General features: G+C 68.5%; 45 protein-coding genes, 1 tRNA gene, 1 pseudogene and 1 riboswitch (1 of these 48 running past the window's edge). Of the genes and pseudogenes, 30 read left to right on the top strand and 17 right to left on the bottom strand.

What is annotated here, in order from left to right; all coding sequences use genetic code 11:
• Positions 1 to 728, top strand: a 728-nt coding sequence (locus EGM46_RS02475; RefSeq protein ID WP_125098649.1) for a glycosyltransferase, incomplete at its 5' end; no start/stop codon positions are given.
• Here EGM46_RS02475 and EGM46_RS02470 read toward each other — a convergent pair.
• Complete coding sequence (locus EGM46_RS02470) at positions 725 to 1168, bottom strand: CHAP domain-containing protein (protein ID WP_241156135.1); 444 nt, start codon at positions 1166 to 1168, stop codon at positions 725 to 727. The two genes, EGM46_RS02475 and EGM46_RS02470, sit on opposite strands and share 4 nt — an antisense overlap.
• Positions 1169 to 1719: 551 nt before the next feature.
• Between EGM46_RS02470 and EGM46_RS02465 the strand changes: the two genes are divergently transcribed.
• The 9 genes and pseudogenes from EGM46_RS02465 (at position 1720) to EGM46_RS02425 (ending at position 10074) form a co-directional block, all read left to right on the top strand.
• Positions 1720 to 1807: transfer RNA gene (locus tag EGM46_RS02465), tRNA-Ser, on the top strand.
• 500 nt (positions 1808 to 2307) lie between these two features.
• Positions 2308 to 5022, top strand: coding sequence for a hypothetical protein (locus EGM46_RS02460; protein ID WP_125098577.1), 2715 nt, complete (start codon positions 2308 to 2310; stop codon positions 5020 to 5022).
• The gene (locus EGM46_RS02455; protein ID WP_125098576.1) at positions 5019 to 5711 is read left to right on the top strand and encodes a hypothetical protein; all 693 of its coding nucleotides are present in this window, start codon (positions 5019 to 5021) and stop codon (positions 5709 to 5711) included. The genes EGM46_RS02460 and EGM46_RS02455 overlap by 4 nt, the downstream gene beginning before the upstream one ends.
• A gap of 188 nt (positions 5712 to 5899) precedes the next feature.
• Positions 5900 to 6613: a hypothetical protein gene (locus tag EGM46_RS02450; protein ID WP_125098575.1), complete on the top strand. Its 714-nt coding sequence runs from the start codon at positions 5900 to 5902 to the stop codon at positions 6611 to 6613.
• A gap of 85 nt (positions 6614 to 6698) precedes the next feature.
• Positions 6699 to 6860, top strand: a pseudogene (locus EGM46_RS15165) (SipW-dependent-type signal peptide-containing protein); the annotation flags it as partial.
• Positions 6861 to 6936: 76 nt separating this feature from the next.
• Positions 6937 to 7758, top strand: a complete 822-nt coding sequence (locus EGM46_RS02440; RefSeq protein ID WP_125098573.1) for an alternate-type signal peptide domain-containing protein — start codon at positions 6937 to 6939, stop codon at positions 7756 to 7758.
• Between the two features lie 111 nt (positions 7759 to 7869).
• Positions 7870 to 8757: a signal peptidase I gene (locus EGM46_RS02435; RefSeq protein ID WP_164512791.1), complete on the top strand. Its 888-nt coding sequence runs from the start codon at positions 7870 to 7872 to the stop codon at positions 8755 to 8757.
• Positions 8758 to 8760: 3 nt separating this feature from the next.
• Positions 8761 to 9657: a hypothetical protein gene (locus EGM46_RS02430; RefSeq protein ID WP_125098571.1), complete on the top strand. Its 897-nt coding sequence runs from the start codon at positions 8761 to 8763 to the stop codon at positions 9655 to 9657.
• Between the two features lie 30 nt (positions 9658 to 9687).
• On the top strand, positions 9688 to 10074 hold the full coding sequence (locus EGM46_RS02425; RefSeq protein WP_241156134.1) for a TIGR02611 family protein: 387 nt from the start codon (positions 9688 to 9690) through the stop codon (positions 10072 to 10074).
• A gap of 99 nt (positions 10075 to 10173) precedes the next feature.
• Here the strand turns inward: EGM46_RS02425 and EGM46_RS14665 are convergent, their stop codons facing one another.
• The 3 genes from EGM46_RS14665 to upp all read right to left on the bottom strand — a co-directional run bounded on the left by EGM46_RS14665 (position 10174) and on the right by upp (position 12751).
• Positions 10174 to 10893, bottom strand: coding sequence for a DUF4870 domain-containing protein (locus EGM46_RS14665; RefSeq protein WP_164512790.1), 720 nt, complete (start codon positions 10891 to 10893; stop codon positions 10174 to 10176).
• Between the two features lie 137 nt (positions 10894 to 11030).
• The gene (locus EGM46_RS02410; protein ID WP_125098647.1) at positions 11031 to 11723 is read right to left on the bottom strand and encodes a winged helix-turn-helix domain-containing protein; all 693 of its coding nucleotides are present in this window, start codon (positions 11721 to 11723) and stop codon (positions 11031 to 11033) included.
• Between the two features lie 395 nt (positions 11724 to 12118).
• On the bottom strand, positions 12119 to 12751 hold the full coding sequence (gene upp / locus EGM46_RS02405; RefSeq protein ID WP_125098568.1) for a uracil phosphoribosyltransferase: 633 nt from the start codon (positions 12749 to 12751) through the stop codon (positions 12119 to 12121).
• Between the two features lie 56 nt (positions 12752 to 12807).
• On the opposite strand from upp, the gene EGM46_RS02400 reads away from it, so the two are divergent.
• Entirely contained in the window at positions 12808 to 13242 is a 435-nt protein-coding gene (locus EGM46_RS02400; protein ID WP_125098646.1) for a nucleoside deaminase, read from the top strand.
• A 166-nt stretch (positions 13243 to 13408) separates the two neighbouring features.
• Here the strand turns inward: EGM46_RS02400 and EGM46_RS02395 are convergent, their stop codons facing one another.
• On the bottom strand, positions 13409 to 14371 hold the full coding sequence (locus EGM46_RS02395; protein WP_125098567.1) for a cation diffusion facilitator family transporter: 963 nt from the start codon (positions 14369 to 14371) through the stop codon (positions 13409 to 13411).
• 156 nt (positions 14372 to 14527) lie between these two features.
• Here EGM46_RS02395 and proC point away from each other — a divergent pair, with 156 nt between their 5' ends.
• Positions 14528 to 15337: a pyrroline-5-carboxylate reductase gene (gene proC / locus EGM46_RS02390; protein WP_125098645.1), complete on the top strand. Its 810-nt coding sequence runs from the start codon at positions 14528 to 14530 to the stop codon at positions 15335 to 15337.
• Positions 15338 to 15406: 69 nt separating this feature from the next.
• On the opposite strand, the gene EGM46_RS02385 is transcribed toward proC, so the two are convergent.
• Positions 15407 to 16072 carry a potassium channel family protein gene (locus tag EGM46_RS02385; protein ID WP_164512789.1) on the bottom strand — a complete coding sequence of 222 codons (666 nt, stop codon included), beginning with the start codon at positions 16070 to 16072 and terminating at the stop codon, positions 15407 to 15409.
• Positions 16065 to 17438: a potassium transporter TrkG gene (locus EGM46_RS02380; protein ID WP_125098644.1), complete on the bottom strand. Its 1374-nt coding sequence runs from the start codon at positions 17436 to 17438 to the stop codon at positions 16065 to 16067. The genes EGM46_RS02385 and EGM46_RS02380 overlap by 8 nt, the downstream gene beginning before the upstream one ends.
• A 217-nt stretch (positions 17439 to 17655) precedes the next feature.
• Between EGM46_RS02380 and EGM46_RS02375 the strand changes: the two genes are divergently transcribed.
• The 4 genes from EGM46_RS02375 to EGM46_RS02360 all read left to right on the top strand — a co-directional run bounded on the left by EGM46_RS02375 (position 17656) and on the right by EGM46_RS02360 (position 19130).
• A complete protein-coding gene (locus EGM46_RS02375) occupies positions 17656 to 18135 on the top strand; it encodes an ArsR/SmtB family transcription factor (protein ID WP_125098566.1) in 480 nt (159 codons plus the stop codon).
• A gap of 103 nt (positions 18136 to 18238) precedes the next feature.
• Positions 18239 to 18337, top strand: coding sequence for a 30S ribosomal protein bS22 (locus EGM46_RS02370; protein WP_005504750.1), 99 nt, complete (start codon positions 18239 to 18241; stop codon positions 18335 to 18337).
• A gap of 109 nt (positions 18338 to 18446) precedes the next feature.
• Positions 18447 to 18737 carry a glutaredoxin family protein gene (locus EGM46_RS02365; RefSeq protein WP_125098565.1) on the top strand — a complete coding sequence of 97 codons (291 nt, stop codon included), beginning with the start codon at positions 18447 to 18449 and terminating at the stop codon, positions 18735 to 18737.
• A gap of 90 nt (positions 18738 to 18827) precedes the next feature.
• Positions 18828 to 19130 carry a Dabb family protein gene (locus tag EGM46_RS02360; RefSeq protein WP_125098564.1) on the top strand — a complete coding sequence of 101 codons (303 nt, stop codon included), beginning with the start codon at positions 18828 to 18830 and terminating at the stop codon, positions 19128 to 19130.
• A gap of 108 nt (positions 19131 to 19238) precedes the next feature.
• Here EGM46_RS02360 and EGM46_RS02350 read toward each other — a convergent pair whose 3' ends face one another.
• Positions 19239 to 20126 (bottom strand): helix-turn-helix transcriptional regulator, encoded by an 888-nt coding sequence (locus EGM46_RS02350; protein ID WP_125098563.1) that lies wholly within the window; start codon positions 20124 to 20126, stop codon positions 19239 to 19241.
• A gap of 121 nt (positions 20127 to 20247) precedes the next feature.
• On the opposite strand from EGM46_RS02350, the gene EGM46_RS02345 reads away from it, so the two are divergent.
• Complete coding sequence (locus EGM46_RS02345; protein WP_125098562.1) at positions 20248 to 20751, top strand: VOC family protein; 504 nt, start codon at positions 20248 to 20250, stop codon at positions 20749 to 20751.
• A gap of 159 nt (positions 20752 to 20910) precedes the next feature.
• Here the strand turns inward: EGM46_RS02345 and EGM46_RS02340 are convergent, their stop codons facing one another.
• On the bottom strand, positions 20911 to 22188 hold the full coding sequence (locus tag EGM46_RS02340) for a flavin-containing monooxygenase (protein ID WP_125098561.1): 1278 nt from the start codon (positions 22186 to 22188) through the stop codon (positions 20911 to 20913).
• Between the two features lie 219 nt (positions 22189 to 22407).
• Positions 22408 to 23355 (bottom strand): LysR substrate-binding domain-containing protein, encoded by a 948-nt coding sequence (locus EGM46_RS02335; protein ID WP_125098560.1) that lies wholly within the window; start codon positions 23353 to 23355, stop codon positions 22408 to 22410.
• 151 nt (positions 23356 to 23506) lie between these two features.
• Here EGM46_RS02335 and EGM46_RS02330 point away from each other — a divergent pair, with 151 nt between their 5' ends.
• From EGM46_RS02330 to EGM46_RS02300, 7 genes are all read left to right on the top strand, one after another.
• Positions 23507 to 23938 carry a RidA family protein gene (locus EGM46_RS02330; protein WP_125098559.1) on the top strand — a complete coding sequence of 144 codons (432 nt, stop codon included), beginning with the start codon at positions 23507 to 23509 and terminating at the stop codon, positions 23936 to 23938.
• A complete protein-coding gene (locus tag EGM46_RS02325) occupies positions 23935 to 24612 on the top strand; it encodes a DUF1028 domain-containing protein (protein WP_125098558.1) in 678 nt (225 codons plus the stop codon). The genes EGM46_RS02330 and EGM46_RS02325 overlap by 4 nt, the downstream gene beginning before the upstream one ends.
• Positions 24602 to 25774, top strand: coding sequence for a M20 family metallopeptidase (locus EGM46_RS02320; protein ID WP_241156131.1), 1173 nt, complete (start codon positions 24602 to 24604; stop codon positions 25772 to 25774). The genes EGM46_RS02325 and EGM46_RS02320 overlap by 11 nt, the downstream gene beginning before the upstream one ends.
• A gap of 32 nt (positions 25775 to 25806) precedes the next feature.
• Entirely contained in the window at positions 25807 to 27171 is a 1365-nt protein-coding gene (locus tag EGM46_RS02315) for an MFS transporter (RefSeq protein ID WP_206427478.1), read from the top strand.
• 56 nt (positions 27172 to 27227) lie between these two features.
• Positions 27228 to 28718 (top strand): aldehyde dehydrogenase family protein, encoded by a 1491-nt coding sequence (locus tag EGM46_RS02310; protein ID WP_125098555.1) that lies wholly within the window; start codon positions 27228 to 27230, stop codon positions 28716 to 28718.
• Between the two features lie 142 nt (positions 28719 to 28860).
• On the top strand, positions 28861 to 30297 hold the full coding sequence (locus tag EGM46_RS02305) for an aspartate aminotransferase family protein (protein WP_125098554.1): 1437 nt from the start codon (positions 28861 to 28863) through the stop codon (positions 30295 to 30297).
• A gap of 99 nt (positions 30298 to 30396) precedes the next feature.
• On the top strand, positions 30397 to 31806 hold the full coding sequence (locus tag EGM46_RS02300; RefSeq protein ID WP_125098553.1) for a purine-cytosine permease family protein: 1410 nt from the start codon (positions 30397 to 30399) through the stop codon (positions 31804 to 31806).
• A 166-nt stretch (positions 31807 to 31972) separates the two neighbouring features.
• Here EGM46_RS02300 and EGM46_RS02295 read toward each other — a convergent pair whose 3' ends face one another.
• Entirely contained in the window at positions 31973 to 32668 is a 696-nt protein-coding gene (locus EGM46_RS02295) for an SDR family oxidoreductase (RefSeq protein WP_125098552.1), read from the bottom strand.
• A gap of 312 nt (positions 32669 to 32980) precedes the next feature.
• Here EGM46_RS02295 and EGM46_RS02290 point away from each other — a divergent pair, with 312 nt between their 5' ends.
• Positions 32981 to 34366, top strand: a complete 1386-nt coding sequence (locus EGM46_RS02290; RefSeq protein WP_125098551.1) for a CMD domain protein — start codon at positions 32981 to 32983, stop codon at positions 34364 to 34366.
• 30 nt (positions 34367 to 34396) lie between these two features.
• Here the strand turns inward: EGM46_RS02290 and EGM46_RS02285 are convergent, their stop codons facing one another.
• The gene (locus tag EGM46_RS02285) at positions 34397 to 34966 is read right to left on the bottom strand and encodes a helix-turn-helix domain-containing protein (protein WP_206427477.1); all 570 of its coding nucleotides are present in this window, start codon (positions 34964 to 34966) and stop codon (positions 34397 to 34399) included.
• A 67-nt stretch (positions 34967 to 35033) separates the two neighbouring features.
• On the opposite strand from EGM46_RS02285, the gene EGM46_RS02280 reads away from it, so the two are divergent.
• The 5 genes from EGM46_RS02280 (at position 35034) to EGM46_RS02260 (ending at position 39119) form a co-directional block, all read left to right on the top strand.
• Positions 35034 to 35993 carry an NAD(P)/FAD-dependent oxidoreductase gene (locus tag EGM46_RS02280; RefSeq protein WP_125098550.1) on the top strand — a complete coding sequence of 320 codons (960 nt, stop codon included), beginning with the start codon at positions 35034 to 35036 and terminating at the stop codon, positions 35991 to 35993.
• 93 nt (positions 35994 to 36086) lie between these two features.
• Positions 36087 to 36656 carry a SipW-dependent-type signal peptide-containing protein gene (locus EGM46_RS02275; RefSeq protein ID WP_241156130.1) on the top strand — a complete coding sequence of 190 codons (570 nt, stop codon included), beginning with the start codon at positions 36087 to 36089 and terminating at the stop codon, positions 36654 to 36656.
• 8 nt (positions 36657 to 36664) lie between these two features.
• Positions 36665 to 37309 carry a SipW-dependent-type signal peptide-containing protein gene (locus EGM46_RS02270; RefSeq protein ID WP_125098549.1) on the top strand — a complete coding sequence of 215 codons (645 nt, stop codon included), beginning with the start codon at positions 36665 to 36667 and terminating at the stop codon, positions 37307 to 37309.
• Between the two features lie 20 nt (positions 37310 to 37329).
• Positions 37330 to 38574: a signal peptidase I gene (locus tag EGM46_RS02265; protein ID WP_241156129.1), complete on the top strand. Its 1245-nt coding sequence runs from the start codon at positions 37330 to 37332 to the stop codon at positions 38572 to 38574.
• Positions 38571 to 39119, top strand: a complete 549-nt coding sequence (locus tag EGM46_RS02260) for a hypothetical protein (protein ID WP_125098547.1) — start codon at positions 38571 to 38573, stop codon at positions 39117 to 39119. The genes EGM46_RS02265 and EGM46_RS02260 overlap by 4 nt, the downstream gene beginning before the upstream one ends.
• Before the next feature lie 148 nt (positions 39120 to 39267).
• Here EGM46_RS02260 and EGM46_RS02255 read toward each other — a convergent pair whose 3' ends face one another.
• From EGM46_RS02255 to EGM46_RS02240, 5 genes are all read right to left on the bottom strand, one after another.
• On the bottom strand, positions 39268 to 40161 hold the full coding sequence (locus EGM46_RS02255) for a bifunctional methylenetetrahydrofolate dehydrogenase/methenyltetrahydrofolate cyclohydrolase (protein ID WP_125098546.1): 894 nt from the start codon (positions 40159 to 40161) through the stop codon (positions 39268 to 39270).
• 5 nt (positions 40162 to 40166) lie between these two features.
• Positions 40167 to 41450 (bottom strand): serine hydroxymethyltransferase, encoded by a 1284-nt coding sequence (glyA, locus tag EGM46_RS02250; protein ID WP_125098545.1) that lies wholly within the window; start codon positions 41448 to 41450, stop codon positions 40167 to 40169.
• A gap of 47 nt (positions 41451 to 41497) precedes the next feature.
• Positions 41498 to 41583: riboswitch (ZMP/ZTP riboswitch) on the bottom strand.
• Positions 41584 to 41617: 34 nt separating this feature from the next.
• The gene (locus tag EGM46_RS02245; RefSeq protein WP_241156128.1) at positions 41618 to 42592 is read right to left on the bottom strand and encodes an ArsA family ATPase; all 975 of its coding nucleotides are present in this window, start codon (positions 42590 to 42592) and stop codon (positions 41618 to 41620) included.
• Positions 42583 to 42837, bottom strand: coding sequence for a cory-CC-star protein (locus EGM46_RS14925; protein WP_241156127.1), 255 nt, complete (start codon positions 42835 to 42837; stop codon positions 42583 to 42585). The genes EGM46_RS02245 and EGM46_RS14925 overlap by 10 nt, the downstream gene beginning before the upstream one ends.
• Positions 42837 to 43366, bottom strand: partial view of a carbon starvation CstA family protein gene (locus EGM46_RS02240; RefSeq protein WP_125098543.1) — the 3' end only. Its footprint extends 1198 nt past the window's final position; the window shows 530 of its 1728 coding nt (coding positions 1199-1728); the start codon falls outside the window, past its right edge; its stop codon occupies positions 42837 to 42839. Before EGM46_RS02240 ends, EGM46_RS14925 begins: the two co-directional genes overlap by 1 nt.

The raw sequence follows: 43366 nt of genomic DNA, 5'->3' as shown, positions 1-43366 counted from the left end.
GCGCGGCGCGTGGTGCGTGGCGCTTCCTCGCCGAGCTCGCCGCCGACGCGGACGTCGTGACCGCGCCCTCCGCGCACTTCGCCGCCGAGCTGCGCGCGCACGCGGTCGCAGCGGACGTGCGCGTGACCCCCGGAGGGGTCGACGATCAGGCGATCGCTGCTGCGCGCGAGCTGCCGCGGAATCCGCGCAGCCGCCCGCGGCTCGTGTGGCTCGGCCGCATGAGCCACGAGAAGCGCATCCTCGAATTCATCGACGCGATCGCGGAGGCGAACATCGACGCCGACGTCGCGCTGCACGGGGCGGGCCTGCTCCTACCGCGCGTGCGCGAGCGGATCGCGGCGCACGGCCTCGAGGATCGGGTGACGGTCCCTGGACCGGTGTCGTACGCGCAGGCGCTCGCCGCGATGCGCGACGCCGACGCGCTCGTGCAGACCTCGATGGGGTTCGAGACACAGGGGCTCACGCCGTTTGAGGCCGCCGCGCTCGGGACCCCCACGATCTTCTGCGACCCGAACATCGCCGACGACGTCGCCGTGCAGCCCGAGTGGCGCGTACCGGCTGGCACGGTGGGCGCGCTCGCAGAGACGCTGCGCAGCGCGGTCGCGGAGCTTCGGGCGGGGACGCTGCGCGTCGCCGAGGCGGACGGGGCGCGGTTCCTGCAGTCGGCTCAGAGCCGGGTGATGCTGGACGTGTACGCTGAGGCGCTCGGGGGCGCCCGGAGGTCTTAGAAGCGCCAGACCGCAGACTGGAAACCAGCGGGGGGCTTCGGGGTCCAGTTCTTCTCTTCGGTGACGAGGCCTGAACCGCCTGGGCTGTTGGACTGGACGATGGTGAACGTGCCGTCTTCGTTGACTTCAGTGATCAGTACGGTGTGCACGCCAGTCACCCAGGAGGTGGGGGAGCTCGCGTATTCGTACTGGATGACATCGCCGGGGGCCGCAGTCTCGAGTGTCATACGGGTGGCACCGGTGTAGTTGGCAACGGGGTCACCGCCACCGGTCCACGCGCCACCGCCGGCTTTGATCCAACGCTGCGCGGACATGATGCACTCACCCGGCTGGCTCCAGCCGGTCGGACGGCTGGTGCCGATCTCGCTCTCAGCGAGGGCGATTGTCGCGGCAACATCGAAGCCGTGTGGCACCTGTGCAACCTCTTCGATGTGCAGCACGGAGTCGATGCTCTCACCAGCGAGGCCGGCTCCCGTCGTATCGAGAGTCTGAGAGACCGTTGTCGCGGGGAGAACCGAGGCTGGGGAGAAATCCTCGACCGGTGGTGCTGCGACCGCGGGTGCTGCTCCGAGTGCAAAAGTGACTGAAGCGACCAAGCTCACAATAAAAGCCTTGGCAGAAACATTCACGCGTTACACTCCGGGGGTTGTCCAACAAAAAGCGCCGGGACGGGCCCGAGCGCCTCAACCAGTATGCGTTACCGTTCCGTTACGTTCAAGTTCTTTTCCGCTTCACGGAGGGGGTTCTGCGCAGATTTAAGGGCGATATCCCAGTGCTGGTAACGAAGTCCGCCGTTCAAGAAACTCGCAGGAAACTCCGCCAGCGAGGGGTGTTCTGCCGCGCACCTGCGCGCGCTGGGAACGCACTGCGTCGCGCTCCATACGGTCAGGTGCCCCCTGGGGAGGCCTCCGCGCCTCGCCGGTGCGCGGTCCGGTTCGGCGGAGCCTCACGAACACGCTAGACTGGTGCCCGCTGGCCTTCGAGCCAGTAAGGAGGATTCGCCTAGCGGCCTATGGCGCACGCCTGGAACGCGTGTTGGGTTCACGCCCTCGGGGGTTCAAATCCCCCATCCTCCGCCACAAGCACACAAGCCCCCTCTGGGAAGAATCCCAGAGGGGGCTTGTGTCGTTCCGTGAGGTGGTCGCTCTCGGTGAAGAGGATGCGGACGCGGTGGCTCTGGCATCGTGCGGGGTAATTCGGGATCTCCGCTGAGTGCACGGTCGGTCTTGTAGGTGCCGTCGCCTGGCGCTCAAGCCCTACTCAGGAAGCCGAACGCGATACGCGAGCGCGGTACCCAGAATTCAGCGACTCGCGGGCTCCACTTGCGCGCTTTGAGTACTCAGTCCTGCCACAAAAACTCCTATGGCATACGAAAGGCGGCTGTTCCGGCGTGAGGATCGTTGCATCAGAGTCATGAGATGCAGCACGGAAAGGAACACCGCAGCAGATGCGCGATCGAATGAACCGTGGGGTTTCCCGCAGCCGCGGTGTGAATCCTGCCATTCCCCTGAGAGCCCGCCCGCGGGGTCGGGTGATTGTCGCACTCGCAGCAGCATTTGCGCTTGCGCTCGCTCCGTTCATGCCCGCAGCGAATGCGCAGGCGGTGAGCTACACGTTCTACCTGAACTCCGCAGACGTCACGGCGAACGCGAAGGACGCGAACCCAGGCGACGGCGTTTGCGCGACTGCAGCGGGAACCTGCACGCTCCGTGCTGCACTCGAAGAGTCAAACGCGCTCAATCGTGCACCGGGCGAGATCCTGATCACGCCTGCGTCCGGGTTCACGGGAAACATCGATCCGGTCGCGTCGGGCTACCAGTACATGCAGACCGGGTCCGTCTCCAACCAGGACGGTGGGGCGCACTTTCTGGTGACGGCTCCCGTCACGATCGACCTCAAGAACCAGATCACGGTTGAGGCCACCCGGGATACCGGTGGTGCGCTGTTCCACGCCAACGGCAAGAACATCGTCTTCCAGAATGTGACGCAGGTGCTGTCAGGGGAATCGTCCTTCGTGATGGGCCCGAAGGCCGACGGTGTCACAATCGATGGTGGTTCCTCGGTCACCCAGGCGCACTACGGCCCTGAGCGGTTCATCGTCTTCCGTGAAGGCGCAAAGGACATCACGCTCAAGAACTACCGCGTGCAGGGGTTCTACGACGCAGGCACGGCCACAGGCCTCTTCTACTTCAATGCGCAGAACTCGACGCCCATCGAAAACGTGGTCATCGACAACGTGCGGGTGACGTACACCACCGGCGGGTCCTGCAACTCAGGCGATGGCTCCGGCTGCCGCACGAGTCTCATGCAGTTCTTGCCGCGCAACCAAAATGTCGTGGTGAACGGCTTCACCTTTACGAACTCATTCGTGTCAAACCTTACGAACCAGGTGTCCTTCCCGTTCACGACGGGGACGTCGGCGAGCTACAGCGTGAAGGCCTCGAACATCAACATCACTGACAACGAGTTCATCAATGTGCAGGGATCGGGTGGCCTGTCCTACACGAACGCATTCATTGCGCTCCCATACGGCCCCCTCGCCGGAACGAACGTCATCTCGGGAAACAAGTTCGTTCGTGCGACGAGTGGACACGGCTACGCCGTGAGCTGGAACGGAAACACCACAAGCGGCAGCGCCGGCGATCTCAGCATCGCGAACAACTACTTCAACGGATACACCACCAACTCCGTCTACCTGCAGAACACGGGCGACGTGAGCGTCGAACGCAACACCTTTGGGGCGCGGAGCGGCTCGCAGGCGCGCCCAGGCGTCGCGGAGGAGACGCGCGATGGATCGAACGCGCTGCTTGACAACCAGACCAACGCGAATGGACGAGTGACCACCTGGTACCCGACCACCGACGCGACCGTGCTCACCACCGCAGCCCCAGCAGGCTCGATTCAAGTCGAGTCCCCGCTGCCGGCCGATGTGCCCGCGTGTGTCGCAACGTTGGATACCGTAGCCCCGACGGCAGGTCCGTTCCCCGCTGAGAAAGTTGATCTTGACCTGTACTGGACCCAGGATCGCACCGCAGAGGTGTACCTCGGCCGTGTCGAAGGCGTGACGGGATCCTCGGCCAAGCTGCTGCTTGACCTCCCTGTCGGCCCGCAGGAGTTCCCCTCGACTGTGGTGGGGAACACCGACACCGCAACGATCGTTGATGCTGACACTGGCATCGCCGGCGGTTACATCCGCATGCAAACGATCGGCAGCGAGAGCGGCCAGTCGTCACAGTACTCCCGCATGGTGGGCTTCAGTGGAAGCTGCCGGCCCGAGCTGACGATCGATCAGCAGAGCACTCAGAACGATCCGACGTTGGCGCGCGATCTTCACTACACCGTGAAGTCGTCGCTGCCGCTGAACCCGGATTCGGTGACCGCAGCGGTGGTCGATGTTACCGCAGACGCGGTGCCCGAAACGATCGATGCAGGTCGCCTGAACCCGCGCAGCGTGCAGGTGACCCCCGTTGCTGGGAGCGCTGACCGGGAGTTCGAGGTCATTGCGCGAGTCGATGACTCGGCGAAGGTGACGGCTGCGATCGCGGCTGACCGCGTCCGCAGCACCGGCGGGCTCACGAACCGTGCAGCCGCGACGAGCACGGATCCGCACATCACCTTCCAAAACCCGGTTTCGGTGAAGCCCGGATCGTTCACACTCGTGACGGGCGAGCCCGATGGCAAACAGTACGGATTCTCACTCGCGGCGGGTGCACCTGCACCCAGCAAGGAATTGAAGTTCAACGCGATGCTTGATCAAGCCGGAACTGACAACGCCGTGGAACTGTCCAGTGCGTTCGCGACGATCGGTGTCGGTGAGACCTCGTCGAACAAAATCCGAGTGACCGCGGCGGCCGGCGACGTGCAGGCGAACACCCCGGTTTCGGTGGCGCACACGGTGACCTCCGACGACACGAATTACGACGGGCTCGTCGTCAATACGCTCCTCGTCAAGCTCTTCTCCACCGATCCCTCGGTGAAGATCACCAAGCGAGCCTTCGTCGACGTCGCTGACACGAGCAGTCCTGACAGCATCATGGCGACCGGGACTGAGGCCCTTCCCGGGACTCGGCTCATGGACGGCCAGCCCGTCTGCTTCGTCTACGAAGTGGCGAACATTTCGGCGGACGATTGGGCCACCGTGCTCAGCGACGTCACGGTCACGGACACGGACACTCGCCTGGGCGAGAACGGCGTCATCGGCACTGTCGAAACGCTTCCGGTGGGCGAGAGCACCCGTCTCTCGGCGTGCGGCACCCTGATTCCCGCGGATACGACGGTTGGAGATGCACGATGACCTCCACTCCGCCCACCCAACGTCGCAGCTTGAGACGTCAGGGCCTCAGCGCCCGCACCAAGCTGATCGCTAGCGCGAGCCTTGCGGCTCTCGGTGTGATTGCCGCGGGAGCGATGGCGACCGCACTGTGGAACGCCGAATACGATGTCTCGGGCGCCCGCGTGACCGCAGGCGATCTGAACGTGAGTTACGGTTCCGGAACCTGGAAGCAGGTCACGCCCGGCGTCACCACGCCGGCTGGCGGCACCCTCGCCGCTGGGACAGACGGGTTCCATTCCATGCCGGGCGATGTCATTGAAATGATCGTTCCCATCACGACGACACTGCGCGGGGAAAACCTCAACGCGGTGCTGTCTGTGGAGACCGGGAACGGCGCCACGCAGGATCTGATCGATGGCGTCGTCTCCGCGACGTACCGCGTCGAAGATGCCACAGGAACTCCGGTGGCACCTGCAACCGGTGAAGCGGAACTCGGCACGCCTGTCGAGGTTCCTGGGCTCGTGAGTAGCAATGCGGGTGAGACCGCGAACTGGACGGTCGTGGTGACCGTGACCGTGCTCGGTGACTATCGATGGACCCAGCTCGAACCAATTGTGGACCTGGACTCGTGGGCGATCGATGGCGTCAACGTGACTCTTGATCAGGTGCGTTCTGGCACCGGGTTCGCGTCAGCGAGCGCAGCATCATGAGGAAACGCACACGTACCCTCCTGACCGGAGGCACTGTTGTCGTCATGCTCGCCGGAGCACTCGCCGCGAGTGCCCTCTGGAGCGCAGGGACCGACGCTGATGTGCCCGAGGTTGCTCTCGGTGCAGTCCGCTTCGGGGCAGTCTCTGATGCCCAGACCGAACGCGTATTCTCCGACGGCGGCGCCCCCGTGGCCGTGACCATCCCCGGGAAGACGGTGATCGAGGTGCTTGAACAGACCACGATCGACGCTGACCCTGTGATCTGGCGTTTCGCTGCGAGCGGCGCTGCGCTCGGGATTGCCGGTCTGGACTATTCCGTCGCGGTGACCGAACAGACGGGCGCGGGCGAAACTCACGACCTCAGCTCGGGGTACGCGCAGCCGGGAACCGTGTTGGCCCTGTCCACGCTGAAGGTCTACCCGGCTGCTGCTGGCAGCGACTGCTCGGCGGTTCCGGCAACGCCGGCACCTGAAGCTGGCGAGGAACCGCGGAACGTCCACGTGTTTGACGGGGACAACGCCACTCTGCAAGCTCCCGGCGCAGCATTGACCGGGGACGAATCGGTGCGCGAGTGGTGCGTCGCAATCGACTGGAACTCAGTAGGCGATGGCACCTACGTCAACGACGTTCGTGTCACGGGTACTGCGGAGGACGGCAGCGCGAACGGCGCAGTTGCGACGTGGAACGCGGATGTCGGCTACCCGCCAGCGCTCGAGCAGCTTGGGGTGTACCGGAACCGCGTCACTGCGGAAGGAACCGCGGAAGACACCACTCGGGCTCGTGCAACGGCCGAATGGAACGCGGACATCTATCCCGATCCCTCCGGAGAACCGGGCGTGGTCATCACGCTAGATCCCATTGTGACAAGCCAAAACCCCGACATCGCGCCTCGCGACTCATGACTTACTTTTCCCCCCAACCCGACCCTGACGTCGAGCGCCGCCACGGTCTCTCCCCCCTTTGCGCTCATCCCCAAGGAGAAACAGCATGACGAACATGAACAACGACCAGATCATCGTCGTGACGGAGCAGAAGAAGCGCCGTCGCGGTCTGATGTGGGTGGCCGCTGGCGCCGCAGCGCTCCTGGCTGGCGGTACGACCTTCGCCCTGTGGTCCGCCTCGGACACGTTCTCGGGTGGCAATATCACCGCCGGTGACCTGAACATCGTNTCGAGCGCCGCCACGGTCTCTCCCCCCTTTGCGCTCATCCCCAAGGAGAAACAGCATGACGAACATGAACAACGACCAGATCATCGTCGTGACGGAGCAGAAGAAGCGCCGTCGCGGTCTGATGTGGGTGGCCGCTGGCGCCGCAGCGCTCCTGGCTGGCGGTACGACCTTCGCCCTGTGGTCCGCCTCGGACACGTTCTCGGGTGGCAATATCACCGCCGGTGACCTGAACATCGTGCAGCTCGAGGACACCTCGTTCTGGGATGTCTCGAACGACCGAAAGGACGCGACTGAGACGGTTGGCGCAACTGACGGCTCGCAGCCAGGCCACCAGATCGACGACGTGAACACCTGGCGCATCGCCCCGGGCGACAAGCTCGCGGCCTCCTTCGAGGCCACCGCGACGCTCGACGGCGACAACCTGGTCGCACGCGTCGGCATTGACGGCCTGCAGAACTACGACGAGGCAATCACCGGAATCAACTACAGCTACGAGGTGTACTACGGCGACCAGCTGCTCGTGACTGAGACCGTGCTCCCGAAGACTGCTGATGCGCCGCTGCTGTACCTCTCGGCTCCTGGCGCGGGTCAGGCCGCAGGCCTTGAGGATGCGACGAACGGTATTCTCGGCTCCACCGCAGCCGCGGTTGACGGCGTCACCGCACAGAGCGCGGTCTTCGGGATGCCCGCGACCTCGGTCGACCTGAACGTGGTCATCTACGCGTCCTTCTACGAGGACCAGGACGGTGACTTCCGTTACCAGGACACCGACGTGACGGTCACCGACCGCACTGATGTCACTCTGGTCGACGCGCTGAGCGAGCTGACCGTCTCGCTGTCGCAGGTGCGCGACACCGGCGCGCAGTTCGGCGCCTAGTTTCGTCGCAGCCGCGCTGCATCGCGGCACGGGTGGCGTCTGGTATTCACCAGGCGCCACCCTCCCCCGTTTCACTCATGACCACCGCCATCAGCGAGAGGAATCCTCACCGTGAGCCGCACGCACGCCCCGAAAGTGAGCCGACGTGTGCGCCGAGCCGTGCGTGCTGACTGGTACGAGTCGCCCTGGCACATCGCCGGTCGCGCCGTCGGTGCAGCTGTCGCCATCGTGGTCATCGCTGCGCTCGCCGCGCTCCTGGTCGTGCCACGCCTCCTCGGCGGCGACTCACTTACTGTCCTCTCCGGCTCGATGGAGCCGACATTCTCGCCCGGGGACGTTGTGGTCGTGAAAGGCGTTGATGAGGGGGCTGTCTGCTCCGACATCGGGGTTGGTGACATCGTGACCTTCTTTCCCGAGCCGAACGACCCGGCACTCATTACCCACCGCGTGATCGGGAAGACTGTCGGCACGTTTGAGGATGGAACCAGCTGCCGACTCATCACTCAAGGCGACGCAAACTCTGACGTCGACGAGCCCATTTCTCCCGCGCAGGTGCGCGGAAAGTTCCTCTACGGTGTTCCCGGCCTGGGGTGGGTGCGTCAGTGGGCGAGCGAAAACACCGGAGCGCTCATCGCAGGAGCGGCCGCGCTCATCGTTGGCGGCTGGCTGCTCAGCGGTCTCCGTCGCCCTCGCAGCACGGTCGTCTCGATTCCGAGAACCGCTGCCGCCGACTCTGGGGCAGCCGCGTCGACACACTCTGGGGCCACAGCTGCCCAGCAGGACACTGCCCCCGCAGCAAACTCGAGCGCCCCAGCGCATGCCGGAACCACTGACTGGAGTCCGGCTCGCGACCACGAACTCCGCGAGCGTGAGCTTGAGCTCCGCGAGCGCGAACTCGAACTCCGCGAGCGTGAGCTCGCCTTTGCACAGGAACGTCGGGACGACTGGCCCACCGCGTTTCTCCATGAAGCCACCTCATCTCAGCGAAGCGAGGCCTGACACATGCGATCCACCGAACACGTCGCCGCATCGGCACGAGTGCTCACGGTCGAATCTTCAGACGGGCTCTCAACCCGCGGCCGGATCATCGCCGGATTCCTCACGGTGATTCTGCTCTTCGGGCTCGGGATTGGCCTGGCGTTTGCTGACGCGCTTCCCACGCTGGGAGGCCGGGCGGATACAGGCGCTACGCCAACGCACAGCGACCCCCAGCGAGCCGGGGTGCCCCGCGCTGACGCATCGACTACCGCGGGGACCGAGGTGCTTCCCGCGAGCGTGGTCACCGCACAGTGGGACGGTCCCGCTGTGCACCTCGACTGGACCGGCGCGGAGTACGCGCGAGCAGAGACGACATTCATCGGTGATCGGACTGCGTCACCCGGAGACCGTGTGGAACGGACGCTCAATGTCGTGAACGCTGGGCCGGGAGCCGGGGTCGCCTCCGTGACCCTCGACCTCGCCGAGGTGATCCCACCTGGCGCTGCGAACCCGCGGCTCGCAGAGGACGTCACGCTCTTCTGGAACATTGGAGGGGTAACTGGGAGCGACACCTTCGCCGCGCTGCACTCTGCGGACCGAGTGAGCGTTGCCGAACTCGCCGTCCCCGCCGGTGAAACGGTGCCGGTGACGGTCGGATTTGCGATGGACGCTGCGGTGGAAGGCTCGCGCGCGGACGGCGCCGACTCCACGATCCTGAGCTTCGATGTTGGCGTGAATCTGACCGGCGAGACGACCCCGCCAGAGCCGCCGAAGCTCGCGATCACGGGTGCGGCCGGGCTCTTCGCGCTCATCAGTATCGCGGCGGCGCTGATACTCCTCGGGGTCCTGCTCGTTGTCCTCCGCCGCCGTCGGCGCGACCGGGACGAGGACGCAGCGATTTCGGAGACACTGCCCGGGTGATCCACAGACCCGGGGCCTAGGCTCGAGTGCATGACCGACCCCTACGCGCATGACGCAGCGCGCGCGCACCGGCTGAGCCGCGGGATCGGGCGATTCATGCACCGGTGGCGTGAGCGGATCCGGCGCAGGCCCTGGCTCAACGTCGTCTACCGCGTGCTCGTCACGGTGCTCGGGCTCGCCGTCGTGGTGATCGGCCTGATCCTGGTGCCGCTTCCCGGGCCGGGCTGGCTGATCGTGTTCCTCGGGCTCACGCTGCTCGGCTCCGAGTACTCGTGGGCGCGGCGCGTGCTCGGCTGGCTGCGCCGCGTGCTCGCTCGGTTCTGGGAGCGCTGGAACGCGTGGCGGGCTGCGCGCCGGGCCCGCCGCGAGGCCCGTGAGCGTGCGTCGCGTGCCGCCGGGAGCGCCGCGGTCTCCTAGCCGCGCTGGGATCCCGCCGCGAGGATCCCGCCGCGCGGACGAAAACAGGGCAGGTCCCGAACCTCGGTTCGGACCCTGCCCTGTTGCGTGCGTGCGGAGTTACTTGATGAACGGCACGTTGAAGATGAAGCCGGGCTGCTCGCCGCGACGATAGCCCTCCGGTGCCTTCGCAGCCGCAATGATGTGGAAGATGAAGAGCACGAACGAGCCGATCCCCAGGATCACGGCGAGGAAACCGCCGATGAAGGGGAGGGCTCCGAGGATCCACGTCGCGACGATGACGCCGACGCGCAGCAGCGAGAAGTTGAGGTTCTCGCGGTGGTACGCGAACGACGCTGCGTGGCCCTTGTCCTTCTCAACGAAGAAGAAGATCAGCGCCGGGATCCAGCTGAAGAATACGGACAGCCAGTAGTTCAGCGTGATGTTGCTCACGGGATCGCTGACGGGCTGCTGGTAGCCGTACGGTGCCTGCGGGGTGCCGCCGGGCGGGGGTGCCTGGTACTGGCCAGCCGCCGGCGGGGCCTGGTACTGGGGCGCGCCGTACTGCGGCGCCGGCTGCTGCGGGGCAGCGTACTGCGGCGCAGCGGGCTGCTGCGGTGCCTGGTACTGCGGGGCAGCCGGCTGCTGGGGTGCCTGCGGCGGGACCGGGGGAACCGGGGGTGCCGCAGGCGCCTGTGGCGCCTCGAACTGCGGAGCCGCGGGAGCCGCGGGGGCCTCCGGCGTCGCGGGTGCCTGGGGTGCTGCGGGCGTGGCAGCCTGCTCAGCGGGCGTCTCCGCGTTCGGCTGGCCGTCCTGACCCTCGGGGGGCAGCGTGCTCATGTCGATCTCCTCTGTGCGTACGAACTGTCTACGAGCGTACCGCAGGCAGCAGAATCCACGGTAGCCATGTGGCGAACTGGCAAAAGCTGCGCTGGGCGCTGGGGCTGGTGCGCTGGGGCGCCTGGATGCCCCCGCGGTTAGAAGACGTCCGGGCTCGGGGTCGCCGTGTGGAGGATCGACACGTCGGCGTGACGGTCGAAGCGGTAGCCCGTGCCGCGCACCGTGCGCACGATGTCCTGGTACTGGGCGAGCTTCACGCGCAGGCGGCGAATGTGCACGTCGATGGTGCGCTCGCTCGGGGTGTCCTCGTCGGTCGCGTCCTGCCACAGCGAGGAGATGAGCTCCTCGCGGCTCACCGTGCGCCCCTCGCGGAGCACGAGGTACTGCAGCAGCTCGAACTCGCGGAACGTCAGCGCGGCAGGGACGTTGTCGAGCAGCACGCGCTTGCGGGACAGGTCGAGCGTGACGCCGCTCGCGGCGCGATCCTGCTCTGCGGCTTCGTGCTGCTTCTGGCGCGCGTGAGCCGCCGGATCGCCGAGCGCGAGGCGCACAACGTCAACGTCGCGACCACCGGTCTGCTCGGGGGCAAGCGCGACCGCCGCGTACGTCTCCGCGGTGGGAGCGAGCTGGGCGACCAGGCGCTTGATCTGGGTGACGATCTCGCCGAGACGGGGATCGCCGTCCGCGATCTTGTCGTCAGCGAGGCCGACGTAGAGTGCGAAGCCGCGCACCTCGGTGCCCTCGGGCACGTTGCGGTCGGGCGTCGCGACCGGGGGGAGTGCCGCGGTGAGGTCGGGGCGTGCGCTGCGGAGAGTCTGGGTGGTGCTCATGATGATGATGTCCTTGTGTGCTGTCACTCCGCGGTCGTTCGCGGAGCTGGCCTCGGCGGCGATGCGGAGGCGCTGAGTGCGGGCGAGCGGTGGGCCGTGCGGCGTCCTGCTCAGGGGAGGCGGTCTGCTCGGGATCGAGCCGGCCGCAGGTGAAAACGCGATTCAGAAGCGGTTCACATGCACATTCGACAGCGCATGACACCCTGACCGGCCATCATCATGCCGGTTTGCCCAATGTTCACCTCGAAGGCGGACTGGGGACGAATGGTGTCATGCATAAGGCACAGTTAAGCAAAGCATTGCGCTGCGTGTCAACCCGTGACGAAAAATGACGCCCCGTGACGGTCCGGCATGGCCGGTCGTCACGGGGCGTCAGAAGGGGTGGGTGGCTGTGGCTATGCCGTGCCGTAGAGGCGGTCGCCCGCGTCGCCCAGGCCGGGCACGATGTACGCGTGCTCGTCGAGGCCCTCATCAAGCGCGCCGAGCACGAGGGTGACCTTGCGGTCGCCGGCGGCCTCGCGGATCGCCTCGACACCCTCGGGGGTGCCGAGCACGCAGATCGCGGTCACGTCGTCGGCGCCTCGGTCGAACAGGAACTTGATCGCGCCCGCGAGCGAGCCGCCCGTCGCGAGCATCGGATCGAGCACGAAGCACTGGCGGCCGGCGAGCGACTCGGGGAGGCGCTCGGCGTACGTGGTGGGCTGCAGTGTCTCCTCGTCGCGCACCATGCCGAGGAAGCCGACCTCAGCGGTGGGGACGAGCTTCACCATGCCCTCGAGCATGCCGAGGCCGGCGCGCAGGATCGGCACGACGAGCGGCAGCGGCTCGCTGAGGCGCACGCCGGTGGTGGGCGATACGGGAGTCTGGATCTCGTGTGGCTCGACGCGCACCTCGCGCGTCGCCTCGTAGGCGAGGAGCGTCATGAGCTCCTCGATGAGGAGCCGGAAGGTGGGCTGCGGCGTTTTCGCGTCGCGGAGCACCGTCAGCTTGTGGGTGATCAGGGGATGGTCCGCAACGAAAACTCGCATGCGCCTATTCTATTGCCGTGCCCACCATCCCTCCATCATCCGCGGAGCGCTCCGCGATGGAACTCGCGCTCGCTGCGGCCCGCGAGGCCGCAGCCGACGGTGAAATCCCGGTCGGGGCCGTGGTGCTCGGGCCCGACGGGGCGGTGCTCGGTACGGGCCGCAACACGCGCGAAGCCGATCCTGATCCCACGGGTCACGCCGAGGTCGTTGCCATCCGGGCGGCCGCGCGTGCGCTCGGGGATCGCGTGCTTGCGGGCTGCACGCTGGTGGTCACGCTCGAACCCTGCGCGATGTGCGCGGGTGTGATCCTCGCTGCCCGCCTGCCGCGCGTCGTCTTCGGTGCGTGGGATGAGAAGGCCGGCGCGGCGGGCAGCCAGTACGATCTGCTGCGCGACGGCCGGCTACCGCACCCGGTGCCCGAGGTGGTCGCCGGGGTGTGCGAGACGGAGTCGGTGGCGCTGCTCCGCGCGTTCTTCGCGTCGCGCCGCTGACACCCGCGCCCACATCCGCGGGGCGTACGCGGAGCCGCACCCCGCGCCCGCGCCCGCGCGCCCGCGCATCCCGATCCCGCAGGAGAAATCTCGAATCTCGGAGGGTTTCCCGTGAAAACCCCCGAGATCCCGAATTTCTCCGGCTGAGGTGGTGGCATCAGTCGCGTTAGTCGCTCGAGAGCATCACAATCGAGCTCGTCGTCGGCTGCGCCACCGACGGGTCGAGGTACACGTCGGGCTCGATGTAGATGATGCGTGCGGCCGGCACGGCCTCGCGCACGCGGCGCTCCGCAAGATTGATGATCATCGACACCTCGTTCATGGTGCGCGCGGCGTCGAGGCTGATCTTCGCGCCGACCATGAACTCGTCGGGGCCCAGGTAGAGCGTCTTCATGTGGATGATGCGGTCGATGTCCTTCGACTTCATGAGCGCCGCCTCGATCTTCGCAACGTCCTCGTCGCTCGCCCCTTCGCCGACCAGCAGACTCTTCACCTCGATGCCGATGATCACGGCGACCGCGACGAGCAGCACGCCAATGGCGATCGTCGCGATGCCGTCGAACAGCCCGTTCCCGGTGAGGACGGTGAGGCCGACGCCGAAGAACGCGATCACGAGGCCGAGGAGCGCGGCGACGTCCTCGAGCAGCACGACGGGCAGCTCGGGCGCCTTCGAGCGGCGAATGAACTGGAACCAGCTCGAGTTGCCCTTCAGCGGGCGGCTTTCCTGGATCGCGGTGCGCAGCGAGAAGCTCTCGAGCACGATCGCGATCGCGAGCACGAGCAGCGGCAGCCACCACATGTCGAGCGGGTGCGGCTCGCGGATCTTCGAGATGCCCTCGTAGACCGAGAACACGCCACCGATGGAGAACAGCACGATGGCGACGACGAAGGCGTACACGTACCGCACCCGGCCGTAGCCGAAGGGATGCTCCTTGTCGGCGCGCTGCTTGGCGCGCTTGCCGCCGAGCAGGAGGAGGAGCTGGTTGCCTGAGTCGGCGAGCGAGTGCACGCCCTCCGCGAGCATCGACGACGAGCCGGAGAACGCCCAGGCGATAAATTTCGTGATCGCAATGCCCATATTGGCGAGGAACGCCGCGATGATTGCCTTGCTGCCGCCTGACGCGCTCATGTCAGATGCCCTCCAGTCACGAGTTCGAGCTCTTCTGGGTCATTCTATGCGCCGAGCACAGGCGTACCGCCATATGCCGCTGCGCGCCGCACTCCCTAGACTGTTCGCGTGAGCGAAGCGACGACGACCCAGCAGCAGACACTCCCTCAGACCGCCATGATCGGCGTTGGATCGATGGGCGGTGCGATCCTTGCCGGCCTCCGCGGCCCCGAGGTGGCGATTGCGCGCCCCATCCGCGTGACCACGAACTCCGCGGCGAGCGCGGCCCAGTTCGCCGGGGCCGACGACGTGGTGGCGCGGGCGGTCGCCGAGGACCCGGAGGCGAACCGTGCGGCAGTGGCCGGGGCCGGTCTCGTGATCCTCGCGGTGAAGCCGTGGCTGATCCTCGACACGGCGCGGGAGATCGCTGACGCGCTCGAGCCCGGCGCGATCGTGGTGAGCGTCGCGGCCGGCGTGCCGAGCGCCGCGATCGAGGCGGTGCTGCCCGCGGGAACGTCCGTGGTGCGCACGATGCCGAACACGCCGTCGCACATCGGTCGCGGCGTGACGGGCATCGCCGGGGGCGCGAACGCGAGCGACGCCGACGTCGCGCTCGTGCGCGCGCTGTTCGAGACCGTTGGCTCGGTGCTCGTGGTTCGCGAGGACCAGATCAACGATGTTGGCGCCGTGTCGGGATCCGGCCCGGCGTACGTGTTCCTCTTCGTTGAGGAGATGATCGCGGCGGCCGAGCGGCGCGGCTTCACGCCGGAGCAGGCGCGCGAGCTCGTGCAGCAGACCCTCGTCGGCTCCGCGCTGCTGCTCGAGGCGAGCGGCGAGGATCCCGCGCAGCTCCGCCGCAATGTGACGAGCCCGAAGGGCACGACCGAGCAGTCGGTGCTCGTGCTGCAGGAGGGCGGCTGGCCCGAGCTGTTCGATCGCGCGCTCGCCGCAAACGTGCGCCGCGCGAAGGAGCTCGAGGCGCAGTAGCCGCAGCGCCGGGAACGAGCAGCTCGGGATCGGGGCGCTGCGTGCGCCGCGATCCCGATCCCGCACTGCTTATCCGATGGTGGCGAACCGCTCCACGTCGGAGGCCGTGCCGCTCACGATGATGAGGTCGTGCGGCGAGATCAGCGTGTCCTGCGTCGCGTGCGTGAACGGCTGACCTGGCGTCTTCACCCCGACGACCGTGACGCGGTAGCGCGTGCGCACCGCGCTCTCCGTGAGCGTGCGCCCCCGGATCGAGCGCGGGGGGTACATCTTCGCGATGACGTAGTTGTTGTCGAACTGGATGAAGTCGAGCATCGCGCCGCTGAGGAGGTGCGCGACGCGCTCGCCGGCCTCGCGCTCGGGGTAGATGACGTGGTTCACGCCGATGCGCTCAAGAATCTTGCCGTGCGATGCGGAGATCGCCTTCGCCCAGATCTGCGGGATCTCGAGGTCGACGAGGTTCGCGGCGATGAGCACGCTCGCCTCGATGGACGAGCCGGTGGCGACGACCGCGATCTGAAACTCGTCCGCGCCGATCTGGCGGAGCGCCTCCATCGAGCGCGCGTCGGCCTGCACCGCGTGCGTCACGCGGTCGGCCCACTTCTGCACGAGTGTCGGGTCGGTGTCGACGACGAGCACCTCGCGGTCCTGGCGGTCCAGCTGGCCGGCCGTCGCGGCGCCGAAGCGCCCGAGGCCAATCACCAGCACGGGGGCATCACTGCGAATATCAACCAACGATCGGCCTTTCTTCGGGGAGACGGAACAGGCGTGAGCGGTTCGTCGCGGCGACGGCCGCCGCGAGCGTGACCGTGCCGACGCGGCCGGCCCACATGGTGGCGATGAGGACGTACTTCCCCGCGTCGGGGAGTTCCGCTGAGAGGTTCGAGGAGAGCCCGCACGTGCCGAAGGCGGAGATCACCTCGAAGAGCACGATGTCGAGCGACTCGCCCGTGATGTGCATGATCGTCACCGTCGCGGCGAGCACGATCGTCGCACCCCAGATCATGATCGAGATCGAGACGCGCAGCACCTCGTTGGGGATCGAGCGGCCGAACGCCTGGATGTCCTTGTAGCCGCGCGCCTCGGCCCAGGCCGCGAGGAACAGCACCGCGATCGTGGTCACCTTGATGCCGCCAGCGGTGGACGCCGAGCCGCCGCCGACGAACATCAGCATGTCGATGACGAGCAGCGTCGAGCCGTTCATGTCGAGCGGGTCGATGATCCCGAGCCCGCCCGAGCGGGTCATGATCGACATGTACACGGCGCTGAACATGGTCTGCCCGAAGTTCTGGTCGCCGAGCGTCGCCTGGTTGTTCCACTCGAGCGCCGCGATCGCGAGCCAGCCGAAGATCACGAAGATGATCGTGGTCGTGAGCGTCAGCTTCGCGTGCAGTCCGAGCCGCTTGTGCGCGCGCCAGCCGCCACCCACCACGTAGCGGTAGAGCGCGAAGATCACGGGGAACCCGATGGCGCCGAGGAACACGCCGATGGCGAGCACGCTGAGCAGGTACACGTCCGTGGCGAACGGCTCGAGGCCACCCTGCAGCGGAACGAACCCCGTGTTCGTGAACGCCGACGCCGAGAGGTAGAAGCCGTTCCACAGCGCGTGCAGGAAGTCGTAGCCAGCAGCCATGAGGCGCGGCGTGATGAGCACCGTGAGCGCCGCCTCGATGATCACGACGCTGAGCGCCACCGACCCCAGCAGCCCGCCGATCTCGCCGAGGCCGACGGCCTGGCTCTCCGAGACGTCGCGCCCCATGCGCATCGGGTTCGTGTCGCCAGCGGCGAGGAGGCGCTGGCGGAGGCCGAGGCGCCTGGTCACGGTGAGTCCGAGGATGCTCGCGAGCGTCAGCACGCCGATGCCGCCGATCTGCAGGCCGGCGAGCACCAGCAGCTCGCCGAAGAGCGACCAGTGCGTCGACATGTCGACGGTGGAGAGGCCGGTGACGCAGATCGCGGAGACCGCGGTGAAGAGCGCGTCGGCGAGCGGCGTGACCTTCCCGTCGGCCGATGCGAACGGGAGGGAGAGCAGCGCGGTCCAGAGCAGGATCAGCGCGGTGAAGACGAGCAGTGCAAACCGGGCCGGCGATGAGTGGATCATCGCTCCGAGCCAGGATCGCCGCGAGAACGTGGTGGCGCGGCGATGGTTCACGGCGGGTGCCCCCACGGTTTGCCTACTTTCGGGTGACGGTGCGAGCCTCGTGGATCTCACGTTCTCGCCTCGATTTAGACATCGTACACACGCTGCGGACGCGGGTGAAGTGCGCCCCGCGCGGTTCATGCGGGACAGAACTGGCCCGTACGACTACCCTGGATGCATGCCAGATATCTTCGGGGTCATTGCCGACGCGACCCGGCGCGACATCCTGCAGGTGCTGCTCGAGCGGTTCCAGCGCGATTCTGAGATCAGCGTGTCGGAAATTGTCGCTCAGCTGGAGATCAGCCAGCCCACCGTGTCGAAGCACCTGAAGGTGCTGCGTGAGTCGGAGCTCGTCACCGTGCGCGAGGAGGGGCAGCACCGCTTCTACTCGCTGAACCCCGAGCCGCTCGAGATGATCGAGGACTTCGTGATCCCCTTCCTGTCCGCCGGCTTCGACACCGAGGTGACGGTCGAGTACCTCTCCGAGAACGGGGAGCGCGTGCCGGGGCCGGCGTCCGATGACGCCTTCACCGACGCCGGCGAGGAGGAGGTGCTGCCCGAGGAGGCCGCCGCCGCCGCGGAGCGCATGGGGCGCGCCGCCGCGCGGGCCGAGAACCGGGTGAAGGAGCTCGTCGCGCGCTTCCGACTGCGCGATTAGGCGGCGTTTCTCGTTCTCAGTTCGCGCTCCGGCGTTTCGCCGAGTAGAATAACTGTTTTGTGGGCCACGAATCCGGCGGCCCGAGAGACGTTGTGAGGTGACCGTGGGTTCAGTTATTAAGAAGCGCCGTAAGCGCATGTCCAAGAAGAAGCACCGCAAGCTGCTTCGAAAGACGCGTCACCAGCGTCGCAACAAGAAGTAGTCGAGGCGCCCCGAGCGCAATCGATGCTGGCGTCGGGCCCCTGGTCCGGCGCCTTTTGTTTTCCCCCGGGCCGCTCCGGCCCGGCTTCCGTTCGAGAGGAGCGACCGCCATGCGCACCGTGCAGCTCACGCTGATCGGCAAGCCGGGGTGTCACCTGTGCGAGGACGCGCGCGAGGTCATCGCTGGCGTGCGCGCAGAGTTGGCGACGCGCGGCATCGAGACCGCCCTCGCGGAGCTCGATATCCAGCAGGATCCTGCGCTCGCGCGGAAGCACTCCGAGCACATCCCCGTGGTGCAGATCGGCGGCAAGCAGCACGCCATCTGGCGCGTCGACGCGGCGCGGCTCACTGCGGCGGTCGAGAAGGCCGCCCGCGGCCCGCTCGGCGGCCTCCTCCGCTGATCGGGATCACCTGATCGGGATCAGCCCGATGTTTTTCCGGCGTTCGCGCCGTCCACCGTTCGGGCGAGGCCCGAGAAAGAACGTGCACCCATGACGCTTCGTCACATTGTTTCCTGGAAGCTGAACGGCGAGACGCGCGCCGAGCGCGACGCGCAGGCTGCCGAGATCACCGCGGCGCTCGCCCCCCTCCCGCAGCTCGTGCCGACGGTGCGCGCGCTCGCGGTGCACCGCAACGAGCTGTTCGACGGCGAGAATTACGACCTCACGCTTGTCGCCGACTTCGACGACGCCGAGGGTCTCGCCGTGTACGCGACGCACCCGGACCACGTCGCGGCTGGCGCCGTCGTGAAGCGGTACGCGGTGGCTCGCGTGGCGACGGACTTCACGCTCTAGCGCCCCGGGCTCCCGCCCCCCCCCCCCGTCCCCCCTCGCCCCCCCGTCCCCCCTCGCCCCCCCCGTCCCCCCTCGCCCCCCCCTCCGTCCGCCCAGGATCGGGGTCACTCAGGCAGGGTGTCGCGTGCCATCCTGCGGCAACACCCTGCCTGAGTGACCCCGATCCGGGGCGGGGGCCTGGGCGGGGGCCTGGGCGCGGGCGCGGTAGTCGCTCGGCGTGAGCCCCAGCACGGCCTTGAAGTCGGTGGAGAAGTGGGCGTGGTCGGTGTACCCGAGCGCGTGTGCGAGCTCGGCGATCCTGATCCCCGGATGCCCCGATCCCGCCTCGTCGCCGCGGAGTGAGGCTGCGGCCTCCTGGATGCGTCGGCGCTGAATCATGCGGTGCAGCGAGAGGCCGAAGTATCGTGCGGCGATGCGCTGCAGGGTGCGCGTTGACGCGTGGAGCTGCGCGGCGAGCTGATCGACGCGCGTCACCGCGGGGTCCGCGAGCAGCTCGGCCAGGCGGTTGGCGAGCTCCGCCTCGGCGTCGGGCTGCGGCACGCGAGCGAGGAGCCAGGCCGAGAGCAGCTCGGCCGCTGCTGCCCGCCGCTGGGCCGGCGGCCGCTCGGCCGCCATTGCCGCGTGCACGGCAGCGTGCAGCTCGGCCGCGTCGACCACGATGCTCGTGTCCCTGATCGATGCGGGATCCGGGCACAGCGCTGGCACCGCGGCCGGCCGCAGGAGCGCGCCAACCGCCCAGCCTGCGCCGCGCAGCTCCCGCTCCGAGCGCGTTGTCGGCGGGCCAACGAGCGTGACCCCGTCGGGCTCGACCACCAGATTGCACGCCGGGAACGGCAGTACCTCCTGACGGGACACGACCCCGGGCGGGAACGCCCACTCGGGAATCCACAGCCACCGCACCAGCGGAGCGAGCTCTGCCGTCGGCGCGATCCGGTGAAACTCGGGCAGCCGGTGCGGGTAGAGCACTCCGCGGTTCGTGCCCTGCGCCTCTGCCATCCCTGCCCCTCCCCGGTGCGCGGGTGACGCACGATCGGGGCGCGCTGCCGCGCCGCCGCGTCCCGAAAGGCTGTCGCAAATCTGCAAGCCGCGCCCGCGAGATCGATCTTACGATGAGCGCATGACCACTGCAGCGACAGCCCCGGCCAACGGGGCCCACACCACCAACGGACGTCCGAACGGCTCCTCGAGCCTCACTCCGTTCCTCGTTATCCCCGATGCGCGTAGTGCGATCGAGTTCTACCGCGGCGTATTCGGCGCGCGCGTGATCGACGTCACCGAGATGGGCGGCCGGGTGGCGCACGCGGAGCTCGGCTTCGAATCGGGGCACCTGCAGCTCGGCGAGCCGCTCCCCGAGTACCACCTCGTGGCTCCTCAGGCGGGCGAGGACGACTGCTACTCGATCGGGATCTATGTGCCCGACGCCGACGCCGTGGTTGAACGGGCGCTTGCCGCGGGGGCGACGCTCCGCGAGCCGCTCAGCACCTTCGTGTCGGGCGACCGCTACGCGAGCATCCGCGACCCGTTCGGCGTGCGCTGGTCGGTGATGACGCGCGTCGAGGACCTGTCCGAGGAGGAGAGCGCAGCGCGCGTGCGCGCGTGGAGCGAGGCGGCCCGGGCGTAGCCCGCGTCCCGTCCCCGCCCGCCGCCCCGCCCCCTGGCCTCCCGCGGATCGGGGTCACTCAGGCAGGGTGTCGCCGGCGAAAGTCCAGCGACACCCTGCCGCAGTGACCCCGATCCGACGGGGCGGGGGCGGGGCCGGGCCGGGCCGGGGTGGAGAGCGCTAAGCCGGGACGAGGGCCGCGTGGCCCGTGTACGCGCGATAGCCCTGCTGGATCGCGATCTGGTCGGCCAGGAACTTCGCGTCGTGCCAGATTCCCCAAATGAACGTTGAGCCACGCCGCGACTGCCACGGCAGGCCGAGGAAGTACACGCCGGGCACCTGGGAGATGCCGCGCTGCTGCACCGGACGCCCCTGCGGGTCGAACGCGTCGACCTCAAGCCAGCTGTAGTCGGAGCGGAAGCCGGTAGCCCACACGATCGAGGTGACGCCAGACGCCGCCAGGTCGAGGTGCTGGATCGGGTGCGTGACGCTCTCGGGATCCGGACCGAACGCCCGTGCCTCGGGTTCCTCGGGAAGGTCGAGCCGGTGCTGTTCAATGTACGCATCAGCCGCATCGAGGATGGCGAGGTAGCTGGCGTCGCCGATGGCGATGTTGCGCCCGAGATCCGGGGCGAAGGTGAGCGTGCCGCCCTCGTACGAGATCGCTTTCCCCACGAGTGTGATGCCGGCAGCCGCGAGTTCACGGAAATCAACCGTGTGCCCGCCGTGCGCGCCGCTCACCGCGATCGTGACGTGCTCAGCGCCCGCCGAGGGGTTCGGAGCGTCCCACATGCCGAGCACTCCGAGCCACCACACGAAGTCGCGGTCACGGTAGCGGCGCGGTGGACGCTCGTGAGGACTCACGGCGAGGTACACATCGCGGCCGGCCTCCCGCAGTTCCGCGGCGATCTGCACGCCGGAGGATCCTGATCCCACCACGAGCACGCCACCCGCGGGAAGCTGATCCGGGTTCTTGTACTGCGCCGAGTGGATCTGGGTCACTGGCTCCGATGCGGGGACAATCGGGGGGATCGACGGCTGCTGGAACGCGCCGGTTGCGGCCACGATGTAGCGCGCGGCGATGGGGCCGGCGCTGGTGTCGGCGAGATAGCCGGGAGCCTCAGCGTTGCGGCGCACCGCGTGCACGGTGACGCCGGTGCGCACGGGCAGTTCGAACGCTTGCACGTACTCCTCGAAGTACTCGGCGACGCGCTCCTTCGTGGCGAAACCGTCGTCGTCGACCCCCGTGAAAGTGAGACCGGGGAAACGATCGTGCCACGCTGGGCCGTTGGCGACGAGCGAATCCCAGCGCTCGGTGCGCCAGCGCTCGGCAATGCGATTCCGTTCGAGAACAATGTGGGGAATGCCGTGGCTGGTGAGGTGCTCGCTCATCGCGATTCCGGCTTGGCCGCCGCCGATAACGAGGACTTCGGTGGCCTCGGGTGCTGGGCTCGACATGGTGATTCTCCGCTCGAGATAGGGATCGACGCGGATCCTCGCTGCCGTGGTGCAGGGGACCAAGCCGGGATCCGCGACCGGGGCGCTCAGGTGTGCGTGCCCGGGTGATCCCCAGCAAAGCGCAGCGATTGCGCGGGAAGCCAATACACGTTCGCGGTGCATTTGATCGATTTCTCAGATCGAGAACACTGACCCAATCTGAAAAAGACATTCAAGGGGTTAGTGCGCGGCGTCAGCCCCGGCCGCCTGGCGTGCGGATTCTTCCGCGACGAGCTCGCGCACTGCCTGTGTGACCGCACGTGCGCGCGCCGAGGGCTCGACCTGGGCGAGCGAAGCGACGGTGATGCCGAGGCTGCGGACCTCGTCCGTGATCTCAACGACCGCGGTTCGGTTGCCTGCGTACGTCTCCGCGACGCGAGGACGCTGGTTCAGGATCGCGAAGCCGAGGCCCATGGCGACGAACGAACGCACGGCCTCGTAGTTCGTGGTGCGGTACTTGATGTGGGGCTGCAGTCCAGCGTCGCGGAGGAGCCCGAGGAAGTACTGGCTGCTATCGGGGAGGTCCAGGAGCACGAGTGGTTCCGCCGCGAGGTCCGCAAGGCTCGCCCGGCCTTGCACGGCGAGCGGGTGATCGGTCGCGACGATCGCGTGCGGCCGTGCGACCCCCACGACCTCCTGCGTGATCCCATCGGCGTCGGTGAGGTCGTAGCTGATCGCGAGTTCGGCGCGACCGCCACGGAGATCGGCGAGATTCTGTTCGTAGTCTCCCTCGCGCACCTCGACCGTGAGTTCGGGGTGCGCGTGCTGGAGGCGTGCGAGGAGCTGCGGGAGCAGAAACGGTGTCAGCGTGTGGAAGCAGGCAAGCGTGATCGACCCGCGCACCTCACCGCGCTCGGACTGGATCGTGTCGATCGACTCCGTGAGGAGGCCGAACAGGCGGTGCGTGTCGCGCAGGAGCGACTCGCCGGACGCGGTGAGGATGAGCCCCTTAGCGTGCTGGCGGATGAAGAGCGCGGCACCGAGCGCACGCTCGAGCTGCGAGATGGCGGTTGACACCGCTGACTGCGCGACGTGCAGGTTCTCACTCGCCACGGTCATGTTGAGTGTCTTCGCGCACTCGGTGAAATAGCTGAGCTGCGTGAGTGTGAGGGGAAACCGCTGTGCCACGGTGCACGTGCCTTCCTGTGAGCATCTGCGCGTTTTGAATCTACTGAACTGATTCTAACTCTATCTTTTCACTATTTTACAGATGGAAGCGGGGTTCCGACAATGGGGAGGACCGGGCCGGCCGCGCCCACGTACTCATCGAGGAGGACCAGTGACGGAGACGACGCACCTGCGCCTGCGGAAGTTCAACACGAAAGAGACCTACCCGGAGCAGAATCTCGACAACGATCTGTGCCAGGCGGTCGTTGCCGGCGGGGTCGTCTACCTCCGCGGGCAGATCGGACAGGATCTCGAGACCCGCCAGTCCGTTGGCATCGGCGACGTCGTTGCACAGACCGAACAGGCCATGCGCAACATCGACATGCTGCTCGCCGAGGCGGGCAGCAGCCTGCGGGACATCGTGAAGGTGACCGTGTACATCACTGACCCGCGCTATCGCGAGGACGTGTATCGCACCATGGGTCGATGGCTGCGCGGCGTGTTCCCCGTCTCGACCGGGATCGTGGTGCAGGCGCTCGCCCGCCCGGAGTGGCTCGTCGAGATCGACGCGACCGCCGTGCTGAGCCAGGGGAGCGCCGGATGACGTTCTCGCTGCTCCTGCGCGACCCTCGCACCGGCGAGTTCGGCTCCATTATCTCCTCCTCCTCCCCTGCGGTCGCGGCGCGCTGCGTCGCGCTCGCTGACGGTGTCGGCGGGGCGCACACCCAGAACGTCACGGACCCCCGGCTCGGGCCAGCACTCATTGCGCGACTCCGTGCGGGAGACACCGCGCAGCAGGCGGTCGACACGGTCGTCGCTCAGGCCGATCCCGCGCTGATTCCGTATCGCCAGCTCCTGGTACTCGATGCAGCGGGCACGACCGCCGCGTACTCGGGCGATCGCGCGCTCGGCGTATTCGGGGCGGTGACACGAGAGAACGCGGTGGCCGGCGGCAACATGCTCGCGAGCCCCGCGGTGCTCGACGCCCTCGTTGACACTGCCCTCACCTCTCCTGGGCAGCTCGAAGAACGCCTCTTCGCCGCGTTCCGTGCCGCGCTCGACGCTGGCGGGGAGGAAGGCCCAGTGCACTCCGTGGGGCTCGCCGTCGTGCGAGACGCCGGTTGGCGGGTCACCGATCTGCGCGTTGACTGGTCAGAGGATCCCGTTCGCGAGCTGCACTCCGCTCTCACCGTGTGGCTCCCGCAGCGCGACGACTACGTGAGCCGCGGCCTCAACCCCGCAGCGGCGCCGTCCTATGGGGTGCCAGGTGACGAGTGACACGCGAAAGCAGCGCATCGCCGATCGCCTGAGCGCGGTCGAACTGGAACTCGTCGCGCTCTCCACGGAACTGCACGAGCATCCTGAACTGGGGTGGGAGGAGCATCGCTCGTCCGCGGCAGTTGCGGCCGCGCTCCGCGCGCACGGCTTCACGGTCGAGCAGCCGTACCTCGGGCTCGACACCGCGCTGCGCGCGCGCCTCGAGCCCCGCGGTTCGACGCGGTTCACCGTGGGCTTTCTCGCCGAGTACGATGCGCTGCCCGGCCTCGGACACGCGTGCGGGCACAACCTCATCGCCGCGATGTCGGTCGGGGCGGCCCTCTCACTCGCCGCCGTGGCGGAGGAGATCGGCATCGCCATCGAGGTGATCGGCACTCCGGCTGAGGAGGGCGGCGGGGGCAAGATCGTGCTGCTCGAACGAGGCGCATTCTCGCACCTCGACCTCGCGCTCATGGCGCACCCGGCACCGGTCGACGTGGCGGAGGCGCGGCCCTTCGCGGTGACGCACTGGCACGTGCAGTATGACGGCCGCGCCGCGCACGCCGCAGCGTACCCCGAGCGGGGAGTGAACGCGAACGACGCGCTCCTCATAGCGCAGGTGGCGCTCGGGCTCCTGCGCCAGCAGCTCCCAGCCGGGGTGCGGGTGCACGGCGTGCAAACGCGCGGCGGTGAGGCGCCGAATGCGATCCCCGAGCGTACCGAGGCGCGGTGGTACGTTCGCGCCGAAACCACCGAGCAGCTCCTCGCATTGGAGGCTCGGGTGCGTGCCTGCTTTGCAGCCGGTGCGCTGGCAACGGGCGCCGAGCTGACGATCACGCCAGAGAGCGAACGGTACGCGGAGATGCGCACCGACGAGGAAGTGCTCGAACACTATCGGGAGAACATGCGTGCGCTCGGCCGCAGCTTCGACGCCGACCCGGCCTCGGCGACGATGAATCGGGCATCGACCGATATGGGCAACGTGTCCCAGATAGTGCCCGCGATCCACCCCTACATCGGGGTGGGTGGCGATGCCAGCAACCACCAGCCAGCCTTCGCGGCAGCGTGCGTCGGTGAGCGCGCGGAGCGCGCACTGCGGGACGGGGCCGTCGCGCTCGCCTGGACCGCGCTCGACACCGCGATCGCGCGTGCCACTTCAGGGCCGCACAACCGACCTGCGTGACCATCGGCCATCGGCCAGAAACGGAGATGTCAATGTCGACGTCGAAGCCTCAGCGCGAACTCAGCGACCTCATCAGTAAGAAGAGCCTCAGGAAGAGCGTGGTCGCCGGATCCATCGGCGTGTTCGTGCACTGGTTTGACTGGGCGGTCTACGCCTACCTCGCTGGCACGATCGCGGTCGTGTTCTTCCCCGAGTCCGACGGCACCGCTGGGCTCCTGTCCGCGTTCGCGGTGTTCGCGATCTCGTTTCTCGTGCGCCCCATCGGTGCCATCATCTTCGGTCGCTTGGGCGACCGGCTGGGGCGGAAACAGACGCTCTCGATCGTCATCCTGGCGATGGCGCTCGCCACGCTCGTGCTCGGGCTCCTGCCTGGGTACTCCTCGATCGGGATCCTGGCGCCCATCCTCCTCATCGTCACGCGTGTGGTGCAGGGGCTCGCCGCGGGCGGTGAATTCGGCAGCGCAGCCGCATTTCTCGGGGAGTTCTCGCCTGCACGGCACCGTGGTTTCGGGGTGAGCTGGCTCGAGGTGGGAAGCCTGCTCGGATTCCTCATGGCCTCGTTCACCGTTGTGCTGCTGAACCTTGCGTTCACCACGCAGGAGATCGCCGATTGGGCGTGGCGAATCCCGTTCCTGATCACCGTGCCGCTCGGCTTCATCGGCCTGTACATCCGCCGCAGGATCGAGGACACCCCGGACTTCCAGCAGCTGCAACAGCTCGAGACGGTGTCGCACGCGCCAGTGAAGGAGGTGTTTCAGCGCAACTGGCGTGAATTCCTGCAGACCTCCGGCATGGAGATCTTCATGAACGTCACATTCTACGTCGTGCTCGTGTACCTGCTCACCTACCAAGAGGTCTATATCGGCTTCGATGCGGGGCGGGCGGCGTTGCTCTCCACGCTCGCGTCAGCGCTGGGGCTCATCGTGGTGCCACTCGCGGGGGCGCTGTCCGATCGTGTGGGGCGGAAACCCGTGCTGATGACCGCGGCAATCGCGCTGACCGTACTCGCGATCCCGCTCTTCATGCTCATGCAGTCCGGTGAGGAATGGGCAGCATTCGTGTCGACGCTTGGCCTCGCACTGATCCTCGCCATCATCCTCGGGACACACGCGGTGACCGTGGTGGAGCTCTTCCCCACTCGAACCAGGCAGACCGGCCTCTCGATCGCCTACGCCGTGACCGCCGCGCTCTTCGCGGGGACCGCCCCCTACGTGCTCACCTGGCTGCTCGGAGAGACCGGCAACCTGCTGGTGCCCGGGTTCTTCCTGGCGGTGGTGGGCGTCGTCGGGATCATCACCGTGCTCTCGATTCCCGAGACCCGCGGCACCTCGCTCATCAAACCGCAGGATCTCGAAACCGCGACGGTGGAGCTCCCTGCGGAACTCCTCGAACCGTAACCGGCCTCCCCGGCGCACGCCGGAACGATCACCCAGCCACCGAGAAAGAAGACACCATGACTCGCAGTTTTGCCGAGTGGCAGCACACCGCTGCCGCACTGACCTTTGACGGCCGACCCGTGATTGGCGGCGCGCGCGTCGATGCCGTCTCGGGCGAGCGCATCACGAAAACGAACCCGGCAACGGGCGCTGTGATCTCCGAACTCCACGCGGGCGGGATCGCTGACGTCGATGCCGCGGTGGCCGCGGCTCGCGCGGCATACGAGAGCGGAGCCTGGTCGCGCGCTGGCGCTGGGTTCCGCCGGGAGCGGTTGCTCGAACTCGCCCGGCTGATTGAGGCACGTGCCGATGAGTTCGCGCTGTACGACACACTCGACATGGGGAAGCCGATCCGGGAGTCCACCACGATCGATGCCCCCGGATCAGCAGCGCTGTTCCGTTTCTACGGCGAGGCCATCGAGAAGCAGGAGCACCTCATTCCCGTCACCCCGCCAGGGTCAACGGCGCTGGTCACGCGCGAGCCGCTGGGTGTGGTCGCGGTGATCGTGCCGTGGAACTACCCGCTCGAGATCGCCACATGGAAGCTCGCGCCAGCGCTCGCCGCAGGGAACACGGTCGTGGTGAAGCCCCCCGTCGAGGCTTCGCACTCGACACTGCTGCTTGCCGAGCTCGCGATCGAGGCTGGGATTCCCGCCGGCGTGCTGAACGTTGTGCCCGGGCGTGGCTCCGTCGTCGGGCGAGCACTCGCTGTGCACGAGGACGTCGACATGCTCGCGTTCACCGGTTCGACCGAGGTCGCGAAACAGCTGCAGCAGTACGCTGGCCAGTCGAACATGAAGCGACTGGCGCTCGAGGCGGGTGGGAAGAGCTCCAACCTCATCTTCGCCGATTGCGAGGACCTGCGGCTCGCCGCAGAGAAAGCCGCGTTCGGTAGCTTCTACAACCAGGGCGAGGTCTGTTCGGCAAACTCGCGCATTTTCGTCGAGCGTGACGTGTACGACGAGTTCCTCCGCCTCTACCGGGAGGCCGCGCGTGGGTATGCGCCTGGCGACCCGCTCGATCCAGCGAGTGGCATCGGATCACTCGTATCGGAGGCTCACGCTGACACCGTCTGGGCCGCGATCGAGAACGCGCGCCGCGATGGCACGATCGTCGCTGGGGGAACGCGGCCCGAGATCGGGGGCTCGCGCGCCTTCATCGAGCCGACCATCGTCACCGATGTGCCCGCCGACCACGAGGTGCACACGCGTGAGATATTCGGCCCGGTTGCGGTGGTCGCTCCGTTTGACACCGAGGAGGAAGCGATCGCGCGCGCCAATGAGACGCCGTATGGGCTCGCGGCCTCGCTCTGGACGGGAAGCCTCGCGCGGGCGCACCGAGTGTCCGAGCGGCTCGTCGCCGGCACCGTGTCCGTGAACACCGTCGATGCGCTCGGCTTTACGACGCCGTTCGGCGGGTTCAAACAGTCGGGCTTTGGGCGGGACCTGTCCGTCCACGCGCTCGAAAACTACACCGACTACAAGACCACCTGGATGCAGTGGGGCTAGGTCGCTGCACTGGGCGGAGCTGCATCTGATCGCGAGATGCAACCCCGCGAAAACCGCTATTTCACACCATTGTGCGCGGCTGGGACGATGAACACCAACGGCGTCGCCGTCCCGGTCAACGCCGACTGAGAGGAAGATCTACATGCCTACGCAGCAGGAAGCCACCACCACCGTTGAACAGCCCTCGAGCATTCCGAGCGGCATCGCGGAGATCGCGAAGCGTCACCTGGTCATGAACTTCACCCCCGCCAGCAAGTACCGAGACGATGAACTCCCGGTGTTTGTGCGCGGTGAGCACTGCTCAGTGTTTGATGAGAACGGCCGCCGCTTCTTCGACGGACTGGCCGGGCTCTTCTGCGTGCAGCTGGGATACACGCACGGTGCCGAAGTGGGCGACGCGGTGCGCGATCAGCTCGCCGCGCTGCCCTACCAGACCACGTGGAGTGTCGCCCACCCGCCAGCTGCCCTCCTCGCGCAGAAGATCGCCGAGCTCGCCCCCGGCGACCTCAACCGTGTCTTCTTCGCCTCGGGCGGCGGCGAGTCGAACGAGGCGGCGATCAAGCTCGCGAGGCAGTACCACATCGACCGAGGTGAGGGCACCCGGACGAAGTTCATCGCGCGGCGCGTGGCTTACCACGGCACAAGCTTCGGCGCGATGTCCCTGAACGGCATGACCGACGTCCGAAAGATGTTCGAGCCCCTCATGCACGGGGTGCGGCACACGCACAACACGAAGCGCTACCGCCGCCCCGAAGGCGAGTCCGCGGAGCAGACGACCGCGTTCCTGCTCGCCGAGCTTGAGTCGCTCATCGTGCAGGAGGGTGCAGACACGGTCGCCGCGATCATCATGGAGCCGCTGCAGAACGCGGGTGGGAGCCTGACCCCGCCAACCCCCGACTACTTCCCCGGAGTGCGCGCACTGTGCGACAAATACGGCATTCTCCTGATCGCGGATGAGGTCATCACCGGATTCGGTCGATTGGGATCCTGGTTCGGCTCGATCCACTACGGCTTCCAGCCCGACATGATCACCTTCGCGAAGGGGATCGCGTCGGCGTACGTGCCGCTCGGCGGGGTGATCGCGAGCGACCGGGTCATCGAGACGGTGCTGGACGGTCAGCTCGGCATGTTCAATCACGCGCTCACGTACGGGGGCCACCCGGTGGCGTGTGCTGCCGCGCTCAAGAACCTGGAGATCATGGAGCGCGAATCCGTGGTCGACAACGTGGCCGAGCTGAGCCCGTACCTCGCGGAGAAGCTCGGAGAGGTCGCTGCAGCTCACGCTGGCATCGTTGGCGACCTGCGCGGCGACGGCTTCCACCGATCCTTCGAGCTCGTCACCGACCAGGCAGCGAAGCGTTGGACCGAGCAGCCGATCAGCGCTGGCGATTTCGTCGGGGCTCACCTGAATCCCGCGCTGGCCGAGGTCGGACTGCTGTGCCGCGTCGCGATCGACGCGGAAGGCAACCCGCTCGTGCAGCTCTCGCCCCCGCTCGTCGCGACGCGCGCCGACATCGATGAGATGACTGGCCTCCTCAACCGCGCATTCACCGCGGCGACCGCGAGCGCCGGGCTTTAGGCCGCCCGGGCCCGTTCGTTCTGACTCGATCACCCCGTTCCCCGGCACCGTCGCCGGGGAACGGGCCCTGCTTCACCGACCCCGAAAGGGCCGCACCACATGGCATCTGAACCGCCCGTCGTGACACAGACGTTCGCGACGTTTGAGCAAGAACACATCATGCCGATCCCCGAGGACAAACGAACCGGCACCAACTGGTCGATTTTCGCAATCTGGGTCAGCCTGAACATGATGCCGCTCGCCGTGGTCACTGGCGCCGTGGCGAGCGGCGGCTTCGGCCTCCCGATTGGCTGGAGTTTCGTTGCCATTATCACCGGCAACGTGATTGGTGCGTTCGGGGCAGCCCTGCACGCCTCGCAAGGGCCGACACTCGGGATTCCGCAGATGCTCCAGGCGCGCGCCCAATTCGGGTATCTCGGTGCGAGCCTCTTCGCGCTGATCGCCTTCATCATGTTCATGGGTTTCTTTGCCAGCATCCTGCTCGTCGCGAAGGACGCGCTGGCTGAGGTGTTCCCTGGCTTCAACGGCACCGTCGCGATCATCGGCTTCGCCGCGATCGGGATCGTCCTGTGCGTTTTCGGCTATGACCTTCTGCGCCGCACGATGGTGTGGTTGTCGATCATCATCGGCATTGCGGTCGCCGTCTCCATGGTCCTCATCGCTGTCCGCCCCGACGTTGTCGCCTCACGAGACGACGCGGTGATGACCCCGGAGGGCTTCTTCGCGATGCTCGCGGTCGGGATCGTCTGGCAACTGGCCTATGCGCCCTACGTCTCCGATTACTCTCGGTACCTCCCGAAAACCACGGGCCCGAAGACCGCTTTCTGGAGCACCTACTTCGGGCTCGTACTGAGCTCGGTGTTTGTGATGGGGCTGGGTGTGCTGCTCGGCGCGCTCGCACCCGACAATCCGCTCGGGGCGCTGGCCTCGACGCTCGGCCCGATCGGGCTTGTGGTGCTCATCATCTTCGCGGTGAGCTCCGCGCTCATCAACGGCGTTGAGCTCTACTCCGCTGTGATGAATGCGCTCACTGTGCTCCAATCCAATTTCCGAGTGGTCATCACTACGCGTGTGCGCGTGTGGACCACGGTCATCTCTGGTGGCATCGCGACCCTCATTGCGGTGCTCGGGCAGGGCGACTTCATGACGATGTTCATCGGCTTCCTCGACCTCCTGCTCTACGTGCTCATCCCGTGGTCTGCGATCAACCTCGTGGACTTCTTCATCGTCCGGAAGGGGCACTACAACGTGTCTGCGCTGTTTGACCGCACGGGCGGCGAGTACGGCAGGTGGAACGCGGTGGGGCTCGTGAGCTACGGCGTGGGGTTGCTCGCGCAGCTGCCCTTCATGAGCATCTCGATCTTCCAGGGTCCGCTTGCCGGTTCGATCAACATCGCCTGGTTGGTCGGCTTCGTGGTGACGGCGCTCGTGTTCCTCGTGCTCGTGCGGCTGCGCCGCCGTGAGGCGCTGCAGCCCGAGGATCGGGTGTCCCCGACTGCCCGGGCATAGCCCGCCCCACCCCTCGTCCCCCCTCGCCCCCACCCCCTCGCCCCGCCCCGCGAATCGGGGTCACCGCGGCAGGGTGTCGTCGGTGCAAGCCGCGTGACACCCTGCCGCAGTGACCCCGATCCGGAAGGCAGACGGACAGGAGGGCGGGGGCAGCGGGCGCAGGCGCCTAGGCGCGGGAGAGCTCCCGGCGCGGGCGCACCGCGACGTCGGTGATCTGCACGTCGACCGGCGCATCGACGACAAAGCGCACCGCTGCAGCCACCGACTCCGGCCGGATGTAGCGCGTCGCGTCGTAGGCGTCGCCTGGGATCATCCCGCGCAGCATCGGCGTATCGGTCTGCCCGGGGGCGACGGTGGCGACACGCAGCCGGTGCGGTTCCTCGTCGATGCGCAGCACGTCGGCGAGGCCCCGCAGTGCATGCTTGCTCGCCGTGTACACGGCGCTTCCCGGGGCCGGCCGGGTGCCAGCGCCGGAGCCGATAAACACCACCGTGCCCGTGCGGTCGCGCAGCAGCGGCAGCGTCAACCGGGTGAGCTCGGCCGGCGCGGTCACATTCACCGCGAAGTGCTCGGCCCAATCATGCACCGAGGCGGCCTCCACGCTCAGTCCCCGCAGGATCGCCGCCGCGTGGACGAGCACGTCGAGTCGGTCGAGCGTGGCGACGCGGGCAGCGACCGCGGCCGCGTCGGTCAGCTCGAGCTGCCAGGCGACAGCGCCGGTCTCAGCGGCGACGGTCGCAAGCCGTTCGGGATCCCGGCCGACCGCGATCACCCGGTGCGTGCGCGCGAGCTCGCGCACGATCTCCTTTCCCATGCCACTGCTGGCTCCGGTGACGAGCGCGATCGGGGTCGTGTCTGTCATGGGGCTCCTGTCGGTCGACGGACTCGGCCAGGCGGCCAGTCCTCTCCAGTGTCTCGCGGGTGCTCAGCGTCCCACACCATTGCCCCCGGCCCGTCACCCTGAGTGTTTCACCCCGGCGTGGGGGTGTACGGTGCGCAGTCGGGGTGAGTGGTCGGCGTATACCGCTTTCCCCTGCAGCTGACAACTGAGTGTCGAGTGCGCGGCTAGGCTCGGCAGGACTGCCACGGTTGAGCCCAACGGCCCGGGTCCGAGGGTGCCGCGGCTGAGTTCAGGGCGGCACCGAGCGGATGGCGCCCGGGAAGGTGGCTGTCGATGACGCCGTTGCCCGCTGGCGCGCCCGATGTGCTTGACGCGCTCGGTGGGAGCGATCCCGGCAGCCCCATTCGCGCACTGCGCGCCGAGTATCCGCGTGCCCGCGAAGCGGTGCAGGAGTATCTTGGGGCCGTGCTTGGTGCGCCGGAATCGGGAGCATTCGCGCACCGCGACCGGGTCGCTATCGCGCTGTTTGTGTCGCTGCTGCACGGATTCCCGCGCGCAGTAAAACTGTATTCCGAGCAGCTCGGGCGGTTGGCGCCCGATTGGGTTGCTCCGCTTCGCGGTGCGAGCGTGTCGGCGCAGCGGCGCGGGCCGGCCGGAGCGTTTCGGGAGCCATCGCTTCGCCGTGAGAGCCGCCGGTTGGAGCGGTGGCACCCGAGCGCCGCGGTGACCATGCGACTCGGTGCTCGGCTGAGCGCGGGGCTCGCGTACGCGCACGCGCTCGTGTTCCGGCCGCGCGAGTCGGCTCCGCCTGCGCTCGCGCGGTTGGGCGCTGCGGGCTGGGGCGCCAACGAGATCGTCTCGCTGACACACCTTGTCGCCTACCTCACCTTCCAGTTGCGCGCTGCCTGGGGATTGCGGACGCTGACGACGGTGACGCCCGGCCTTGCTGGCCCGGGCACGGATGACTTCTGCATTCCACCGAACAACCGAGCCTGCACCGAGCGGCGGCGCGGCAGGGCGGCCGCAGCGGGGACCGCAGTCCCACCGCCGTGGTCGGCTGAGTCGGGCGTGGGGGTCTCCTGCAGGACCAGCAGCGGTGACGCGGAAGCCCCGGTGGTGCACGAGTACTCGGACCTTGCCCGCCCGCGTGGGTTTACGCAGGAGCCGCTCGGTTGGGTGCCCTGGCTTGACCCTGGCGCTGCGAATGATGCAGCAGATGCTCGGCAGAAAGCTGCGGTGCGGAGTGACCCGTTTCAGCGACTTCTCGCGCGGGATCCCGGTGCGCTGCGCGCTCGGGTGAGCGTCGAGCGCGAGGCGGTCGCGCCAGCGGGTGGGGACGGCCTCGGAGGTGTCTCTCGGGTCGAGCGGGAGCTCGCCGCACTGACCGTTGCGCGGGTGAACGGCAGCGTCTTCGATGCCGCGCATCACGCGGTTGTCGCGGGCCGCGCGCCTGGGCGTGCCGCCGACGTGCAGAGCCTGCTCGACAGCGGAGCGCTGGCGCCGCAGCCCGATCCGGGCTGGCAGGCAGTGACCCGGGTTGCGGTGGCGTTGACGGAGACGCCGCTCGCGCTCGGCGGCGATCACGTGCTCGAGCTCAAGGCTGCCGGAGTCAGCGTGCTCGGGATCGTCGACATCGTACACAGCGTCGCGTACGCGAACGGGACGAATCGTCTCCGGCTCGCGCTTGGGGAGCCGGTGCTTGTGCGGCAGGGGGAGTGACCGCGTGTCGACGAGAGACGTTCACCGCGTTCAGTTCGCGGGGTGGTTCTCCAGCGGTGTGTGCAGGTGCAGGCGCTCGCCGACCGTATTGAAGATGCTGATCACCTCTGCCGGTTTCGCGCCGGCCGCGCGGATGCGGTGGGGGGTCATGGTGTCGAACTCCGCGGCCTCGCCCTGACCGAGCTCGAGTACCTGCTCGCCGAGTTCGAGGGTGAGGCGTCCCGAGAGCACGTACACCCATTCCGAGCCCTCGTGCACCTGAGCCGCGCGCACGGGTGCGTCCGGGGAGTACGTGATCTTGAATGCGCGCACGGCCGACGCCTCGCGGGTGAGCGGGGCGACCGTCATCCCACCGCGGGAGACCGCGCCGCGGCGCACGCGCGGATCGCGGTCACGGGGTGCGAGGAGATCGTCGACGCGGATCCCGAGCTCGCGGGTGAGGGGGAGGAGCAGCTCGAGGCTGGCCTGGCGCTTCCCGGATTCGAGGCGGGAGAGGGTGCTGACGGAGATCCCTGCCAGGCCAGCGAGATCCACGAGCGTGAGGCCGCGTTCGCGACGGGCCGCGCGCAGCCGAACGCCGACTTCTGCCAACTCTTCCATGATCCACCTCTTTGCCAATAGTGCAAGACGGATTGCCAGTATCGCACGGAGCGGGCACGATGGGCGCATGACTGAACACACCAGCGATGCACATGCCAGCTACGACGCGGTGATCCTCGGGGGCGGGGCCGCCGGCCTGAGCGCCGCGCAAACGCTCGGCCGGTCGCTGCGCTCGACCCTCGTGATCGACGGTGGGCTGCCGCGCAACCGCTTCGCCGCGCACATGCACAACGTGCTCGGGCACGACGGAACGCCGCCGCAGGAGCTGCTCGCGCGCGGCCGCGCGGAGGCGGAAGCCTACGGGGTCGAGTTCGCCGCTGGCGAGGTGACCGCGGTGCGGGAAGGCGCAGCCGGCGTGATCGTCGAGGCCAGCGTCGCGGGCGAGCCGCGCACCGTGACCGCGCGTGCTCTGCTGCTCGCGGCCGGCGCGGACGATGAGCTGCCCGAGGTGCCCGGGCTCGCCGATCACTGGGGTGGCACGGTGCTGCACTGCCCGTACTGCCACGGGTGGGAGGTGCGTGGCGGGCGGCTCGGGGTACTCACGACCTCGCCGGCCTCGATCCATCAGGCGCTGCTGGCGCGGCAGTGGAGCGACCGGGTGACCGTGTTCGCCGCCGGGCTCGGGGAGCTCGAACCCGGGATCGAGCGCCGCCTGCGCTCGCGCGGCGTGGAGATCGTGCATGAGCCGGTGGTCGAGGTGCTCGGCGAGGCGGCGGGCATCACCGGCGTGCGCACGGACGACGGGCGCGTGCACCCGCTCGACGCGATGCTCACGGCGAGCACGGTGCGGCCACGCGATGCCGCGGTTGCGCCGCTCGCGCTCGAGCGTGCGGAGACTCCCGTCGGGAGCTTCATCGCCGTCGACCCGATGGGCCGCACGAGCCATCCGCGCGTGTGGGCCGCGGGGAACGTCGTCGCGCCGATGGCCACCGTGCCGGTCGCGATGGGCGCCGCTGCGATGGCGGGCGGGGCAATGAACTGGGCGCTCGTTGAGGAGGACTTCGTGACAGTCTCTATGGAAAACTGATGCGTTGACGTAGCATATGCCCCAAGCATCACCAGGGTGGGCTTGGTGAGTCTGTACAAAGGGGTATGGCTTATGCGTGAGGAAATGCATGGTGTGGGGAACACCGCGGAGACGAAGCGCACGGGGTGGACGCGCGCGCGAGCGGTGCTCGCCGGCGGCCTCGTGCTCGGCGTCGGAACCGCCGTGACGCTCGCCGCGTGGACGGACACGGAGTGGGTGCGCGGCGTGTTCGGCAGCGGCAGCTTCGGCATCGAAGGCTCGGCGGACGGCACAGCGTTCTCGGATCACCCGGTCACGGGCGCGCCGGATACTCTGACCTTCCAGATGAACGCCGACGCGCTCGCGCCGGGGGATGCGGTGTACGCGGGCTACGCCGTCCAGCTGATCGCCGGCGCGACGCACGCCGCGAACGTGACGCTCACCACAGATACGAGCGACGCGATCACGGGCACGAGCGCCAGCTTCGTGTACACCACGGCGGCGGGGTGCTCCGCGAGCGCGTTCACGACGGGAACTGACGCGAACGTCACGAGCTTCACGCTCGCGACCCCCGAGACGCCGGCGTTCCTGTGCTTCCAGATCACCGCCGACGACACGCTCCCGCAGGGCGCGTCCGGTGAGATCGTCTGGACCTTCACCGCGGAATCCGGCGACCCCGTGTAGCGCCGATCATGCGTGGGAACGCGAGGTCGACCGCGCGTGCGCACGCGGCGCCGCGCGGCCAATGGTTCACGCGTGCGCGAGCCGTGCTCGCCGGGGCGCTCGTGCTCGGGGTGGGTGGCTCGCTGACGCTCGCGGCCTGGACCGACACGGAGACCGTGCAGGCGAGCTTCGCGGCGAGCGTGTTCGGCATCGAGGGATCGAGCGACGGCACAAACTTCAGCGAACACCCGGCTGGGGGCCCGGCGACGCTGAGCTTCACGGTCACCCCGACCGCGATGTCCCCCGACACGACGAGCTACGCGAGTTTCACCGTGCGCACCACGTCGGCGACCACGGTGCCTGGCTCGCTGGCGCTGAGCGGCGCGGTCGTGGGCGGCTCGGGGCTCGGCGGCTACCTGCGGTACGGGGTCGTGGTGCTCACGGGGAACACCGCCTGCAATGCCGGTGCGTTCGCGCCGGGGGTGGGGACGACCGTGGTGCCGCAGTGGAGCCAGCTCGCCACCGCCGGCCAGGGAACGCAGCCGCTCGCGGCCGGCGGGTCGGCGCCCGTGCGCTACTGCTTCGCGGTCACGCTCCCCGCGGGCACCGCGAACGCCGCACAAGGGCTCACCGCGTCCGCAACATGGACGTTCACCGCCGCATCAACGTCCTAGCGCCGAGAGAGGAGGACACCGTGACACGTGTGGGCGGCAGGCGCGCCGGCGCTGCGGTCGGCAACGCGCTGCTCAACGTCGCCGCGCTCGGCGGCATCGTCTGCATCGTGCTGGTCGCGCTCTCGGGGCTGTTCGGGATCTCGCTCATCATGTTCAAAACCGGGTCAATGTCGCCGGGGATCCCTGCGGGATCGCTCGCGGTGGTGCGTGAGATCCCCGCGCGCGCGATCACGGTGGGCGACGTGGTCACCGTCGATCGGGCGGGGACACTGCCCGTGACGCACCGCGTCACCTCGGTGTCCGGCGAGGGGGCGAGCCGCACGATTACGATGCGCGGCGACGCGAACGACGTCGACGATCCAGCACCGTATGTGGTCTCGGAGGTGCGGCAGGTCCTTGCGGCGGTGCCCGGGCTCGCGCACGTGGTCATGTGGTTCTCGCACCCCGCGGTGCTCGGCGCACTCACGATCGCGTCGGCGGCGCTCGTCACCTGGGCGTTCTGGCCGCGGGAGCCGCGGGGTCCGAGGGAGCCGCAGTCCCGCGAGCCGCTGCGCCAACGCGGGCGGCACACCGCCGGTGCGGTGGTGCTCGTCGCGCTGTGCCTCGGCGCGGCCTGGGGCGTCGGGGCACCGGGCAGCGCGCCGGCAGCCGCTGCTTCATTGCGCAGCGATCCCGCGCTGGTGGCTGGCGAGCGGCGTGCAGTGACGCAGGGCGCCACCCTCCGGCTGACGTCGCTGGGCGATGCTGCAGCAATGCGCGCCATGCGGCCGGGCATCCCGGTGGACTGGCAAGTGGGGGTGGCGTTCACCGCGGCCGCGCCCGGTGACGTCGACGTCGCGCTGCTCGCAACGGGGGATCCGGAACTCGGGCTCGAGGTGGGCGTGCGCTCGTGCACCGTGCCATGGGTGAACGGTGCGTGCCCAGGCACCGAGCGTGCGGTGCTCCCGGCCGGGCCGCTCGATCTCTCGGGAGCTGCGATCCAACTCGGCACGCTCCATGATCGAGGCGAGCGCTGGTTCCTCGTGACCGGGGCCATCCCCGCAGGTGGGGCGGGGCTCGTGGAACTCGCGGTGCGCGCGGTCGGGCAGGAGGAAACCGCTGAGGTGGGGCCCGGGCAGGGCGGAATGTGGGAGGCTTCCCCTGCGTCGCCGGAGCTGCCCGTGACCGGCGGCTCTGCGGGGTGGGTGCTCGCGCTCGGTGCCGTCGTCGCGGGGCTCGGATGTGCGGGACTCGCAACCGCCGCGCGGGGGAGGCTCGCGCGGTGAGGGCGCGACGCGACGGGGAACGCTGCGCGCGCCGCGCGCTCGCCGCGTCCGTGGCGGGTGCCGCGATCCTGGTCGTCGGGGTGGTTCCCGCGTCGCTCACCGAGGCGAGCTGGGCAGACACGGAGGCGGCCGCCGCCTCCTTCGTGGCGCTGACCGTGCCCACCCCGCAACCGCTCACGGTGAAGTGCGCGTTCAACCCCGGCCTCCTGGGCGCGGCCCCGAAGATTACCGTGGACTGGCGGGTGCCGGCCGGCACGACCGGCTACACGATGGCGAGCGCCGAGTACGGCTACCTCGCGCAGGGCGGCCTCACGCCGCTCACCGCAGCGCTCCTCGGCAGCGTCACCGTCTCCGGCACGACGAGCGCCGCAAAGACCGAGTTCAACCTGGGGCTGCTCGGTGGCCTCCTCGGCGGGGGCGCGTCCGTTGCAGTGCGCCTCACCGGCCCAGGGGGCTGGAAGTCCGCGTGGCTGGTCGCCACCGGGACGAGCGGGCTCGCCGGCACGAACGCTGACTGCACCTGGAGTACGGTGGCCGCGAGTTAGGGCACTGGAGCCCGTGCTGAGCGGCGCGGGATCCGGGGCGGGGACACGGCAGGGCCCCTGCGGCGGAACATCACGTTCCGCCACAGGGGCCCTGCCGTATGTGGACGGCGCGGCGCACGAAGCGCCAGCGCCCCAGCGTCCGGGCACCCTATGCGGCTGCGCGCTCCGCCATCTCGACGACGTTTTTCAGGAGCAGCGCGCGGGTCATGGGGCCGACGCCACCCGGGTTGGGGGAGACCCAGCCCGCAACGTCAGCAACCGCGGGATCGACGTCGCCCACCACGCGGCTCTTGCCGGTCTCGGGGTCGGTTTTGCGCGAGACCCCAACGTCGAGCACGATGGCGCCCGGCTTGACGTCCTCGGCGCGCACGATGCCCTCAACGCCGGCGGCGGCGACGATCACGTCGGCACGGCGCAGCTCAGCGGACAGATCCTGCGTTCCGGTGTGGGTGAGCGTCACCGTCGCGTTGAACTCGCGGCGCGTCAGCAGCGGCCCAATCGGGCGCCCCACCGTCACACCGCGGCCAACCACGACCACGTGCTTGCCCGCCCACGACAGGCCGTTGCGCTCCACCAGCTCGATGACACCGCGCGGTGTGCACGGCAGCGGCGAGGTGATCTCGGTGTTCGCGTTGAGCACGAGCCGCCCCAGGTTGGTGGGGTGCAGCCCATCGGCGTCCTTCGCCGGATCGATGCACTCAAGGATGCGATCCGTGTCGATGTGCTTCGGCAGCGGCAGCTGGACGATGTAGCCCGTGCACGCGGGATCCGCGTTGAGCTCGGCGAGCACCGCCTCAAGCTCCTCCTGCGACACCGACTCGGGCAGCTCGCGCTTGATCGACGCGATGCCGACCTCGGCGCAGTCGCGGTGCTTCCCCGCGACGTACCACTGCGATCCCGGATCCTCGCCGACGAGCACGGTCGCGAGACCGGGCACGATGCCGCGCCCGGCAAGCGCGGCGACGCGCTCGGTGAGCTCGGCCTTGATGTCGGCCGCGGCCTGCGTGCCGTTCAGGCGCTGTGCGCCGGTGGACTCAGCCACCGGGCTCACCACTCCTCGAGGCCGGGGTACAGCGGGAAGGCCTCGGCGAGCGCCGTGACGCGCGCGCGCAGCGCCTCGATGTCGCCGGCCTGCTGCAGGGTCAGCGCGATGATGTCGGAAACCTCGGCGAACTCGACGTCGCCAAAGCCGCGGGTCGCGAGCGCCGGCGTGCCGATGCGCAGGCCGCTCGTCACCATCGGCGGGCGCGGATCGAACGGCACCGAGTTGCGGTTCACCGTGATGCCGACCGCGTGCAGCGCGTCCTCGGCCTGCTGGCCGTCGAGCTGCGAGTGGCGCAGGTCAGCGAGCACCAGGTGCACGTCGGTGCCGCCCGTGAGCACGTCAACACCGGCGGCCTTCGACGCCTCGGTGGTGAGCGCCGACGCGAGGAGCTTCGCGCCCGAGAGCGTGCGCGCCTGGCGGTCGGCGAACTCCTCGGTAGCCGCGAGCTTGAACGCGGTCGCCTTCGCCGCGATCACGTGCATGAGCGGGCCGCCCTGCTGGCCGGGGAACACGTTCGAGTTGATCTTCTTATAGAGATCCAGATCGTTCGTGAGGATGAAACCCGAGCGGGGGCCGCCGATGGTCTTGTGCACGGTCGAGGAAACGACGTGCGCGTGCGGCACCGGGTTCGGGTACAGGCCAGCGGCCACGAGGCCAGCGAAGTGCGCCATGTCGACCCAGAGCGTCGCGCCCACCTCGTCGGCGATCGCGCGGAACGCCGCGAAGTCGAGCGTGCGCGGGTACGCCGACCAGCCGGCGATGATGACCTTGGGCTTCACCTCGAGTGCCTTCGCCCGCACGACGTCCATGTCGATCAGGAACGTCTCGGGATCGACGCCGTACGAGGCGACGTTGTAGAGCTTGCCGGAGAAGTTGAGCTTCATGCCGTGGGTGAGGTGCCCACCGTGCGAGAGCTCCAGGCCGAGGATCGTGTCGCCCGGCTCCGCGATCGCGGAGAGCACCGCGGCGTTCGCCGATGCGCCCGAGTGGGGCTGGACGTTCGCGTACGCGGCGCCGAACAGCGACTTCGCGCGATCCCGAGCGAGATCCTCCGCGATGTCGACGTACTCGCAGCCACCGTAGTAGCGGCGCCCCGGGTAGCCCTCGGCGTACTTGTTGGTGAGGACGGAGCCCTGCGCCTCGAGCACCGCGCGCGGAACGAAGTTCTCGCTGGCGATCATCTCGAGCGTGCCGCGCTGGCGGCCGAGCTCGTTCTTGAGGACCTCGGCGATTTCGGGATCGACGACCTCAAGCGGCTCGTTGAAGAAAGCTGACTGGGTGGACATGGTGCGCTCCTCAGGTGTTCGCTCCGCGCGGGCGGAATCGGGATCGGAATCAAGACCCAGGCGAGCGGCCATTCCGTGAAGAGGTGTCGTTCCCCGATGGTGGACCATCTGTACGCCAGTCACGACCAGATCAGCATACCAGCGCGGGGTCGCGGAGCGCCGCAAAGTTACAGCCACGCGCCGAGTGCCCGAAGCCCCTCGTCGCCGTGCACGCCGCCGGCGATGGCCGGCACCTCTGAGAGCGGCACCCCGGGGAGCTCGGCGCGGAGCGCGCGCAGCGCGGCTCCATACTCCGCGTCCGACGGGCGGCCCGCCTCGCCCGCGGCCTCCGACGCGAGCCGGTTCAGCACCACCCCGCCCACCGCGACCCCGATGCGGCGAAGCTCGGCGGCCAGCTCGCGGCTCTCCACGAGCGGGATCCGCTCGGCGGTGGTCACGAGCACGAAGCGCGCGCGCTCGGCGTCCCCGAGCACCGCGGCGAGCTCCGCGAAGCGATCGCGCCGGTGCGTGAGCACGCGTTCGAGCGCGCGATCGCGATCCGGCACGCCAGCTGCGGCGCCGTCCGCGTCGATCCCGCGCAGCGCCCCGGCGAAGCGGTCGGCGCGCGTCCGCCGATCGAGCAGCCCCTCGCTCCACGCGAGCAGTCGGCGCGGCAGGGAGAGCAGCCGGAGCGTGTGCCCGGTCGGGGCCGTGTCGAACACGGTGAGGTCGAAGTCACCGCGGCCGCGCGCCACCGCGTCGGCCACCCGCTCAAGTGTCGCCGCCTCATGGCTCCCCGGGGCGTCGCGCGCGAGCGCGAGGTGCTGCTCGGCCTGCGCGTGCATCTCCGCCGGCAGCATGCGCCGCACCGTCCCCGCGACGGCGGCGAGGTGCCGCTCGGTTGTCGCCGCAGCATCGATCTCCACACCGTCGACCCGGCCGCTGGATCCCAGCGGCGCGGTCCAGAGGCGCGTCCCAGGATCGCCGACCGCGCACCCCCAGACGTGGCCGAGATTGTGCGCGGGATCGGTGGAGACGAGCTGCACGCGCTGCCCACGCTCGGCCGCGGCGCGGGCGAGGGCCGACGCGATCGTGGTCTTCCCGACCCCACCCTTACCACCGACGAACACCACCGGCGTGCCCGTGAGCGCCGTCAGCAGCACGCGAACTGGTCCAGGGGCGAGCGCGGCATCCCCATGCGACGATGCCAGGCGTGGAACTCGGGCAGGAGGTGCGGCATCAGCTCGATCGTGTAGTACGCGACCGGGTCCGGCACCCCGAGCGTCTCGCCGAGCACGAGCAGCGTGAACAGGTCCTCCTCGTCGCGCTTCGCGCGGGCGAACGTGCGGCGGTAGGGCGCGACGGCGAGCTCGCGCGCGCCGGCCAGCAGCGATCCCCACCGGCCCACTAGCTGGCCTCCCGCACCGCGGCCTGCACCTCATCCGCGTCGGGGGCCTCGGCCGGCTCCCGCATCGCGCGCCGCATCGCAATGATGACCTCGACCGCCACCCACACGCTCGCCACAATGATGATGAGATCGATGCCGAAGAGCAGCCAGTCGGGATCACCCGGCGTCGTGAAGGTCGACAGCTGCGCGATCGCCGCCCAGAACGCCATCGCGAATACAAGGATGAGCGGGATCAGCGCCGGCCACGGGTTCCGCCGCTTTCGCAGCAGGATCACGGCCACGATCCCGAGCGTGAGCGAAGCGAGCAGCTGGTTCGTCGTGCCGAACAGCGGCCAGATCCGCAGCCCGCCCTCGCCGTCGGCACCCTGTGAGAACGTCAGCCCGAGGCCGACCACCAGCACCACGAGCGTCGCGGGGAAGCGCGAGATGCGGATCTTCAAGCCGTCGCCGATCTCCTGCACCACGAAGCGGAGCAAACGCATGCCGGTGTCCATCGTGGTCGCGGCGAAGAGCACGGCCATCGTGGCCA

This window comes from Leucobacter chromiireducens, from assembly GCF_003917135.1.
In the GTDB taxonomy this organism is placed as follows: Bacteria; Actinomycetota; Actinomycetes; order Actinomycetales; family Microbacteriaceae; genus Leucobacter; species Leucobacter chromiireducens_A.
Note: the sequence above shows the minus strand (reverse complement) of the source record. Positions and strands in the feature narration are given on the sequence as shown.

Excerpts from the sequence above, each read along its gene's own strand:
- EGM46_RS02270 (WP_125098549.1), top strand. The coding sequence starts at position 36,665 with ATGCGTGGGAACGCGAGGTCGACCGCGCGTGCGCACGCGGCGCCGCGC.
- EGM46_RS14665 (WP_164512790.1), bottom strand. The coding sequence starts at position 10,893 with ATGAGCACGCTGCCCCCCGAGGGTCAGGACGGCCAGCCGAACGCGGAG.
- EGM46_RS02460 (WP_125098577.1), top strand. The coding sequence starts at position 2,308 with ATGCCCGCAGCGAATGCGCAGGCGGTGAGCTACACGTTCTACCTGAAC.
- EGM46_RS02290 (WP_125098551.1), top strand. The coding sequence starts at position 32,981 with ATGACGCCGTTGCCCGCTGGCGCGCCCGATGTGCTTGACGCGCTCGGT.
- EGM46_RS02345 (WP_125098562.1), top strand. The coding sequence starts at position 20,248 with ATGACCACTGCAGCGACAGCCCCGGCCAACGGGGCCCACACCACCAAC.
- EGM46_RS02400 (WP_125098646.1), top strand. The coding sequence starts at position 12,808 with ATGGAACTCGCGCTCGCTGCGGCCCGCGAGGCCGCAGCCGACGGTGAA.
- glyA (WP_125098545.1), bottom strand. The coding sequence starts at position 41,450 with ATGTCCACCCAGTCAGCTTTCTTCAACGAGCCGCTTGAGGTCGTCGAT.
- EGM46_RS02350 (WP_125098563.1), bottom strand. The coding sequence starts at position 20,126 with ATGGCAGAGGCGCAGGGCACGAACCGCGGAGTGCTCTACCCGCACCGG.
- EGM46_RS02310 (WP_125098555.1), top strand. The coding sequence starts at position 27,228 with ATGACTCGCAGTTTTGCCGAGTGGCAGCACACCGCTGCCGCACTGACC.
- EGM46_RS02280 (WP_125098550.1), top strand. The coding sequence starts at position 35,034 with ATGACTGAACACACCAGCGATGCACATGCCAGCTACGACGCGGTGATC.
- EGM46_RS02440 (WP_125098573.1), top strand. The coding sequence starts at position 6,937 with ATGACGAACATGAACAACGACCAGATCATCGTCGTGACGGAGCAGAAG.
- EGM46_RS02375 (WP_125098566.1), top strand. The coding sequence starts at position 17,656 with ATGCCAGATATCTTCGGGGTCATTGCCGACGCGACCCGGCGCGACATC.
- EGM46_RS02455 (WP_125098576.1), top strand. The coding sequence starts at position 5,019 with ATGACCTCCACTCCGCCCACCCAACGTCGCAGCTTGAGACGTCAGGGC.
- EGM46_RS02300 (WP_125098553.1), top strand. The coding sequence starts at position 30,397 with ATGGCATCTGAACCGCCCGTCGTGACACAGACGTTCGCGACGTTTGAG.
- EGM46_RS02395 (WP_125098567.1), bottom strand. The coding sequence starts at position 14,371 with ATGAGCGCGTCAGGCGGCAGCAAGGCAATCATCGCGGCGTTCCTCGCC.
- EGM46_RS02285 (WP_206427477.1), bottom strand. The coding sequence starts at position 34,966 with ATGGAAGAGTTGGCAGAAGTCGGCGTTCGGCTGCGCGCGGCCCGTCGC.
- EGM46_RS02380 (WP_125098644.1), bottom strand. The coding sequence starts at position 17,438 with ATGATCCACTCATCGCCGGCCCGGTTTGCACTGCTCGTCTTCACCGCG.
- EGM46_RS02410 (WP_125098647.1), bottom strand. The coding sequence starts at position 11,723 with ATGAGCACCACCCAGACTCTCCGCAGCGCACGCCCCGACCTCACCGCG.
- EGM46_RS02425 (WP_241156134.1), top strand. The coding sequence starts at position 9,688 with ATGACCGACCCCTACGCGCATGACGCAGCGCGCGCGCACCGGCTGAGC.
- EGM46_RS02430 (WP_125098571.1), top strand. The coding sequence starts at position 8,761 with ATGCGATCCACCGAACACGTCGCCGCATCGGCACGAGTGCTCACGGTC.
- EGM46_RS02340 (WP_125098561.1), bottom strand. The coding sequence starts at position 22,188 with ATGTCGAGCCCAGCACCCGAGGCCACCGAAGTCCTCGTTATCGGCGGC.
- EGM46_RS02365 (WP_125098565.1), top strand. The coding sequence starts at position 18,447 with ATGCGCACCGTGCAGCTCACGCTGATCGGCAAGCCGGGGTGTCACCTG.
- EGM46_RS02315 (WP_206427478.1), top strand. The coding sequence starts at position 25,807 with ATGTCGACGTCGAAGCCTCAGCGCGAACTCAGCGACCTCATCAGTAAG.
- upp (WP_125098568.1), bottom strand. The coding sequence starts at position 12,751 with ATGCGAGTTTTCGTTGCGGACCATCCCCTGATCACCCACAAGCTGACG.
- EGM46_RS02360 (WP_125098564.1), top strand. The coding sequence starts at position 18,828 with ATGACGCTTCGTCACATTGTTTCCTGGAAGCTGAACGGCGAGACGCGC.
- EGM46_RS02325 (WP_125098558.1), top strand. The coding sequence starts at position 23,935 with ATGACGTTCTCGCTGCTCCTGCGCGACCCTCGCACCGGCGAGTTCGGC.
- EGM46_RS02295 (WP_125098552.1), bottom strand. The coding sequence starts at position 32,668 with ATGACAGACACGACCCCGATCGCGCTCGTCACCGGAGCCAGCAGTGGC.
- proC (WP_125098645.1), top strand. The coding sequence starts at position 14,528 with ATGATCGGCGTTGGATCGATGGGCGGTGCGATCCTTGCCGGCCTCCGC.
- EGM46_RS02305 (WP_125098554.1), top strand. The coding sequence starts at position 28,861 with ATGCCTACGCAGCAGGAAGCCACCACCACCGTTGAACAGCCCTCGAGC.